Raw genomic sequence first — 57,671 nt, 5'->3', positions numbered from 1 at the left:
TATCGGTAATGGAGGGCACATGCCCCACTTGCAGGCAGGCATCCATGTAGTCTCGGGCGGTCGAAACGAGCCGCTGGGCTCGCCAGCCGGCACGGACGCTGCGGCAGACACCGGTATCGATCACGGTTGCCTGGCTGAGCGCGATGACAACACTGTCCCTCAGCAGCCGGGCGCAGTTGTCTGACTGCATCAGCCTTGCCGGGCTGCTGTGGTGAATGAGTGCGTTGAAATCGGCCATAAGCCTGGCCGTATGTCGACTATGGAACGCCTGGGGAGCAGCCGGGTGCTTTGCCCCTTCATGCTGGTTAAGTATCTGCGCGCCTCTCAGTAACCAGTCCTGATCAAAGCAGAGGTAGAAGGTTTCGCTTTCCGGCATCACCCGGATATCTAGCTCTGTCTCTTTGGGCAAAAAATAGAGCCAGGAATCCATCGGGTTTAAAAACTGGGAGAAGCGCATTCCCGGAGCAACCGTTTTTGCAATGGAAATCGCACACAGGTTACCTTGAGTGATGCCGCTTTTGTGCACTATCTGGTTCTGGCGCTCATGTACAAGGTGCATACCATTCAGTGACAGCGTTGCACACTCGCCCTGGTAACACCCCGCGCTTAACTGGTGTATTTCCAGATCAAGCCAGGGCTGAGCAGCGGCCTGCAGCGAGGCATCATTCAATACGAAAGGTGTCGGCTTGCGATAAGTGGACATCGTTAAACGATGCATGTGACTGATTTTTACTTCAAGCATCGTGTTTTATGATTTTCGCGCACTTTTATGCGTTTTGAACACTCAGTAAGTTCTGGTAGCGTAAAAAACGACTGTGTGGTTTTGCCCCCAACTGACTCAGCCTTTGGCCCGCCATGAATAAAAACAATGATGCTTTTGAACACTTGAACAGCGATAGCCATGCTCTCTGGGATTTTGAAGCCCAGGACTTTCCACTGCCGGAGGGCAGCGGCATGGGGCGCCTGCAACGCTATGATTTCAATGATTTGCTGCGGCTTTATCGGTCCGAATTCAGGGTCCAGCGCGACTGTGTAATCGACACCAGTGCGGCCGAGACCGAACTGCCCAACCTGCTCTGCAGCGTGCTCCTGTTAAGCGGCGAAATGCTGCTGGAAACCCCGGATGGCAAACAATATGAGATCACTCCGCAATCCGGCATCGTCTACCGCGTGCGTGATAATGGCACCCGTTTTCTTATGAAAGGCGGACAGACGCTTCGACATATCGGGGTAGCCGGTAAAATATCCGGCCTTCACAAGCAGCTTGGTGAGGCACTGCCCGGTGCTTTATCCTGCTTTTCGTCATTTCCTGAGTCTGGTGTCGTCAGCCGTGAAGTACCGGTCAACACCCGCCTGCGCAGCCTGTTAACCAATGTTTTTGCCCCCAGTACCAGCGTATCCGACCCGCTTCAGGAGATTGCACTGGAGGGGATTTCCATGTCTATTCTGGCGGAGGTAGCTCGGACAATAATGGCAAGCGACACAGAGGGCGCAGACAGAGCCCCACTCTGGGGTGAGCATATATTTGACAGTCTGACAGGTTACATCCGCGGCAACCTGGATGCTCCACTTAAGACAGATGATATATGCCAACGCTTCGGCATTACCCGGCGCCAGCTCACCCAACTGTTTCAGGTATCAGCACAGTGCTCTCCCAGAGAATTTCTGCGCCGTGAGCGACTGGAACACGCACGGGTGCTGATCGAGCAGAAAGGGGCTCCGATCAAGATGGTTGCAGCTGCGGTGGGCTATAGTCATGCCAGTAACTTCTCCAAAGCCTATCGCCAGTACTTCGGGGAAACACCAGGCCATACTGTGCGATTAAAAGCGACTGATATATACGCCGAATAAGACCGTGATCATCTCCGAAACGTCTATTAATGGGGCATGGTAACCGCAATGCCCCGCCTGTCAGCAGTTTGCCACACACACCTCCCGTTTTTTTAAACTTCCTTGCTTTCAAGCCGTTGACAGCGTTACGAAAACAGGGAATAATTCGCGGCCTTGAAAGCTTATGGCAATGTAGCTCAGTTGGTTAGAGCAACGCATTCATAATGCGTGGGTCGCAGGTTCGAGTCCCGCCATTGCCACCATGCTTTCAGATCCAGGGGTATAGCCAAGCGGTAAGGCAACGGGTTTTGATCCCGTCATGCGGAGGTTCGAATCCTCCTACCCCTGCCATTTGTGGCAATGTAGCTCAGTTGGTTAGAGCAACGCATTCATAATGCGTGGGTCGCAGGTTCGAGTCCCGCCATTGCCACCATTCTTTACAGGGGTATCGCCAAGCGGTAAGGCACTGGATTCTGATTCCAGCATGCGGAGGTTCGAATCCTCCTACCCCTGCCATCCTGCTCCATATCCTCCCACTTTCTTGATTTTTCACAGACCTGACACGGCATTCATTTGTCGTTAATATGGGGCACTAATGATCCCCCGTTACTTCAGGTATACAACATGAGTGGTTCCACGGACGAGCTATTACATGCACTGGCCAGTCAGGCTCAACACGATGCTCGCAACATAAACCTGCTGTTTGCCGCCTGTGATGGCATCCAGATGGACCAGTTGCTGACCACCCTCAGAACAGCCCATTTTTCGCCTCGCGGCCAATCTGTACAAGGCTCTGACGAGCTGCTGAATGTACTCAGTCAGCGCTCTTGGGACTTGCTGATCTTTGCCAGCAAGGATCACTACAGCACAGAACTGACCCCCGCCAAGGCCTTGGATCTGTTGAATCGTCTTAACCGTGACATACCGGTGATACTGCTGTCGCCAGGTCATGAATACCATGACCCAACCCACTGGCTTGGCATCGGTGTACAAGCGATGCTTCCCGAACGTAACCACGAATTACTGCTGCTCGAGCTGAACCGAGTGTACGCCCAGCTGCAAACACGCCGTGAACTGCGTAACACACAGAACCGACTGGCACAGCTGCAGCAACGCAATCAGACACTGGTAGAAAGTTCATCCTCGGCAATATGCATGCTGCATAACGGCCTGATCCTGCATGCCAACAAAAGTTTTGCCCACCTATTCGGTTATGATAATGCAGAGCACCTGCTCGAACACTCACTGCGTCAGCTGCTTGAAGAGCGCTTCAGGGATGATCTGGACCAGATACTGCGAGAGTGCGATCACAGCAGTTCTGCATTGCAGCGCAACCTCACCGCCCAGAGACCAGACGATACCCGCTTCGAGGCCCGCTTCAGCTTCGCGCCATCCGAATACGATGGACGTCCCTGCCTTGAGGTCGAGATCATCACCGATTTCAACGCATCGGAAGAAATTTTCCGCGACATAAATCCGATCAGCGGCCTGAACAACCATCAGGCATTCATGCGTGCACTGGAAGTTGCCTGCAATAACGCCCGCCGCGGTGGGCAGGACCGCAACCTGATGCTACTGACACTGGATCATCTGGAGGTGATTCGAACCGAAGTTGGCATTGACGGGGTTGATCTCATTTTGCGTGATATCGCCAGCATTTTGAAACAGAAAGTGAGCCGCGCCCACCTGCTGTCCCATTTGGATGACAACAGTTTTGCCATCATTCTGCACACCGCCGACCCCAACAAGGCTGTCGACATTGGAGAGCAGCTTTGCCACGCCGTCAGCAGCCATATCTGCCAAGTACAGAACACGGCCATCCACACCACCTTGTCAGTAGGTATAGTCGTCATCAACGACAGCGCTCCGACGCCAGTAGAGCTGGTTTCCCGCGCTCGCATGATGGCCGAGAGCCTGCATCACGGTAACCGGCCCGGCAATGGTGTCAGTCTGTATCAGGAAGAGAAGACGCTGCTCTCCAGCAGCGATGCCAAAATGAGCAAACGCCTGCTCAACGCGCTCAAGATGGACCGATTCCGACTTCTGTACCAGCCGGTCGTACCGCTACGATTGGAAACGCCGACCCAGTATTACGAGGTACTGCTGCGCTTGATGAGTGACAGTGACAAGGAAATCTCTCCCAATGCGTTCATCGCCCAGGCGATAGAGCCTGAGGTACTGGTTGAGCTGGACCGCTGGGTCATCAAGCGAGCACTGTCGGAGTTGAGCAGCAAGCAGAACACTGAGAAGCGCACACACCTGCTGATCAACCTATCCGGCCCCTCGCTGCGTAGCGCAGAGCTGGTGCAGTGGCTGGGAGAAGAGCTGCGCAGAAGCCACGTACCCGCCGAATACCTGGTATTCGAAATCAGCGAAAGTGATGCTGCGGTTGATTTGATTGCGGCACGACATTTTGCCCGTGCCATTCAGCAACTGCACTGCCAGGTATGCCTGAAACATTTCGGCAGCTCACCCAACTCGGAACATGTACGCAAGGAGCTGGATTCTGAGTTTATCAAGCTGGATGGTTCCTACATTCAGGACCTGCAGAATCGCAACCTGACCATGGAATCACTTGAGGAAATGCTGGCCCCACTGAAACAGCAGAACAAGCTGATCATCGCCCCTTTGGTTGAAGAAACCCGTGTGATCAGCGACCTGTTCAGCGCCGGTGTTCATCTGGTTCAGGGGCACTATCTGCAACCCCCGCGGGAGCAGATGGATTACGATTTCTTTGAAGGATAGGAGCGTCAACGACAGCCTGCTCAGAGCAGGCTGTCGCGGTCCCGAAAACCGATCAGGTACAGAATGCCGTCCAGCCCAAGTGTCGATATTGCCTGCTTGGCACTCTGACGCACCAGCGGTTTGGCCCTGAAGGCGATCCCCAAACCAGCGATGGACAGCATCGGCAAGTCATTGGCGCCATCCCCTACGGCGATGGTCTGTTCCAGTCGCACACCCTCCTTTTCAGCAATTTCACGCAACAGCTGAGCCTTGCGCTCGCCGTTGACGATGGTACCGACCACCTCACCGGTTACCTTGCCATCGCGAATATCCAGCTCGTTGGCATACACATAGTCAAAACCGAGCTTCTGCTGCAGGAAGTGACCAAAATAGGTAAACCCACCTGACAGGATGGCGGTCTTGAAGCCCAACGCCTTCAGATGCCCCACCAGCTCAGTTGCGCCTTCAGTCAAAGGCAGGCGCTCGGCAATGCGTTCAAGAACCGAGGCATCCAGCCCTTTGAGCAGCGCCACGCGGCGGCGGAAGCTCTCGTTGAAGTCGATTTCACCCCGCATGGCGGCTTCGGTAATCTCAATCACCTGCTCACCGACACCTACCTCTTTCGCCAGCTCATCGATTACCTCGGCCTCGATCAGAGTCGAATCCATGTCGAACACCACCAGACGCCGGTTACGACGGAAAATATCATCCTTCTGAAAGGCGATATCCACATCCATATCGCTGGCCGTCTTGAGGAACTCTTCACGCAGCGCAGCGGCATCAGCCGGTAGCCCACGCACTGAGAACTCGACGCAGGCGCGAGTCTGACGCGCACCTTCATCCTGCAGTGAGATACGCCCGGACAAACGGCTGATATTATCGATATTCAGGCCATGGTCGGCGGCAATGGCGGTCACACGTGCAATGTGCTCGGCACTGATGCGTCGTGCCAACAGAGTGATGATATGGCGCGACTTGCCCTGACCTTCGACCCAGTGTTCATAGGCCGCGTCATCCACTGGCTCAAAACGCACCAGCATGTTCATCTCATGTGCCTTGAACAGAACATCCCGCAATAGAGGAGACGACTCGGACTCTTTCGGCACCTGAATCAGGATACCCAGCGAGAGCGTGTTGTGAATGACCGCCTGGCCGATATCAAGGATATTGATATGATAGCGGGCGAGGATCCCGGTGATAGCCGAGGTCACGCCCGGACGGTCGTCACCGGAAATTGTCAGCAGGATGATTTCGTTCATCGCACCCTTCCGTTAAGTGAGGCATTGCTGGTATCACCAGCATCTGGCTGCGATTATATCAGAGCGACCGCACTCGACGCAGTGCTGTCCTGTCCTTTTAGCACGAGGAGTCATTTTGCTTGAGTCATTGCTACAGGCATTACCACTGACACCAACAAGCATTGTGGTGCTGATTGCCCTGATTGCGATGCTGGAATCTCTGGCTTTTGTCGGCCTGCTGCTGCCCGGTGTTGCCCTGCTGTTTGCATTGGCTGTCATGGCCGGCTCAGCAGGAGTGTCACCGTGGGTCTGTCTTCTGGCAGCGTTCACGGGCGCGGTGTGTGGTGATGGAATAAGCTTTCTACTGGGGCGCCATTCCGCCACACCCATCCGCCGCCTTGACTGGCTGCAAAGACACCCCGAATGGCTGCAACGGGGCGAAGCATTTTTCCGGCGCTGGGGCGGGCTCAGTATCGTCACCGGTCGGTTTGTTGGTCCGATTCGTCCTGTCATTCCGTTTGTGGCCGGCAGCTGCGGCATGCCTGGCCTGGCTTTCACCTTCTTCAACCTGATCTCGGCTTTGGGTTGGGCGCCATTGTATCTGCTGCCCGGATACTTCACCGGCCGAGGACTCACCACCGCCTCACCTCAACTGGCTCCGATATTTTGGTCAGTGGCTGTACTGCTGTTTACCCTGCTGCTGTTTCAACAGTTTCATCACCGACTGAAACCACATGGCAAGCTTCACACTTACTGGAGCCGCGTACTCCCCGCCCCCTGGCCGCCCGGACCAACACTACTGCTGCTGTGTGCGTTGACCGCTCTTATCGGCATCACCCTTATTAACCTTGACTCTGCAGGCGACCAGATCAATTCGGCTTTGCTCATACCCCTTCGCTCAATAGGAGATGCCTTGCCACAAACGGCACTGGTGATGACGTTGATCGGTGATATTCCACTTGTTGCCGGGCTTTCACTCCTGTGTGCGCTGTTTGGGCTGATGCGTGGGGATGGCTGGCGCGGCTGTGGAGTATTTGCAGGGGTTATCGGCGTCATTCTGCTTAACCATGTACTGAAGCAATTCTTTGGCCTGCCGAGGCCTGAAGGAAGCAGTCTTGCCAATTTCAGCTACCCAAGCGGACATGCCTCAGCTGCCGCCGCGTTCTTTACTCTGACGGCCGTATGGCTGCTGCATAACAGGGATCACCAGACTCGCCATTTGGGTTATCTCTGCACCATACCCTTGATTCTGGCGGTTGCGCTGTCCCGTCCAATGCTGGGAGTGCACTGGCCCATGGACGTGATAGCGGGAGTGGCCGAAGCATTGGTGATCACAGCCATGTATCGGATATGGCTATATCACTGGCCAGCGCCTGTCAGAATACCACTGAGCTGGGCGGGGGTACTGTGTGTCATCACAGGACTTTATGTGGTGCTGACATTCGACCTGGCTGCCGGGCGTTACCCCGGCAGCTGAATCAAGCATCAACCCTTGCGCTTTTGCCGCGCCTTGGGAGGGTGCTTGCGCTTCTGAGCAGCCTTGCGCTTGGTGGCAGCACCGGCGGGCTTATCCCCGCCAGTACGGCCTTCAGGCTTTTTTGAGCGACGACGCCCCTTGCCGTGATCCGGCTTGCCGCGACCATCCGCGATCTGACCCTTGGCCAGCTTTTCACGCTGACTGGTTCGCTTGGGTTGTGCAGCGGCAGGCTCTGCTGCCAGCTCAAAGTCGATCTTGCGTTCATCCAGATCCACACGCACAACCTTGACCTCAAGCTCGTCACCCAGCTTGAAGACGCGACGGGTACGATCCCCGACCAAGCGCTGCTTCGCTACTTCAAAGTGGTAGTAGTCACTGGGCAGTGAGGTAATGTGGATAAGTCCCTCGATATACAGGTCTTCCAGCTCTACAAACACACCAAAGCCGGTGACAGCTGCCACCACACCGGTAAACACTTCGCCAATCTGGCTTTGCATGTATTCACACTTGAGCCAGGCCACCACATCACGGGTGGCCTCATCAGCACGCCTTTCGGTCATGGAGCAGTGTTCACCCAGCGCAAGCATCTGCTCAAGCGAGTACGGATAGCCAAATGCGGCATTGGCGGTAAACTTCTTCGGCCGCTCGACTGCCTTCGCTTTCCCATCACCGTGAATCGCACTGCGAATGGCGCGGTGAACCAACAGATCAGGATAGCGTCGTATGGGCGATGTGAAGTGCGCATAGGTCGGATAGGCCAAGCCAAAGTGGCCCAGATTTTCAGGGCTGTATACAGCCTGCTGCATCGACCTGAGCATCATGGTCTGGATAATGTGACGATCCGGCCGCCCCTTGATTGACTCGGCCAGCTTCAGGTAATCCTTTGGCTCGGGGCTGTCACCACCAGGGAGGTTAAGCCCCAGCTCACCCAGGAAGGCTCGCAGATTCTGCAGCTTCTGTGCCTTGGGCCCTTCATGGATTCGGTACAAAGCCGGCTTGCCGTACTTACCCAGAAAACGTGCGGTTGCCACGTTAGCGACCAGCATGCACTCTTCGATGATCTTGTGCGCATCGTTACGCACCACGGGAATAATCTCATCGATTTTGCGTACCTGATCAAATACGATACGCGTTTCAACGGTGTCAAAATCAATGGCTCCACGGTCATCCCGCGCCTTGCGCAACGCCTTGTAGAGCTGATGCAGCTGCTCTACATCAGGCACTACGGCGCTGTACTGCTTGCGCAGGTTCGCACTGTCTTCATGCTCGGCATCCAACATTGCCCCTACCTTGGTGTAGGTCAGGCGCGCCTTGGAGTTGATCACCGCTTCGTAGAACTTATAACCCGACAGTTTACCGGCCCGGCTGATGGTCATCTCGCACACCATGGCCAGACGATCCACATTGGGGTTCAGCGAGCAGAGCCCGTTAGAAAGCAGTTCCGGCAGCATCGGAACCACAAACTCGGGGAAGTAGACCGAGTTGCCGCGCTTGACCGCTTCACGGTCCAGCGCCGAATCAGGGCGTACGTAGTAGGACACATCCGCAATCGCCACCCACAGACGCCAACCACCAAAGGTTTTTTTCTCACAGTAGACGGCATCGTCAAAGTCTTTGGCGTCTTCACCGTCAATGGTGACAAAAGGCAACTCGCGCAGATCGATGCGGTTCTGTTTGTCCTCTTCGCGCACTTCCGGTGTCAGCTCACCGATCTGCTGGTGCACATCCGCTGGAAACTCATCCGGGATTTCATGGTTGTGAATGGCAACCTGAATCTCCATTCCCGGCGCCATGCGATCACCCAACACTTCCACAACACGAGCGCGTGCAGGCTGCTTCCGGTTGGGATACTGGATGATCTCGGCCACTACCAGCTGACCGTCTTCATACTCCAGACCGGTAGTCGGGTCAGGGATAATCATCACCTGATTGGTGATGCGTTGATTTTCGGGGATCAGCGATCCAAAGCCACTGTGGCCATCAAACTTGCCCACCACCTTGGTAGTGCCACGCTCCAGCACTTCGACAATCTTGCCTTCGCGTCGGCCCTTGTGATCCACTCCGATGGACTGGACCAGTGCCCGGTCACCATCAAACACTTCACGCATATTGCGCGGGCTGAGGAACAGGTCATCGCCACCGGCGTCCGGCTTCAGGAAGCCAAATCCATCACGATGCCCTATCACGCGGCCGGGAATCAGATCCATCTTCTGAATCAACCCGTACTCGCCCTTGCGGTTGGAGATCAGCTGACCATCGCGACACATGGCGATCAGGCGCCGGCGAACACCTTCAACACTGTCTTCATCATCAATACCCAGCTCCCGACACAGCACGGGATGACTGATCGGGGCGCCCCACTTCTCGAGGAATTCAAGCATGAAGTCACGGCTCGGTACCGGCTGTTCATACTTTTCAGCTTCCAGCTGAAGGTTGGGGTCTTTGTCTTTCCAATTCTTGCTCATTCAGTATCCAGTTGTTTCTGTACGATCTTTTGACCGATACAGCGGCCTTTCCTTCAGAATAGACCGTCAATATGTAAAAAATAAAGCCGGCATTGCCGGCTTTACAGATCTCAGGGAAGTTCTTCGACCTCTTCGCCCTCTTCGCCCTCTTTCTTCTCGGGCGGCATCAGGTCTTCACGACTCACCTGCATTAAAATCAGTGCATTGGCGGCCACATAAATGGAGGAGTAAGTACCCACCAGAACACCAACCAACAAGGCCAATGCGAAACTGTGAATCATTTCGCCACCAAAATAGAACAGCGCAACCAGTACCAACAACGTCGTCAATGAAGTCATCAAGGTACGACTGAGTGTCTGACTCAGTGAAGCATTCATGACCTCAATATTGTCTTCCTTACGCATGATGCGGAAGTTCTCACGAATCCGGTCGTACACTACGATGGTATCGTTCAGAGAGTAACCGATCACGGCCAGCACGGCAGCCAGCACCGTCAAGTCAAACTCGATCTGCAACAGCGAGAAAACACCCAGCACAATAACAACGTCATGCACCAGTGCCACTACTGCTCCCAGCGAAAATTTGAGCTGAAACCGAAAAGCAAGATAGACCATGATCATGAACAGTGCCAGCAGCATGCCCAGACCACCCTGCTCACGCAGTTCTTCGCCTACCTGAGAGCCGACAAATTCATTGCGGCGCAGCTCCACTGTTTGATCGGACCCGGCACGCAGGGCTTCCAGCACCTTGTCACCGAGCTGCGGGTCGTGATCAACCTGCAGCCGGATCAGGATATCGCGCGAGGAGCCGAAAGTTTGTACAACCGCATCCGGAAAGCCTTCTGCACTCAGCTTCTGGCGCACATCTTCCAGACTGACCGCCTGCTCATAACCGACTTCAACCAGGCTGCCACCAGTAAAGTCGAGGCCAAACTTGAGGCCGTTGACCGCTAGTGATGCAATCGACACCAGCAGCAAAACTGCGGAGAACGCCAGCGCCAGCTTGCGTATCCCCATGAAATTGTAAATCTTCTTTGCCGTCGTCATGGGGGTTCCTCAGATCATCAGTTTCTTCAGCGTGCGGCCGCCATACACCAAGTTCACCAGTGCACGGGTCACCAGCAAAGCAGTGAACATGGAGGTCAGAATACCGACCGACAGCGTAACGGCGAAGCCCTTAACCGGCCCAGTACCCATGGCGAACAGTATCACGGCTGCGATCAACGTCGTCACGTTGGCATCAAGAATGGTTGTAAAGGCACGACTGAAGCCGGCATTAATGGCGGACTGAACCGGTAGCCCATTCTTCAACTCTTCTTTTATGCGCTCAAATATCAACACGTTGGCATCTACCGCCATACCCACGGTTAACACTATACCGGCAATACCCGGCAGGGTCAGTGTCGCTGACAACAGAGACATAACCGCCATCAGCAGGACCAGGTTCAAGGTCAGCGCGATATTCGCCAGCAGACCAAACACCTTGTAGTAGACCAGCATGAATACCAGCACCAGCGCGAAGCCGATCTGCACAGACAGCGTACCCTGCTCGATGTTGGTGGCACCAAGGCTCGGACCGACCGTACGTTCCTCTACGAAGTACACTGGCGCAGCCAGCGCGCCGGCGCGCAACAGCAGTGCAAGTTCAGAGGATTCCTGGGCGCTGTCCAGTCCGGTGATGCGGAACTGATTGCCCAGCGTACTCTGAATGGTCGCCAGCGAGATGATGCTTTTCTCCGTATAGGGGATACGACGCTCAACGCGCTCACCCTCGACGGTCTGTACCAGTGTACGCTGCTTGTGCTCGACAAACAGGACTGCCATGCGGCGCTGAATCGCGTTGCGCGTCACGCGGTTCATCATCTGACCACCGGGGCCATCCAGTGTGATCGACACCTGTGGCATGCCGTTCTCGTCAAAGGCAGCCTGTGCATTGGAGACACTGGAACCGGTGATGATAATGTCCTTTTCCAGCGCCGCAGTACGGCCTGGCTGGCTGCGGAAGTCATATGTCTCGGTGAGGGCACGACTGGTGTCCGGCAATGCTTCAAGTCGGAACTCCAGGTTCGCCGTTTTGCCGATCACGCGCTTGGCGGCCGCTGCATCCTGCACACCCGGCAGCTGGACCACGATGCGATTGCGCCCCTGCCGCTGCACCAGTGGCTCAGCAACGCCCAGCTCGTTGACACGGTTACGCAGGGTCGTGAGGTTCTGCTTGATGGCGTAGTCTTCGATCTGGCGGATAGTCTCTTCAGTCAGATTGATGTAGAGAAAATAGTCCTCGCCATCGGCTGCGGCATCCACCATGAACTCGGGCCAGGTGCGACGCAACAGTCCCTGCGCCTCGTCACGCACGGCAACATCATCGAAACGGACCGACAAACGGCCGTCTTCAAGATGGTCAACCATACGATAACGCAGTTTTTCTTCACGCAGTTTGGTCTTGATCTCGCTGACATATACATCCAGTCGCTGCGCAACTGCTTGAGCCATATCCACTTCCATCAAGAAGTGCACACCACCACGCAGATCAAGGCCCAGCGTCATGGGACCGGCACCAATGGCCCGCAGCCATTCAGGTGTCGTCGGTGCCAGATTCATCGCCACGGTATAGTCGCTGCCCAGTGTCTGGGCAATCAGTTCGCGCGCTTCAAGCTGGGCATCAGAACTTCCAAGACGGATCAGGCCGACACCGCCCTCCTGCAATTCCGTTGCCTTGGCCGTCAGACCGACCTCTTCCAGGCGCTGTTCAATGGACGCCAGCGTACCCTGATCAACGGGAGCCGCATTACGGCCGGCTGACACCTGAATTGCATAGTCATCAGGATACAGATTGGGAGCTGCGTACAGGCCGGCAATCACCAGCACCAGCAGGATCAGGAAATTTTTCCACAGGGGGTAGCGGTTGAGCATCGTGCTCCATCCTCACCAAAAACGAAAGCGCCACCTGAACAGTGGCGCCGGAACACAGACGAGCGATCAGATATTCTTGATCGTGCCCTTGGGCAGTTCGGCCGCAACGTGGGCCTTCTGGAACTTCAGCTCAGTGCCTTCGGATACTTCCAGTACCACGTAATCATCGCTCAGGCGCAACACCTTACCGATGATGCCACCTGCCGTGATCACTTCATCACCTTTTGCCAGACCGGCGATCAGGTTTTTGTGATCCTTGGCACGTTTGGCCTGGGGGCGCCACATGAAGAAGTAGAAAATCAGACCAAAGCCGACCAGGAACAGGATGTTAAACATACCCGGATCCATGGCGCCAGCGCCTTCAGCGTAGGCCGGAGAGATGAAAAAGCTCATTCAGGTTGTACTCCCGATTACAGTGTCAGTGATGCGTTTCAAGCCGTCAGCGGCGGCGTTTCCTGCCCCCGCTGGCGATAGAATTCGTCTACGAAGTCGCTCAATTTACCCTGTTCAATGGCGTTGCGCAAACCAGCCATCAGCTCCTGATAGTAGTGCAGGTTGTGGATGGTATTGAGCTGCGCCCCCAGGATCTCCTTGCACTTGTCCAGATGGTGCAAATAGGCGCGACTGAAGTTCTGACAGGTATAACAGCTGCAGGTTTCATCCACAGGTGCCGTATTGGTTTTATTGGCCGAATTGCGAATCTTGACGATGCCGTTGCGAGTGAACAGAAAGCCGTTGCGCGCATTGCGGGTCGGCATGACGCAGTCGAACATATCGACACCACGACGCACCCCTTCGACCAGATCTTCCGGTTTGCCCACACCCATCAGGTAACGGGGCTTGTCCTCGGGCATTTTCCACGCCAGACGATCAAGAATGCGCACCATATCTTCCTTCGGCTCACCCACCGAGAGACCACCGATGGCATAGCCATCGAAGCCGATTTCGGTCAGCCCGGCAAGGGACTCATCGCGCAGACTCTCGTACATGCCACCCTGGATAATCCCGAACAATGCCGAAGGGCTTTCACCGTGAGCCTTTTTGGAACGCTCGGCCCAGCGCAGCGACATGCGCATGGAGTCGGCCGCTTCCTTTTCCGTTGCCGGATAGGGCGTGCATTCATCGAAGATCATCACGATATCGGAGCCCAGTTCACGCTGAACCTGCATCGAGCTTTCCGGCGTCATGAACACCTTGCTGCCGTTCACCGGCGACTGGAAGGTCACTCCCTCTTCGGTGATCTTGCGCAGCTTGCCAAGACTGAACACCTGAAAGCCGCCGGAATCGGTCAAAATCGGCCCTTTCCACTGCATGAAGTCATGCAGATCACCGTGCTGCTGTACGATCTCGGTACCCGGACGCAGCATCAGATGGAAGGTGTTGCCCAGAATGATCTGGGCGCCGGTAGCCTCGATATCCCGCGGCAGCATGCCCTTGACGGTGCCGTATGTGCCCACCGGCATAAAAGCGGGCGTTTCAACCACACCACGGGGAAAGGTCAGACGTCCACGACGCGCCTTGCCTTCACTGGCAAGGGTCTCGAACTGCATAAAACATTCTCTGCTCACAAAGCGTCCTCATCCGCCGCATCACGGCGGGTCAAAAACATGGCATCGCCATAACTGAAAAAGCGGTAACGCTCGGCCACGGCATCGGCATAGGCCTGCATGATCGACTGATGACCTGCAAAGGCACTGACCAGCATCATCAACGTCGATTCAGGCAGATGGAAATTGGTAATCAGCCGATCCACCGTACGAAAGCGATAGCCCGGGTAGATAAAGATATCGGTATCGCCATAGAAAGGGGCGATTTCGCCGGACCGGCTCGCCGTCTCAAGACAGCGCACACTGGTCGTTCCTACCGCTACAACTTTATTGCCCCGGGCCTGAGCGGCTTTCACTGCCGCACAGGCCTCATCGGAGACTTCGATATATTCGGCGTGCATGTGGTGCTCGGCAATGGTGTCGACCTTGACCGGCTGAAAGGTGCCCGCGCCTACATGCAGGGTGACAAAGGTTTGCTCGATGCCTTTGTCCTTCAGCTGCTGCAACAACGCTTGATCAAAATGCAGCCCTGCCGTCGGAGCCGCAACGGCACCGGGCTTACGATTGTAAACGGTTTGATAACGCTCGCGGTCAGACAGCTGATCCTCACGTTTCATATAGGGCGGCAGCGGCATGTGACCGTGCCGCTCCAGCGCGGACACCAGATGGTCGTCCAGATTAGTAAATCTGAGCTGGAACAGGTTTTCCTGACGCCCCGTTACTTCGGCCTCAAGCCCGCCTTCAAACAGCAGCCGCGCACCCGGCCTGGGCGCACGACTGGCCCGAATGTGCGCCAGTGCCGTGTTTTCGGAGGTGACTCTTTCCACCAGCATCTCGATCTGGCCGCCACTCTCTTTCTGCCCGAACAGCCGCGCCGGAATCACGCGGGTATCGTTAAACACCAGCAGATCGCCGGGCTGCAGCAATGTAAGAAGGTCGGTAAACTGTCGGTGGGTCCGTTCACCGGTATTGCCGTCAAGGCAGAGCAAGCGGCTGGCACTGCGCTGTTCCAGTGGATAACGCGCAATCAGCTCTTCCGGCAGCTCGAAATAGAAGTCTTTTACCTGCATGGGACTCAAACTGGAAACCTGTTGGAAAGATTGAATTCTACCTGAGTAACAGGTTTTTTTCAGTCCTGATTGACGAACCAGCAAAGACAAATATAATATGCGCCTTCACTGCAGGGGCTTCACACTTCGAAACCCCGTCGATACAGTGCCAGCGTGGTGAAATTGGTAGACACAGGGGATTCAAAATCCCCCGCCTTAACGGGTGTGCCGGTTCGAGTCCGGCCGCTGGTACCACTACTTTTCAAGTAAATTCAGTAAGTTACAGAGCATACCAAATCAGCACCTAAGCGGCTGATTCCTCATCTTTGCTCGAAGCGTCCACAAAGTGTCCACAAAATTTCAAACCAGCTCAGATCATCCCTGCTGTATAAACCAAACCTAATGCTCCCGCTACAACTCCGACCGAGCATGGCAGATACTCATCTGAACAGCTTTCATCCCTCAAAACCCAGATAAGAATTGTGTGCAGCTTCATTCCAAGCATTTGTAAAGGCCCAGTTCGTGGGGTAGGTTCCCTACTGACACCACCCGTGTTCGGGTCTTCAACGTCAAAAGTAAACTCCCACCAAAAAGCCTGCCTAACCCGCGCAACATGAATTTGGTATGGCTCAAGGTTCTGTAACCGCTTTTCTTCCGCCATCGCTTTCTTAAACGACCCAAAGTGTATTTGTAGAGTTCGTGCTTCAGCAATTTTCAGTAGACTGCTGTTGAAAGCAAACGAGTTATGAACAACAAATTTCCACATGTACCAAGCCCAAGTGCCCATTGCTACGTATTCCAGTACCTCCGGCCTATGCAGTGTAAGGCCCACAATCGTGATGGACAGTGACGGACTGAGCTCCCCTTTTCCTAATACGTAGATAAGAATTGCAATAGATATTGTCAGCAACCCTTTTTGATAGGGGACAATTTTTCTTCCTGCGTCACCATGGCTGTCCATCAAGTCTTTGTCCTTATTCTGTTTCGCAACGTCTCGGTCACACTGCAATAGCAGTTTCAATTTGGCTCAATGGGTTCAGCCTGACAGCATCATTTAGATGGTCTGGAGCCAGGTGCGCATATCGCATTGTCATCTGAATGGACTGGTGCCCGAGAATTTTTTGCAGTGTCAGTAGGTTTCCCCCGTTCATGATGAAATGACTGGCGAATGTGTGCCGTAGCACATGTGTACGCTGGCCTTTGGGCAACTGGATACCGGACGCTTCGACTGCATTGGTAAACGCTTCATAGCAACTGTTGAACAGTCGCCCACTGCTGCATGTACTGATTTCAGCATACAACGCCTGGGAGATTGGCACCGTTCGGCTTTTGCCGCTCTTGGTGCGGTTGAACGTGATTCGGTACGGTTTCACCTGCTCTGCCGTTAACCCTTCCGCTTCTGACCATCGTGCACCGGTTGAAAGGCATACTTTTGCAACCAGCAGTGCATCAGGTCGCCTACGCTGGCTCAAGCTCATCAACAACTGATCAATCTGTTCTGCACTCAGCCAGGTTAACTCATGTTCATCAATTTTGAGTGGGCGAACATTCTTCAACGGATTATCACCCTGCCAGTGTCCCAGCCGTGTTAACTCGTTGAAGACTGCACGCAGATACGCCAGCTCATGGTTTAAAGTGTTCGCGGTGACGGTTTCGGAACGGTTGGCCCGGTACAGTGTAAACATCGTGCCAGTTAGATCGCTTGCGATCGGGTTGCCCATCGCGGTGCACATGGCGTTCAGTTTGCCCTGTCGCTTTTCTCCATCCTTCAAATGCTGCCCATGCAGCAGGTACCATTCATGTACCAGGTCCAGCAGCCGGCGTGTATCTCGTTTGGGCGGTTCCCAGTCCGGGTTTTGGGTATGCTGACTCTGCATCCACGCTTCCCAGCGCAGTGCCTCAGCCTTGGTCTTGAACGTCTTACGGTAGCGCTTACTAGTCCTTCCTCCTAAACGCAAATCACATAACCATTTATCTTTTATTTTTTTTACACTCATATCTAATACTCTGAGTATTTTTCAAGGAAAGCATGACCTATTTCACCAAGCATTATTTTAGAATTCCCATCGATTGTTTTTTCTTCTAATATAATATAGCCACTTTTTTCCAGCTCTCTCAGAACCCTAATTGCTTTCTCTTTACTGTCGAGACACATCTCAAGAACGTCAATCATTTTAAAATAGTCAAAGCCAGGGTATTTTTGAATTTCATTTATTGCATCAATCTTATCCTTATCTAAGTCGTCATACTCAGGGTTGCTTATTATCTCATCATATGAAGCACTCAATCCATCAACAACCATATTATATCCTTCTTCAAACTTACCTCTCAATTTCCTAAGTTCTTCACTAACCCTTTTAAGCTCTTCTTCCAATCTATTCTTTTCCTCTGTAACTTTCTCTACTCTTTCTTCATTGACTACATCTGCCTCCTCAAGCTTCCTTCTAAGCTCAACATAATCCATAAAGCCAACAGTTCTTTTCCTGTTTATCTTATTTGATATAATATTAAGAATTGTTTGATTCCAAAGCCAAATTGCATACATGGCTATATCGAAAGCCTTGAATATTGTTATATAGAAGAACGCAGAAAAAAATGGATAAAATATTAGTTTTAAATAGTAGGCATCTTCTTTAATGTAATTATTTATGAAACTAATTTTTTCATGCACAGATAGCGTTGAAAAAGATACAAAAACAACTTGATAGTTGATAAAAAACCAAGCAAAGAACAAAAAACCAATAAAAGGCGATGTAAATCTTTCCTTCAACCCATCCTGTATACTTTTCATTGTATCAAGCATATAAAGCACCACTTTATCTATATATCACTATATATTTTCTCTTTTAACTCTTTAATATTGTATTCCTTTTTATATATTTGCCTGATAATTATTAAGCCAGAGTCTTTACAAATATTGTTTAGTAACTTATCTCTTTTCACCCTATCAGGTCGATTATGGCTTGAGTCATCTAATTCCACTACAGCTAGCGGTCGAAATGAATCAGGACAACAAAGCACATAATCAAAATGCTTAGCCTTAATCTTATTAAACCATTTATATTCAGCCTCACCAAATCGCTGTTTCTTTACTTTGAAAACATCAGCAACCCTAACTTTAGAAAGAATATAGTATCTATCCCCAACTACCTCCTGCAGTACCTTCATAAATTTAAGCTCTGCTGGTGTCAGAATACTTTTTTCCAAAGCATATACTTCTGAATAGTCTTTAATGGTTTCTTTTTCACGAGGTTTTGTGAAGTCTAGGATATTATCCCCGCTTTGTTCGAGAAACCCTTTGGGTAGAAGATCCTGAAGGGTGCTGTGATGAGCAGGCTTTGATGTCCACGGGTTGGGCTGGCAACTTGAGTTCTTGGTAGTACCGAACTGTCGATGCCGTCTTTCTGCTCTACCAGACTGATTGGTGTTATTTTTGACAAGAAATATGATTGTTGCGATCAACCCAATCGCTATGATGTAGTCCATTTGCTTATCCTTGCTTACTTATCCCTGTACTGCTGAACCAGGTGTTATTGATCCTTTGTGCGAGTACGTACCCCTTCCCTACCCGTTGTAAGCCTTCCGTGTGTCTTCGATCTCTGGGCTCACTTGCCCAGCATCGGGCAGGACGTTTCCAGAGGCAATCCACAGTGCAAATTCAGGGAATAGTTTACACAAAGCTTCAACTTCTTCAGCTCGTGCTCTACCACCCGTTTTTCTGACCGTAGTCCAACGTGAGTACTTGATCCCCGTCTTTTCGGCGACCTGCTCCGTAGTGTATCCGCAGCTGTTCAGGACAGCCCTGATTCTATCGTCTATATCCATTTTCTAGAAATTATTTCTTGACAATAGCCAGAACCCCTCTAGAATTAGTCCTAGAAAGTATTTCTAGCAATATTTGATAACAATAGTTCTCACTGACACTCAGTATAAAGGTAAAACGCCATGAACGCCCCAGTGTCTATTGATCTTCCAAAAGCTATCCCATTCGTTCCCATCATGGATCGCGCCCGCTTCGCTGAGCTGGTGGGTATAAGCGAACCCACGTTGAACAACATGATCTTTCGCGGCTACATCCCGGTGATCACCCCGAGCAATGGTGACGAACGTGCCCGCCGCTCATTTGTGAACATCGCAAAGCTCATGTCCGAATGCATGGAGGTGATCTGATGACTGCTCAACTTCTCCTCCCGTGCGAGTTCAACCAAGTTGAAGCTGATCGGGCTGCAGCTGTTCAGGAACGTGAATGCCTGATTGCTCACTTGTCCGAAATCGCCGCTGAGGCTGTGCGCCTTAACGTTTCAGGTGCATCAGTTCGTGCTGAATTTGGTACCCTTGGTCTTGAGCTTATCATTACTTCACCATTGCAAATGGGTCCCATTGCCTGTCGTGTCGTTGAATGTTGCTCTCATGGTGTTTTCAATCGTCTGATCCCCGGTCAGGTGTTCGAACCCTATACTGGTGTTCTGGCCCGTACTGTCTCGCATCGTTTCACCATTTCTTATAACTCGCCTCTGCCCCAGGCTGAACCTGTCATTGAGCAGATATTCCGCCATCTTGCACTGATTGAACAGAATCTGGATGCCTGCCGCGTCTTGGAGGTGCACTGATGGAACAGGTATATACAGTTCACCGGATTGACTGCCCAGAATGCGGCTCTCGCACCCACTCGAATACGGCGTGGGTTGAGTCGGGAAAAATCCTCTCGGTCCGTTATCTCTGCCCTACTTGTCATTCCAGCATTGAAATAGGTGAGGGTCATTTCGATGTCGATTGGCACATTGATAGCCTCGTTTATTACTTTCTGGGTGCTGAATCCTCTTTCCCGTCTCCCGCTGATCAGGACTGCACTCCTGATGGGGGCGTCAGTGCCAACCGCGCTGACGACAATTCGACTGGTGGCGTAACCACTCCCGAGGTCACATGGCGTGCCTCGGGTTCTCATTCCCATGGTGGGGCCAATGAATAAGCGGCTCCGCCAACTCGTAGTACCGGCAAAGGACCACGGCTTTTGCCTGATGTGTGGTTCACGTCCCTGTGAGTGTGAAAAGAAAAAGCAAGAGTATGACCAGTATTTGAAATCCTTTGATCTAGAAGCGTGCATCGAAAAATGGCGCTCTAAACGATCAGCAAAGGAAAAGCTAACTCATTGAAGAAATAGGTGCACACCATGAACATCACTATGACCGCAGAGGTTATCCAGGCAAGCCGCTACGACATGGACGGCAACAAAGGCGGGTCCATCATCGCGACCCAGAAGGCTGACGGTACCAATCCTGACCGTGCCGGCCTTGAGCTGATGAAGCTGGCCTGTGACTACGCCACCGTTGACCTGCTGCGCGATCACCTGCCTTGCAAGTGTGAAATCGTCGCCCAGCCCACTCAGGGTGCTGGCCAAAAGATGGCCTTTAAGGTTCTGTCCATCAAGCCTGTCACTGCCAAGGCTCCTGCCTGATTGAATAGCGCCCTCGGATCGGCGGGGGTCGCGTAGCGACGTCCGACCGATCGGCGCAAGAGGCAGCGGGCCAGCTACAGCACGTGACGCGGTGAGTTAACTAGGAACAATTATTTATGCAGGTCTTGGTCTGTGATTCAGCTATCACCCTTAACGCTTCCGGTTTTCCAGAGTGCGTTACCGGCTGGCTGGTCGCTGACCCTGCATCCTTTTCGTCTGGCCTGACAGTAGACGATTTCGAATATTTGGCAGGCTGGACAATTCTGGTCTTCGCAATCGCTTTCGGTGTGAAGATGATCCGTAAAACTATTGAGGATAACTCAAATGAAGAAAAGTAAATGGCTTAAAGCCGGTGCTGTTGCCGGTGCTGTAATGTCGTCTGCGGCTGCAAATGCCAGTGTTCTTACCGCTGAAAGTCAGGCAAGTCTTGAGCAGATTGTTGGTGATATAACCATTGTCGGCGGCATCATTATCGGTGCTGCCGCAGTGTATGCCTCATTCCGCTGGGTTAAGCGCGGAATAGGAATGTAAACCCAGACTCTCCAGCGCACAGGGGTAACAGTTCGGCTGACCCCTTTTTTATTCACTTCTCAGGGGCTGAGGAAATGAAATGTTCGATCCGTTGGCTTTTGCCCTTATTGTGCTCGCTGCCGCTCTTTTTGTCGCATCAAGTTAGCGCATCCGTTTTTTATTATTATGGTAGTCATAAAGCTTCGACACCTGAAGCGGTATTATCTAGTTTAGTTGGTTCTAAAACTCCATATAATGCGGGTTCATATAGTTATCAGTCTTGGTCTGTTGTGGGGTGTCCTGTGCATTCTGATTCTGGTGATCCTCCTTTGTGGTATGACTGTCAGTATCGTGAATATTTTTATACTGCCGGCACTGATGATTTGCTCTCTACTATAAGGGAAATCAGGATTAAGCGTTTACCGTGTACTGCTGAACAGATTGCTGATCCAAGTCATGCGTGCTATCCCGAGCCAGAGGAGCCCCAGGAATGTGTTGATGCTGGCGGCCAAATTGGATCGCTTGAATTTTCGGCATATACCTCTGGCTATCCATCCGGCAATTACTGTGTACCTGGATCAACTGCCAACTGTTCAGCTTCGGTTGTTTCTGCTGAGTGTTGGGATACGCCATCGGGGGACAGATTTTGCCAGGCAAATGTAGAATTCTCTGGTACTGCATGTGATGGTTCTGAGTCTCAATGTACTGATGAAGGTTGCGAGCCTGCTGGTGATCCGCCAAAGCAGTGTTATGACTCCAACAATGTCTATATGGGTACTGTTTCCGGCAATGCCTCATGTCCTCCAGGTTCAACAGATGAGCAGCAGAAAAACTGCTATAACCCTGATGGAACGCTTGCCTCAACAGTCAATCAATCTGAATCCTGCCCTGCCGGTACGTCTGTTGATGACGGTCCACAGCCAGGCGAAGATCCCACCGATCCCGAAGACCCAACAGACCCTGAAGATCCAGCAGATCCCAATGACCCTACCGATCCCAATGATCCCGGTCAGGGAGATGGTGAAGGCGAAGGCGAAGGCGAAGGTGAGGGGGACGGTGAAGGCGAGGGCGACGGTACCGGCGAAGGTGAAGGCGAAGGTGAGGATGGTGTAACAGGTGCTGACAGTTGTGAAGACGGGGCCGCTCCTCAATGCACGGGTGACCCCATCCAGTGCTTCATGGTTAAACAGCAGTGGCAGCAGGCGTGCGGCAAGCTGGAGACTGTCGAAAATACCGTTTGTTCTAAACGTGACTTTAAGCCTTTTGAATGTTCGGGTTCTCCTATCGACTGCTTTATTGCCAAAACGCAGTACGAAAGCTATTGCGATGCTCGTGATCCTGATGCTGCGGTAAATGCAATCAATCAGGCTATTGCCTCTGGGGATATTGAATACGAAGGCACCGACGAGTGGGGTCAGCTGGTTGGCATTGATCAGGGTGAGATCGATATTTCAGATCAATTCAATGTCTCTCAACTTTGGGCTGACAATGGTAGTGCGGGATCGTGCCCAGCTCCGGCGACGTTTACCGTTTTAGGTAAAACGCATGAATTCACGTTTCAACCGCTTTGTGACTTGGCCGGTTATCTGAGACCCCTTGTTATTCTTGCGGCCATGTGGATATCCGGTTCTATGATCTCTCAAGTTTTGATCGGAACGCGTTATACAGTTTAGGAGTATTTAAAATGCCATTCTGGGGTGTAATTGCTGCTTTTGTTATGTCCTTAATTGGGCCTTTGGTCGGCTATGTTATTAAGGCGCTCGGCATTGGTTTGGTAACCTATGTCGGCCTTGATCTCGTTTTTGATCAAATCGAGTCTTATATACTCTCTCAATACTCTGGATTACCTGTTACCACCGTGCAGGTTTTAAATTTGCTGGGCATTCACTCGGCAATAAAAATCATATTATCGACGCTCTCTGCCTGTGTCGCTTATAAGGCACTGATTGCGTCTACTGGCTTGGTTTGGAAAAAACCCGGCTCACCACCTGCTAAATCGTTCTAAAAGGGGGATTCCATGATTTATTTATTCACGGGGCAGCCCGGAAGTCAGAAAACGGCCAATATGATTCATTTTGTAATGAATGATGACCAGTTCAAAAACCGGCCTGTTTTCTTCTATAACATTCGTGGCTGTACTGTTCCAGATTGGCAGGAACTGACCGAAGACGAAGTAAAAGAGTGGTACAAACTCCCTGAAGGCTCCGTTGTGCTGATTGACGAGGCTCAAACCATCTTCAGGCCCCAGAAGTGGGACAAGGGCAAGGAGATGATGGTCACTGAGTTGGAGACTCACCGCCATCACGGTTTTGATATCGTCATGACTACCCAGCATCCCATGCTGATCAACACTGACGTTCGCCGCCAGGTCCAGCAGCACAGGCACTACAAAAAGCCGTATGGTCTGAAGTCATCATGTGCTGTGTGGGAAAAGGCTGTCACTGACCCTGAAAATGCGGCTGCACTTCGTGAAGCTGAGAACCGTTCCGGTAATGTTCCAAAGACAGTCTTTGATCTGTATACCTCCACTGTTCTCAACACTCATAAAAAGCGCATTCCAAAAAAACTGGTGGTTTTCATATGTCTGGTTTTGGGTGTTGTTGCGTCAATTGGTTACTTTGCCTGGGACATAAGTAGTCGTATGGATTCAGCCGCCACTGAGGCGGACCTTCCAAAAGAGGCCGCCGCTGCAGCATCAAAATTGCTGTCTCCCTCCACTTCTGATAACTCGGACAATGCGTTCAAAGCTGTATATCCACTTGATCCAGTTGAATACGCAAAAATGTGGCAACCGCGCATACCATCAATGCCTGAAACGGCTCCAGTCTATGACGAGCTTATAAAGCCCACTGTTGCCCCTAAAACCCGCTGTTACGGCTATCACCGAGACGGTGAGTACAACTGCCGGTGCGTCACCCAGCAGATGACCCCTGTCGAAATGGAGTATCAGCAGTGCGTCAACATTGTCAACAACGGACTTTGGGACCCTGCTCCTATTCGCTCCGCTTCTTACGACAACCAGGGCAGGATCATGTAATGAAACTATTCGATATCGCCTTTTGGCTCATCTTCGGCGTGTGCGTTGGCTACCTGTGGTCCGTCATAGAGTTCATGGAGCTACTCCCAGAGCTTGAGGCCTTATGTATAGCAGGCTGACGGGCTGGGCGAGTGCGAAGGGAAAGGCTTGTCCTCCCCGTGCGCGCCCAGCCCGTGACGGCCCTGTAGCACGTCTCAAATAAAAACACGTAACACGCTGTAAGAACTCATTACTTTTCAATACCAATCAGGTGCAGCTGATGAACAAAGAAAGTCTTACCCGTTATAACACCCAGTTTGAACCTTCCACTGATGGTCGTCAGTTTGTCACCCCTCATGGTGAAATGATCGACCTGTCTGGGGTTCGTATCCTGGACACATCCATCGACACCGTGCGTCAGCTCTACAATGGCATGTTGAACCATGACCTCCTGGATGACTTGGAGGAACGGTTAGAGGCTGAGTATCGCCCTGTTGTTGAGTACCAGGGGCACTTATGGCGGCTCCGTCGTGGTGGAAAGGCAGGCTTTAAATTCCTGCTGCAAAACGCTGAATTCGGCGTTGTCATCCTGATCAAGAACTCCCATACCACCGCAGATCGTGCAGGGAGTCACTGCAAAATTGAAGTGTCTCCTAAACTCATCAGGGATCAGTCCCCCGATGTGCTTCAACACCAGATGGATGAATTGGCGGCTGGCTGGTTCGTAACCCCACCGTCACCCTGTGGCGTGGCTATCCATATCGCAACTGACTGGCAAGGTTGGGTACCACCCTCCGATTTTGTTGATCGGCTTACCTGTCGCTCCCAACGGGTAAATGATCGTAACGGGTTCCAGTCTCTTGAAGTTACCACCGGCGAGGTGGCAAGCATCTATGGTCGCGGTCAGTCCTACACCTTCGGCACCGTGTCCAGCTTGCAGGCGGCCTTGTACAACAAGTCACGGGAGATCGTCGCCCATGACAAGATCGATTACTTCCATGGCATCTGGAATACCAAGATTGATCACAATCTGAAAACCCCTCTCTGGCAACCGGATCAGGATGTCTGGCGGCTTGAGTTCCGGTTCTCTCAAACCGTGCTGAGGCAGTTTGCGGACTACAACACCACCCAAGAGAAGAAGTGCAATCTCAGTACCTATGAGGCTGCATCCGAGTATTTAGCTAACCTCTGGGCCTATGCACTTGATCGTTTCCGGCTGGATTTGAATAGACGCTTTGTGGACCCGTTCTGGACTGTGTTGCTCCAGGATACTGAGTGGTGCAAGCCAGCTGACGACTTCATTGCCAAACGCAAATACAAAACGGCTGGGATCGGGAACGAACGCAACGTTGCTCTAGCCCTGGGGAACCTGCTGTCGATCTATGCCAGGAACAACATCACTGCTCGTAAGGCATGGAGCTGCCTTAAAAAATCCGGTTTGTGGCGTGACTTGATGGGGTATATCCGTGCCAGAGACCTAACCAAATCTGATCTGTTCAGTATGATTGAGCAAGGTCTCTTGGAACGCAGACTCACCAGTAAAGTAGCGGCTTGACGCTCAACCAACATCCAGCTTATGGAATGCAGCGAGAAAGCTTTTTTGATCTTGCTGAAACCGTATGTGGCTTGGGTGGTTTAGCTGTCGTTTTCCCTCTCTGAACGCCGGTGCGATATAGCCCCAGTTCGAGTTTCTTGTGAAGTAGACGACACAATCGACATTACTGTTCGCCCATTGATTCTGGATCACTCGATTGCTTGAGCTACCATTCACTGATTTGACCTGAACTCGGTAGTAGTTGGGACCGTCAGATATCAGCAGGTCGGTCTGATGACCATGATCGACTACAGGGTGAAATACTTGCCAGCCATCACGCAATAGCCAACTGGTGACAGTGCTTTCATAGGAATAGTTTTTGAGGGCTTGGTGGGTCTTGATTGCAGTTTGAGTCATACGACGGGGCATAGATTATCTCCGGTTGCTAAATGAATTTAGCCCTTTACCGGTGGAGTTAGCGTCCTACACGGAAAAGATACCCAGCCTTAACAGCTATAATCGGGTAGAGATAATTTCTCTATGGATACGAGCAAACCGCACCACTATTTCAATCTATCGCCGTTTGTATTCATGAGTCAAGTATTTATTCACTGCTATGTGTCCACAAAGTGTCCACCACGTAGAGAAATCAAGGATTCTTACGAGAACAAACCCTTTTTAACACACTGATAATAAAAGAAAAGATGTTCAAAGAAACGCTATCTAAGGGCTTCAAAATCCCCCGCCTTAACGGGTGTGCCGGTTCGAGTCCGGCCGCTGGTACCACTTCTTCAAGCCCTTGAAGAAAAAAAGAAAAAGCCTGCAAATCAAAGGCTTTGACAAGCAAGCGAGGCCGAAAGGTGGCCGCTTTTTTGTACCCGAAAGCCCTGCCCGGTCCATACCCTCCCCACCGCCTGTGTGTTTCTGCGCGTCGCGACATCCAACTAGATCTTTCAGGATCTGATACTATCCAACATCAGCCCAAGGCCCGTGCCAAAATGGGATGTAGACACTTCGCTCAACATTGCCCCATCATCGTCTTTCAATTCTGGAAGCTCAACGACTCACACAGCAGAAGTCACACTGACAAACCGGAATTCAATGGGGTTTCGCATGCTGATCGGGCGCACCACCATGAAGGGACACTACTTGGTCGATCCAGGACAGTCTTATCTATTGCGAAAAACCCGAAAACAGACTTGAAGCGGTGATTTCAGGCGCAGGGGGGGGGCAAATACAAGCACGCGCTCATGACAGATCCAGAGCAGCCTTACGGTATAGCCGGTTACGCTCGGGCAACAGTAGCTCAATCGTATCAGCCGCACTTCGCAGAGCCCTTTGAATGTCGTGATTCAGCACGCCTTGTCGAACCCGGGCGGCATCCCAGTACAAACTCAGAGCGGCCACTGTCTGCTTTTCAAATCGTACCGGAACCGCACAGGCGGCAATGGCAAAGGGCTTGTCAAAACCATATTCCCAACTGTCGTCGACTCGCGTGTAGACCGCTTGCTGTTTCTCATCCAGAAGCGAATCGACCAGCGGCTCTGTGACGGCATCCAGTTCGACTTTCACATCCGTTCTTTCCGCGTAGAGCGTTCGCCCAGCTGCAGACAATAGCGGGCTGGGCCGAGCACCAATTATGCCGCTGGATGCAGATCGGTAACAGGACAAGCTGAAATTGCTTTCCACAATCACTGGCTGCCCGTCGCGGACCATGACAAAGTCCGACAGCAAACCGGTTTTCCGAAAGAGCCCATGCAGCACCGGAGCGATATCCCTTGCCAGTAGATAGACAGGATCAAAGCTCTCGTTTTCAAACCCCAGCACCACATATCGCTTGTCTCCCAAGCGCCTGTAAATAACCCTAAGCGCCTGGAGGTCATCCATGATGCGCTTGATCGTGGGCTTGGGATAGCCGGAAAGGATATGCAGGGTCTCAAGCCCTGCCGCATCCATCGTGGATGAGGACAGCAGCTCAATCAGTACTTTGGCTTTCTCGAACGATTTTGTAGTCATGGTATTTTTTCAGCTTATTCAAATCCAGTATAGCACTCACCCTGTAACAGAATGTAAACATAAAGCTTTATTTTGTAACGACTTTTCACTCTGTGTAGCAAGATATTATTGGTTCCACCATGTGGAACAAGACCTTATTTACTCCGCCTTGAATTCAAATAGGATCATAGCCTCCCCCTTTGTTCGACCTTTTATTTCACGCACTAAACGGATTCATATGAAAAAAAACAGAAATATCAGCTTAGGCGCCCTGGCACTTATGATCCCGGCACTGGCGACGGCAAGTGACTTTTTCGATCAGTCGGAAAGCTCAATTCGGTATGCTCAGTATTATTGGAATGAAGACCCCGATGATGGCTTTGGCCCCACTCGGGACGAGTGGGTTCATGCAATACAGGCCACCTTCAAGTCCGGTTATTATGCGGGCATTGTCGGGCTGGACGTGAGCGCAGCGCTGGCTGGAGATTTGAATATTGGCGACGATGCCAACAGCATCACCAACCTGAGCTCAGACAGCAACGTGCAGAACCCACACGGCATCGGCAAGTTGACCGAGGCCTACCTTCGCTTCCAGCCCTTGGGCGAAGCTAATCCCGGCCTGAAACTAGGCCTTGGCAAAAAGGCTCGATCACGGCTGCAGTATGCCGATAACACCACACGCATTCTGCCATCAAGCACCACGGGTGTGGATATTGACTATACCTTTGATCAGGGCTCCGTCTATTTAACTCAGATCCAAGGCTTCAGTCCCCGTAATACTTCTGCCTCTTCAAACAAGCTGACCAACTTCAACGGAGAAGAAATTGACCACCTGAGAATAATGGGCGCAAAATTTAATCTTCCTGCCAATTTTAATGTTGGATTTGAATATGCAGAATCAAAAGACTATTTAAAGTCTTCTCTGTTTAACCTGAACCATTCCTATACTTTCGAAAGCAATGACAAATTAACCTTTAGCTTCAAGTATGGAAACCAACAGGATGCCGGTAATCTTTTTGAATATTCCGGTGCTGGCCCCTATGCCGCCGATAATAACCATGATGCCAGCTTCTACGAGCTGGGCGGCAAGTACAGCCACGGAGCCTATTATCTCGGCGCCAGCCTGACCAAGGTAACTGGCGATGACTATGATCGTGTTTTCTTCGCCGAGGATCACGGCACCTGGAGCAGTGCGGCCAAGAACTTTTACTGGTTCGGGCTGGAAGATGAGCAGATGTTCAAGTTCAGTGGCGGCATGAGCTTTGCCGACTTCGGTCTGCCCCAGCTGCGCTGGGATGCCCACTATGCCTTTTCCGATGACGCCGCGGGCTATGATGACTTCAAACGCCGCGAACTTCAGAGCGTACTGCAATACCGCTTTGACGGCCCACTCAAGGGCCTGCATCTGGCCTGGCTCCATGTTGAACACGACACCGAAGGCACGCCGGACGGCGTCCGCAGAACAGCGCTCACGTTCTCCTCTGCCGGCATCATTACCCATCATGCCGACCGCTTGTACCTGAACTACACCGTCAAATTCTGATACGAGGTGACATCATGACATCTTCAAGCAAAATCTCACGCCGGAGTCTGTTAAAAGCGGGTGGAAGCATTGGCCTGCTGGCCGCCGCCACCCAGATCAAGACCTCTTGGGCCATGGGTGGTCGCAGCAGGGTCGGCGTCAACTCTCCGGAGCAACTCCTCGCTCTCTCAGCCGTTGATCTTTCCCAAGCCATTCGTACCGGTGAAGTCAGTTGTGTCGAGGTGATGAAAAGCTATCTCAGCCAGATCGACAATTTCAATCCAACCTACAACGCAGTGGTTTCGTTGCGTGATCGGGAGGAGCTGCTGAATGAAGCCGCAGTAGCAGATGCCGACCTCAAAAGCGGGCATTATCGCGGTTGGATGCACGGCTTTCCCCACGCCGTCAAGGACCTGGCTACCACCAAGGGCCTCAAGACCAGCATGGGGTCACCGATCCTGAAAGACTGGGTGCCCAAGCATGACGCCATTTTCGTCGAACGCTTGCGTCAATCCGGTGCCATTATCATCGGCAAGACCAACACACCCGAATTTGGCCTTGGCTCCCAGACCTACAACAACGTCTTCGGCATCACCCGTAACGCCTACAACCCCGATCTCTGTGCCGGCGGCAGCAGCGGCGGAGCAGCGGTAGCTGTCGCCACCGGCATGCTCCCCGTGGCGGACGGCAGTGACATGATGGGTTCTCTGCGCAATCCGGCCGGCTATAACAACATCATCGGCTTCCGCCCGTCTCAGGGTCTGATACCTTTCGGCCCCACCAAAGAGGTGTTCTACCAGCAGTTGGGGTATGAAGGTCCCATGGGCAGAACCGTTCAGGATACATCCATGCTGCTGTCGACCATGGCCGGTTACGACTCACGCGTGCCTCTGTCACAAAAATCCAGCCCGAGCCGCTTTGCCGGATCACTGGAAACCAAAACCCAGGGCCTGAAAGTCGCCTGGCTGGGTGATTTCAACGGCTACTTGGCAATGGAACCCGGCGTCATCGATCTGTGTGAAAAGGCGCTCAAGCACTTCGAAACCCTCGGTGGTGTCGTCGAGGCGATCGACATGCAATACCCGATGGATGAGGTCTGGCAAACCTGGCTGACGCTCAGGCACTTCCTGATCGCCGGGGGCGCCAACGGACTCTATGCCAAGGAAAGCAACCGGGTACTGATGAAACCAGAAGCCATCTGGGAAATCGAAGGAGGGCTGGGCCTGTCGGCCATGGATGTGTACAAGGCTTCAAAGGCCAGAACCAGCTGGTATCACGCCTTAGACAAGCTGTTCGATACCTATGATGTAGTTGCCCTGCCCTCTGCTCAGGTGTTCCCGTTTGCCGCCGAGACTCACTGGCCCAAGGAGATCAATGGCCGCTCAATGGACACCTATCATCGTTGGATGGAAGTGGTAACGCCCGGTACGCTGAGCGGCTGCCCGGTGGTCAATGTACCCGCCGGGTTCGATCATCAGGGACGCCCGATGGGGATTCAGTTGATCGGCCGCAACAAGGAAGACTTCAAGGTACTGCAGATCGCACACGCCTACGAGCAGGCGTCCCAGCTGACAAGGACCAAACCGAACCTTAAGAAGGCATAACAGTCCAGGAGGGGGCGATATGCCCTCTCCCTATGAACTCACCTGCCCACACAGGAGGCAAGAGCCATGTTGGCCGGTATCAGTATGTGGCAACTGTTGATTGTATTCGTAATCATTCTTTTACTGTTTGGCAGGAACAAACTGCATTCAGTAGGAAGCGATCTGGGCTGCGCCCTGAAAGCCTTTAAGAAGGAAATGAATAGCGACAAAGATTGAAGTGCCAGCTTCACCTCCGCCTTTCTCTCCCATCCTGGATCGCGCCCGCCGCTCTTTCGTGAACATCACCAAGCTCATGTCCGAATGTATAAAGGTGATCTGATGAACGCTCAACTTACCCTCCAGTGCGAGTTCAACCGGGTTGAAGCTGATCGGGCTGCAGCCGTGCAAGGGCATGAAAGCCTGATTAATCACTTGTCTGCAAGCTCAGTTACGCGCCTTCAAAAACCTGATCCGGGCAGCCAGTATTCTGGCCTTACTTGCTCTAGCGAAGGCAACTTCCAAGGTGAAGAAAGTCGCAAGACACGAACTTCAGGCTCTTTCATGAATTTGAACGCCTTCTGCAGCTCTGACCGCGAGTAGAACAGGTTGTTGAAACGACCACTGCGCCAAGCTCGCTCCAGACCGGTTTGCAAACGTTCAGCTAGCTGCTTGTTGCGCGGTGATACAAAGAAATAAATGGGACCTGAATATTGCAGTATCAGTTTGGGATACACGGAAAATCCTTCACCCAATGGGCTGTCAAGCTCATCCCATACTTCTGCGATACTGCGCGGGAAATAATCACCACGCTTATATTCCAGCATGGCAAACAGGCTGTCATAATCGCTTGAGCTGAGCACCTGTAGTCCATTGTGCCGCAGAATAGCCGTATCCGGCCAATTATCACCCTGAATCGCCACCAATCGACTCAGGGCTACAATATCGTGGACGCGATTAAAGCTTTCTTCCTGCTCCGGGTTTATCAATAAAACGCGGTTGCCCAGCAGCCCCCTTAACAAGGGGAAGGGAACAGCACGAGCCAGCGTCTCTCTTCGCAAACTACTCATACCCCAGAATATATTAATGTCAGCCCCTGTACTTACCAGCTCAAATGCCCGTTCCTGTGTAACCTGCAAGGGCGCCGCCACCAGCTGGTAGTCACCGTAGTCCGAACGCGTCTCTTCCAGTGCCATATTAAGGATCGTCAAGAAATAATCGTGACGCCTGTCATTTTCACTGTATGCGGGTTGATAACGTATGATTGTGGAGGCTGCTGCAGAGAAACACACCATATAAAGCACAAGGAACCTTATGAGGACTTTCATGACTGGCCCTGCCCTTTCAAGCGCTCCAGAAATGCCTCTGCAGGCAACGGTCGACTGAACAGGTAACCTTGCATCAGATCACAGCCCATTTGCCGAAGTAGCATCGCAATTTCTTCGGTCTCAACACCTTCAGCAACCACTTTCAGGCCGAGTGAGTGCGCCAGCTGAGTTATCGTTGCCGTCAAGGTATACAGGTTCTCTTCCTGTGCAATATTACGAATAAAGGACTGATCGATTTTGAGCACTTCAAATGGATAACCACACAGATAATTCAACGACGCATAGCCAACGCCGAAGTCATCAATCACTAACTGAACTCCAAGCTGCTTGATGGTATTGAGCTTGTTCAGAATGTCATTATTCGATTGCAGCATCAGTTGCTCGGTCACTTCAAGTTTCAGAGAGCCCGGCGATATACCTGATAACTGGAGTGCGTTCTTTATAACATTGATAAAGTCAGTGTCCATCACCTGAAGGGGGGATATATTCACGCTCATTTGGAGCTGCGGCTCAATCTTCTGCCACTCCCTTAGCTGCAGACATGCACGCTGCAGAATCAGCTCTCCCAACTCAATAATTTGACCGTTTTTTTCTGCCACCGAAATAAATTCGGGCGGTGGAATAAAGCCAAGCTCATCATTCTGCCAACGGGCAAGTGCTTCACAGCCTATCGTCTCGCCGCTTTTTGTGCATACAAGTGGTTGGTAATGAAGCTCAAGCTCTTCAAGCATTTTTCCCGTGTTCAACAGGGCTGCTATTTTGAGTCTCCGCGACGCCAGACCCTCCATCGAGTTGTCATAAAAGTAATACCGGCTTCTGGGGGTTTCAGTATACGCTCTGTGGAGCGCAGAGAGCGCCCGTTGATGAAGTTGTTCGATATTGATCCCGTCAACTGGAAAAAGGCTAACGCCTGCATAAAAGCCACAATCAACAATTTGCCCCTTCAACTTAAGAGGTTGGCTCAACAGGCTTCTCAGTTGCTCCAGCAGTGCCAAAAGGTAATCATCACCATGCTGATGCAATACCATCGCGCAAATGAACTGGTTATCGGCACTACGTACCAGTAGCGCATCCTCAGGAATGAAGCTACTAAGTGTCTCCGATACGCGTAGTACAAGTTGATCAGCATACCGCGTACCGAAAGATTCGATCACTGCTTTAAAAGATTTCAATGAGAATGCCATAACCGCCAGCCGCAAAGACTGCTGCTCGGCCTGTTGGAGCAATTTATTAGCTTCCTGCAAGCCTGATTGCACATTGGGCAACCCTGTCAACAAGTCATGCTCCATGAGATGCCGTTCACGTTCATGGGCCTCGCGCAGTTCACTGATGTCAGAGGCTGTCAACATGACAAGCTCTTCTGCATTATCCATGTAAAAAAGACACCGGGCGCTAAGCCAGCGGGGCTGCTGCCTGTCGGGCCAGAACAACTCATGTTGCCAGCTACCATTCTGCTTAAGTTGCAATAGCCATTGGGTGAATTCCACATCTGGATCAAGCAAGCAAATCAGCTTAAACAGATGGTCGGCTTCACCAAAAAAATGCTGAAAGCCATTATTCCGGTAGAGACAATGCCCCTCTTCAACAGAAAATATCGCGACGGCGGAACTACTGCTGTCGGCAGCAAGATAGATTCGTCGCATCTCCGTTTGCATGAACTGAATTTCATCAACACCCTTCTCAAGCCTGAGGCGCATGTCATCTAACGCTTTGCAAACATGATCCAACTCGTCAGGTGTGTGATTCGGTCGATCAAGCCAGAACGGCAATGATAGATTGTTAGCACTCAAAGATGTTGCCACCCGGTGTAACGACCTTAGGTGCCTGAATAACATGAAATGAAGAATGATGAGAATCAGGGCTGACACGATGGCAGTTTTCAAAGCCTGAAGTACGAGGGTTTCCAACGCTTGCTCTTTGACATTCTTAATGATGGAGCGTTCGTCCACCCATACCGTTAACTGCCCCAGCCGTATTGTTTTTCCACTCATACTGCGTACAACGTCATAAGCACGCTTTTTTACCCAACGGCTTTCAATCTGCCGCCCCACGGCATACACCCTTTGCTGTTCGGTGATGAGCTGAGCGCGCACAATAAAAGGCAAACGCTGAATACCTTCGACATTTTGCCGAATTAGTGACTCGTCCAGGCGCCACAGCGCCTCATTAATGTCTTCCAGAAAGGCGGACTCTGCATCGGCAAGGCGTTGGGCCAGAACCTCCTGATCTGAGTGATATCGGCTGTACAGTTGGGTAGCCGCCACCAACATCGCAAAGAGCCCGCTGCAAGCCACTATTATCAGCACTATACGCAATGACAACGGATGCTGTTTTTTATAGGTTTTCAGTAGCTCTATCATCCGCACACTCTCAACAAGTGTTACTCTTTAGATACAGTTATCTACGATATTACATCATATGTAACCTCCTTATCCTATACAGTCACTTGGAAAAAACGGACTCTTCATACTGAAAAAACAGTACATCTCACGGACAATAGAACTATAGACCTACAAAACGAGATATTCCTTGAGCCGCTTCTTACCAACAGCGAGCTTCTAAATTCTGCACCGAAATGGAGAGGGTGTTCCGTAGTTACACGTCCGAATGGATGCCTATGGTCGGATAGGCGTCAGCACGTGAAGCCCAGCGCTCCATCAGCCTCTACCTGATGGAGCGATACAACTGGCAACGGCCACATCAGTACAACCAAGGATTGCCACCCGCTGTGGCAGAAGAAAAATTTAATTCACTGTCCGGTATTAGTTGACCACTACACGCCCGGTCCATATTCTGTCGACCGTCTGAGTGTTTTTTGTTCGTTGTATTTTAGGTAGAACTACAGTGTGGTGCCGTTTTTGACTAGGAAAGAACAGCTTAAAGGCGACACAACGCTCCAATCAAAGCCGAACATTCCTCACCACAGGATAGTGTTCTTTTGGCTTGTGGGACTGCTGGCTCTGGGGCTCGTGCTGTTGTTGGGTGCATTAAGCCTGTATCGAGACTGGCAACAAGAACAGCAGTTACAAACACAGCGACGCAATTTTTACCAAGTACAACTGAAGGAGGTACTTGAGACCACACTCCGTACTGTCGAGCTGGATACGGTCCGTTTGGCAACCTCTCCCCTGCTTCAACGCCACCTGCTTCACCCCTCCACCAATACGCTTGAGCTGTTGCAGGAGGACTATTTGAGTCTTGCGCGATTACGCCCTTCCTACGACCAGATCCGCCTGCTTGATGTAAATGGTCACGAGAGCGTTCGCATTAACCGATCAGGGAAGGATGTCTATCGGGTACCGGCTGACGCGCTACAGAACAAAGCTCAGCGCTATTACACAGCCGAGGGCATGAAGCTTGCGCCTGGTTACACCTATTTGTCACCTTTGGACCTGAATATCGAGCAAAATGAGATCGAAGTGCCGTTCAAGCCAATGCTGCGCATGGTGCATCCAGTGTACCGGCACACGCAGTTAAACGGTCTGGTAGTTGTAAACTACCGCGCCGAAGAGCTTCTTCAGCAGCTCAGCAACCACCTGCCTGCCCCTCTGCGTCCCATACTCCTGAACGATAAAGGACAGTGGTTACATGGAGGAGACAAGCAGGATTGGCTGTTTATGTTTGAGCCACAAAGCGGCCTAGCAGTGGAGGAGCCCTCTCTTTGGCAGCAAATGGCATCTCAAGACTTCGGGCAGCTCACATTAGGACAGGACTGTCTGCTCTATTCATGGACTGCGTATGGTAGCCAGCAAGCCCAGTCACCGCGCTGGCTGATCGGGCTGCGAGAATCCGGTAAAGCATGTAATGCCCTCACCCAACAATACCAAATACATGCCGCAGGGCTGTTAGGGACCACTGCGCTGGCAGGGTTTTTATTACTATTCGGCTGGCACCGGCTTCGTTTGAAACACCTGCAGCTCTATCATCGCCTATTGATCAACGAGCAGCAATTGCGCCTGGTAACTAATGAGATGGGCAACGGTGTCATAATGATTGATACACAGGGACTCACGCGCTGGTTGAACCCAGAGGCAGAGCGCTTATTGGGCTGGCAAGAAAAAGAGATACTGGGCCGCTGTTTGCACGACATTATTCACGTAACTGCAGAAGGTGAAAACCTTGACCGGGAAGAGTGCTTAACCACCCACGCCATTCGCACCGGTCAGCGCCAGCATAGAGAACGCGACTATATCTGCACCCGAGAAGGCATCATCATACCGGTTAGCATGACGGTTAGCCCGCTCCCAAAATCAGAGTCTGGCGGTGCAGTCATCACTTTCAGCGATGATCGGGAAAAGGTCACAGCAGAGAAAAAACTGCGCCGACAGGCAGAAACAGACGAACTCACTGGCTACCTTAACCGCCGTGCAATACTTCAACAACTGGAGCAGGTGATCAAGACCGATACGGAATTTGGCATCATCATGTTTGACCTAGACCATTTCAAGAGCGTGAATGACACCTATGGTCACGCTGCTGGTGATCAGGTGCTCATTGAATATACCCGTTTAGCCCGTGAACTGCTTCGCCCCCACGACTGTGTTGGCCGGATCGGCGGTGAAGAATTTCTACTGGTGATCAAACATCTGCACTTGAATGATCTCTACCAATTGGCAGAGCGGGTTCGAGAGAGTATGGACCATCACCGCTGTATCATTACAGGCCACACCCTGCATGTTACTGCCAGCTTTGGTCTCGCCATGCACCAGCGCGGGGAGCCACCGAGCGCCCTATTGGCCCGAACCGACAAAGCATTGTACCAAGCTAAAAATACAGGCCGTAATCAGGTTATCGCAGACGATTCTCTTAAAACAGCATCGGTGGATACCTGAAAATTAGCATCCTTGTGGTCACGCGATTTTTTTGGCAACGTTTAGCGCATAATTTGGTACACCCAAGAGCTTGTATTAATGTGGGTTGTACCGAACGTCATATCGCTTTTCATTATTCATAACATCCATCCCTGAGTGCGTTCGAATTGCATAGTAGCCTGTTTCGATACCCTTCTTGCTCCAACTCATACGCTTCTTCAGCAGTTAAATTGTTTCGACCTTGTGACATAACTGCGTTTGCTGTACCCGCACCGCGTCAGGCATGCACCGGGGCTGGACCCTTGCAGGAGGCATCCGCGATCACTTTCAACTTCCGTGACCCACACTACTCTGCCGATCGGGCTGTCTACCATCCGGCAGAGATCCGCCTGTCTCGCTCAGGAATACCTTTCCGGCATAGTAATTGACGTGTTATCAATTACTTTCCCCACGGGCAATCACGCTCAAAGGCCTCTGCAAAGGCCCCGAGGGTCGTGTTGCAGGCACGGCAGATCATCTCCACTTCGATGTATTCAAGTCGACGTTCGCCGCTTTCATACTTCGATACGAAGCTCTGAGGCTTGTCAAGCCGTGCCGCCAACTCCACTTGGCTGAGACCCGCTTGCTTACGCAGGTCTCGCAGAGCTTGACGGAAGGCCGACTGTCGGGGTTCCCACAGAATCTTTACCATGGCGGCAATGTAAGTGGGTTTGCAAAACATCCCAATTCGGGATATTTTCCATTACTTGGGTAGGTAACCCATAGATACAGGATGTGTATGATCGGTGATTAACCTTGTGATGTGGGTGGTTTATACGACACGCTGTTTCGATCAAACTCACTGCTTGCACTCCAACATATCACCTATAGACAACAGAGACTTGAGGCTCCGGTGAGTCCTACCTTTCCTCTAATGTGTCTATTGAACCGGTTTTCATTATTCTGAGCCACTTTCAACAGCTTAACTTGGCGACGATTGCATTAAAGCAGGAGCTTCTAGAATTACTGCAGGGATAATAAGGAGATAAAATTTTGGCAGCCTCAAGAAGTTCAACCTGTAAATTTTTCGCTCTTGCACACGAAAAATTGGATAGTGTGGACGATATTCTGTCTAAATTAGAGGCTGTTAGCCATGAAATCCCCTCTCCTCTTCGCCATATTATCAACGAATGTAAGGCTGCTATAACCTCTTTTGCGTCGCTTCCTGTAGCTGTATTACACGTGGATAGAAAGGGGGGGATTCTTTCCGCGAACCCAAAAGCTCAAGAATGGCTCAAACATATATGTCAAGGTCAATTTTCGAGTCACACACTTCTGGAGCTTCTTGAGCCAGATAGTTCGAGAGCCTTCCAGCATGCTCTAGAGCAGGCCTTCAACTCGGGAGAAATGATATTGGCCAATCCACTTGCTTTAAAGGTAGAGGATCAGCGTGGATTAGCTTGGCAACATACTCACCTAAAACGTCTTCCTACATTAGAAGATATTATCCAGATAGTTCTTATTTTATCAGAGCACAAGCAGATAAAAGAGCAATCATTATCCACAAATAGACTCCCTGATCTTGATTCAAAAGACTCATTTTCGGAAGTTACTGATATGTGTCACGATATTAATAATAATGAGAAGCCAGAAAAGTGCGAGAGCCTAGGTGAAAATATTTTTATGCATACAACCGAGGCAGTTCTGGTAACCAATATTGATAAAAATATCATCCGTGTAAACCCAGCATTTGAGCGTATCACTGGATATTCTGCTCAAGAGGTAGTTGGTAAAAATCCAAATATTCTATCATCTGGGATTCATGATATTTCATTTTACAAAAAAATGTGGGCAGACATTAATTACACAGGCCACTGGACGGGTGAGGTTACTAACTGTACAGCTGACGGTAGCTTCTACACTGCACTTACTACCATCAGTGCAATTACAGATAGTGACGGATGCCTTCAGGGGTATATTGATATTCAGTCGGATATTACAATTCTCCGAGAAACTCAAGCACAAGCAATAAAACTTGCTAATTACGATTCACTCACCGGGCTACCTAATCGCGACTTACTAAATGACCGACTGGAACAATTACTACGTGTCAGCAAGAGACACAACCATGGATTTGCGGTTATGTTCGTTGATTTGGACCATTTCAAAGAAGTCAATGACAGCTTAGGTCATATTGTCGGCGATGATTTACTGGTTAATATTAGCAAGCAGCTACGAGCAACGCTTCGTAGCGGGGACACCATTGCACGAATAGGCGGTGATGACTTCGTGGTGTTATTACCAGAGACTCGGGAAGCAGCCGCTTTGGAAGTAGCAGAAAAATTGGTCATTGGCTTACACAAACCTGTTAATTTACCGGGCATCCCGGGGTATGCACCTTCACTCTCTGTTGGAGTTGCACTTTTTCCTGACCACGCACATGATGCCGACACACTGCTAAAATTTGCTGACACTGCCGTTAATCAGGCTAAAGCGTCTGGCCGAAATAGGTTTGTGCTCTACGGCCAAACTATGGGTGAACAGCTCGACGCTAAATTCAAACTCCGTACCGAACTTCCTTTGGCAATTCAACGAGGGGAGATGCTTATTTATCTGCAACCCAAGTTCGATTTAAATACTCGGCGCATCATGGGTGCGGAAGCTTTAATACGCTGGCAACACTCCTCTCTTTCTTTACTCTCCCCTGCAGATTTTCTTCCTGCTATTTCAGGTACTCCTGTGATGGAAGAGCTGGATAGCTGGATATTAAATGAAAGTATTGAGCTACTGGCAGACTGGCAGCAGCGTGGGTGCTTGCCGACCGAATTCCATATTGCCATTAACCAGACAGCCGACGACATCAACACATCAACCTGGGCAGATCACTTACAAGCTCTGCTGGCACGCGTGGACCTACCCCCTGCACGATTAGAGATTGAGCTTGTCGAAAGCGTGCTGGCGGAAAACGACTCAACTATTCAAAATAACTTGAGGCAGCTACGAGAGCTGGGTGTTTCACTAGCCATTGATGACTTTGGGACTGGGTATTCCAACTTGGCATATCTCACCCGCATGCCGTTCACACTGCTGAAAATTGACATGCGATTTGTCAAAAACATGCAAGAAAGTGCAAGTGATCTGGAAGTAGTTAAAACCATTATTACTTTGGCAAAAGCCCTTGATGTTCGCACCCTTGCCGAGGGGGTCGAGACTGAAGAACAAGCTAAACTACTTCAGGAGCTCGGGTGTGACTGGGCACAGGGTTACCTAGTATCCCCACCCATACCTGTTGAAGAGTTTGAAAAATATTTTCTTGGTTAGACCTATCAACATCGGCAAACTCGCAGTACCGGGTTCGGGTAAGCCGCAAAATCACATCGCGCTTCATAGCCACAACCTGATCGTTTATTGAACTACCACGCAGTCTAGACCAGCTGCATCCGATACTTCTTAAATGACTCGGCCTGCTCGAAGATGTCCTTGTATACCTCGTCACGATCAACCGGTGGATAACCGTGCCTGGCCAACAGCAGAATCAGCTCCACTTTCAACTCCGCCTTGATACTCTCGCGCTGGCTCCAGTCGGTATACCTGGCCTTGTCATCCACAACCAGTTTCACGGCCTTGGCCAGTTCGATCAGCTTATCATCCGGGTAGCTGAAGTCGTACTTGGCCGCCAATGCCTTCAGGATGTCGTAGAACGCCTTTTCCTCGAAATCGATGCCAAGCCCTTCAAAGGATTGAATCTCCTGCCGCAGCTGGTGATACAGGTCGATGATCTCATCGGAGAAGTCTTCCAGCACATTACTGACCAGCACATCATCTTCCTTGCGCTCGTTGTACTTCTCGACCAGTGTCTGGAAACGCTTGGAAAACTCGATCGCCTGTGCCCGGTTGGTCTTCTTGAACTGGCCGATCGCCTTGGCCAGCAGCTGCTGCAATAGCTTGATCTTGGTGTTGGGCAGTTTGATTTTCTCGATCTTGGCCAGGTAATCGTCATCGAATATATCGATCTCCGACTCATCATCACTGCCGACCTTGAACACTTCCTCCACCCCATCACTTTTCAGCGCATCTTCGATCATCGCCCGAACCCTGGCGTTCATTTGCGCAGTATCCGGCGCGTTGCCCTTGGTCAGTTTGAAAACGATCGAACGCACGGCCAGATAAAAGTGCACCAGGTCACGGTCTGACTGGGACAAGCCCTCACTGCCGCAGCAGATGTCGTAGGCCGCTTTGAGACGCTTCACCAGCGCCATGAACCGCTTTTCCTGCTTATCGGTCAGCATGGCGAACTCGGCGGCCATGTTGAGGCAATTCAACTGCGCCAGCGGCTCACCGGTAAAGTAGGGCTGCATATCGAATCGGTGGAACAGCTTGTTCAACAGGTCCAGATGATCCTTGACCGCAATAACCGACTGGCGAACATCCTCGAAGTTGGTCTCTTCGGTTTTGGAATACTGTGCCAGCGCCTTGTTCATCTGCGCCTTGATGCCGATGTAATCGACCACCAACCCTTTTTCTTTGCCTTCGTACTTGCGGTTAACCCGCGAGATGGTCTGAATCAGGTTGTGCCGCTGCACCGGTTTGTCGATATACAGGGTATCGAGGAAAGGTACATCGAACCCGGTCAGCCACATATCCACCACAATGGCGATCTTGAAATTGGACTTGGGATTCTTGAACTGGCGATCCAGCTCTTTGCGGTCGTCCTTGGTACCCAGCAGGTCCCAGAGCGCCTTCTTGTCATCCTTGTTGCGGGTCATCACCATCCGCACCCGGGCCGATGGCTTGATCTCCTTGCGCTCCTGTTCGGTCAGCTGAACACTGTCATCACAGGCTTTGACCTCAAACCACTCGGGCCGAAGGGTCTCCAGCTCCTGATACAGCTGCCAGGCGATCTCGCGGGAGCTGCTGACAAACATGGCCTTGCCCCTGATCGTCGAGCCTTCCGCCACCCGGTTCTCGTAGTGCTGTACAAAATCGGCAGCCAAAGCACGAATACGGTCCTGGTCACCCAGAATCGAGTTCATGTTGAGCATCGCCTTCTTGCTCTCTTCGATCTGGTACTCGCTGGAACCATCCTCGGCGCACTGCTTGTAGTATTCCTCAATCTCGGTCAGCTTGCCGTTATCCAGCGTGACCTTGGCAGCACGACCTTCGTAGACGATACGCACGGTGATTTCATCATGGACCGATTCGGTCATGGTGTAGGCGTCGACTACCTCACCGAACACATCCAGCGTGGCGTCGATGGGCGTGCCGGTGAAGCCCACATAGGTCGCATTGGGCAGGGAGTCGTGCAGGTATTTGGCAAAGCCGAAGGTTCGCTCGACACCCCGCTCGGTGATCCTTACCTTCTGATCCAGATTGATCTGGCTGCGGTGAGCTTCGTCAGAGATACAGATCACATTGCTGCGCTCGGTCAGCAACTCAGTGTCTTCAGTGAATTTGTGAATGGTGGTCAGAAAGACACCGCCGCTGTTGCGCCCTTTGAGCAATTCACGCAGATGCTGGCGGCTCTCCACACTGATCACATTCTGGTCACCGATATAGGCCTTGGCGTTGGTGAACTGCGCCGACAGCTGATCATCCAGATCGGTACGGTCGGTGATCAGCACGATGGTCGGGCTTTCCAGCTCTACACTTTTCATCAACAGGCGGGTCAAAAACTGCATGGTGAAGCTCTTGCCGCAACCGGTCGCCCCGAAGTAGGTACCCCCCTTGCCGTCACCCTCTGGCTTACGATGTGCCAGAATATTGCGGTAGAGCTTGTTGGCCGCGTAGTACTGGGGATAGCGACAGACAATCTTCACTTCCTGTTTAGAGCTGTCAGGAAAGTAGATGAAGTGACGGATAACATCTCGCAGCCGGTCCTTGTCGAACAGGCCACGAATCATGGTGTAGAGGCCGTTGATGCCATCCCTTTCCACCGACTCATCGCCGGTAATCTTGCGCCAGGCATAGAAGAACTCGTAAGGCGCGAACAGCGAGCCCATCTTGTTGTTCACCCCGTCGCTGATCACACCGAAGGCGTTGTAAATCAGCAGTTGCGGAATAGTACGTCGATAACGGATTGTTAGCTGATCATAGGCATTATCAATTTTGGCATCTTCACGGATAGCACTCTTGAATTCAAACAGCACCACAGGCAAACCGTTGATGTAAAGGATACAGTCGGGGATGCTTAAATCACCATCCGGCCCTTCAATCTCCAGCTGATTCACCACCCGGTAGATATTGCTGTCCAGGCTGAACCGCGCCGAAGAATCCGCCGCCATAGGCAACTCGCCCAGCTCTGCCGCTGCAAAGGCCCGCTCAGTGCCCTGGTAGTCAACCAGCTGGATATACAGGTCTTTCTGGTTGCGGTCTTCACGCTTGAGCAGGAAGCCATCCGACAGCCACTTCATGAACTGGCGGTTGCTGTCGTAGAGATCGCTGGCAGGCAGGGTTTCCACCTGCCGCACGACGGATTCGATTTCAGCCGGCGTGATTCTATCAGCGGCATAGCGCTCCGCCAGATAATCCCGCAGATCATCCTTGAACAGCACTTCGCTCAGTGGACGTTCCAGATCGCCACCGGGTTGATGGGCATAGCCCTGCTCGCCCAGCAGTTGAATAATCGCCGCTTCCAGCTTGGCTTCGGTGAACTTCATATCCTTTTCCCTGTACTGTCCGGCCGCGCCCCTGCCCGCGCCGCTCTATCAGTGTTTGCCTTTATCCGTCAGCTGTTGGGTATGCTCGATAAAGGCGTCAAAGTCACTTTTCCGGCTTGCCATCGCTTCGCGGCGCCGGGTTTCGTACTGTTCGTATTCCGCCTCGGCCAGCTGTTTGGCAACTGTTGCCGATACCTGCCCTGCATTCTGCAGGATCTCATGCTCGTTGAATTCAAGGAAGGCGTCCAGCTTGTTGGCCCAGTCCTGCATGGTCATCGGCCTTTTCTTGGCAGCTTGGCTAGCTGCGTAATCCAAATACATCGTTACAATTTGGTTGAGGGCGGCCATTTCATCCTGAGTCAGGTAGTTCTTGGCGACGGAGACATCCTTTTTACTCACCCGGGCACCGGACCAGCTGGTGAGGCCCATATTGGGCTGGGTGCTATCGGCCCGCTCCCGGATCAGCTCCGGTGCGGTATGGCCATGGATCGCCCAATGCAGCTTGTTCTGCACGGTGGCGAAGAAGCGCTGACTCAGCTGGGCATTCTGGTTGTAGTCCACCGCTGTGGCATAGATATCGGTGATCTTCTGGTAAAAACGGCGTTCGGAGGCCCGGATATCCCGAATCCGCGCCAGCAGCTCATCGAAGTAGTCCGCGCCCAAATCCCGGTCGGGATTTTTCAGGCGCTCGTCATCCATGGCGAAGCCCTTGATCAGGTACTCTTTCAGCACCCGCGTGGCCCACTGGCGGAACTGAATACCCCGGTTGGACCGCACCCGATAACCCACCGCCAACACGGCATCCAGATCGTAATGGTCGAGCAGCCGCTCCACGTCTCGCGTGCCTTCCCGGGCAACTGTCCGGAATTTCCGGATAGTTGAATCCGGCTCCAGTTCGCCTTCATCGTAGATGTTGTTCAGGTGTTCACTAATGGTCTTGGGCGACTTTTCGAACAGCTCGGCGATCTGCCGCTGGGTCAGCCAGAGGGTGTCATCCACCAGTTTCAGTTGCAGGCGGATAGAGCCGTCTTCGGAGGTGAATATCTCCATTGGCAAGTGGGCTTGGCGCATCGGATTCTCCTTTTTGTGATCGGCCTTCCCTGGCCGGTGCGTGGGTCCCGGGGCATTGAACCGGGATGGCTGTTTCTTGTGTGTTTGGCTTAACTCACCGCTGCTGCGATCTGCTGCTCGGCATCCGGAATCTGGAGTTCGCCGGAGATGAGTCTAGGCAGCAAATAGTCACGCATTGCCGATAAGCTATCACTCTCTTTCGCCGCTTGAGTTATACGCTGATAGTATTCAGCAACGTACTTCGTGTATTCGGCAACAACCTTCTCCTCCGGCACGACCAACTTAATGCTCCGAAAAGTCTTTTTGCTGACTTCAGAAAAGGTAGTACCACCAGCAATGCTCTTTATTTCATCCATAACGGACGAAAGCCATTGGATAGTATATTCAGGGGTAATAGTTTTCTCACAAATAAGAGCGATGTACCCCTGATTGATTGCCACAGGAATTCTCGCCAATGCCAAATAGCCAACAGGTGCACGTGATGACATCAAAACGGTATTAACGGGAAGCAATCCAGATGTTATTTTATCCAGGCCCTGATGTGTTATTTTTCGCTCCGTATCCAGCAGGACTTTATCATTGTTACCAGACAGATCTTTGGGCGAAGTCCAGTGAATACCACCATCTTCCCAGAAATCCGGGTTTTTGGTACTGGGGGTAGAGCCACCCTTGATATCGAACTCATCATGGGTTGTTGAGATGCTCCACCCTTTCGGAATCCACCCCATCTCGTCCGTAAGTTCAAACTCACTGGGAAACAGCGAACTGATATCGTCCGGCACTCCGGGCACTGGCGTATCGCCCTGAGCCACTGCATCACGCAAATGTCTGCGCCGCTCAGCACGGGCTTCTAGCTCTTCAGGTATTGAATTGCCTGCATCCAGCGCATTGTCGATCACCGGGTCGAAATCCACGAACCAGCTCTTGAACAGGGCTTGCGCCATCTGTTCAAGAGTTTCGTTGATTTGGCGGTTGAGTTCGATTTTAGCGTCGAGAGTGCCGAGAATCTGAGCGATGGATCGTTGCTCGCTGAGAGGAGCAAGCATTATCGGTATTCGACGAACAATGCCTTCGTTCAGTGACGCCATAGTCGTCCCGGCGGCATGCTGAATCATCCATTGCCGGTGGTAATTGGTTAAAAATTGATACGCAATAAAGCGACTATCACAAGAACTAGGCAACCGTACTCTTATTCCATCAGAACCGAGGAACCAACCATTTTGGTGCTGAGCCACGCGAGCTGACCGCTCTACAGCCCCCTTGCGCCCAAATACTATATCGCCCTCACGCAGTAAATATTCAGGCATTCTATTGGTTACGTCGGGTCCAACTTTGGGAGTTTTTTCGTGCAACACGATGCGCCCAAGTTGCACCTCTCCAACGGAGATAACGGGGACCCCATCCGATGAGTACTCTGACGCTTTAAGCTTCGTACCGAAGGGCCCAGTTTTTATCTCACCGCCATCATTATCCAGAATTTCTCCAATGGTGGTTGAGACCCGTTTATCGCCCATAACCCAACACCTCCAGATTCTTCCGAATCACCGCATCCAGCTTCTCGGCTTCATCCATCTGCTGATAGAGGGTCTGGCTCAGTTCAGCCATTTTGGTTTCGAACGGAATACCATCATCTTCGATTTCGGCGGCACCGACATAGCGGCCCGGGGTCAGCACAAAATCGTTGGCTTCAATCTCATCGAAGGTGGCCGACTTACAGAAACCCGCCTTGTCTTCGGTCGCTCCCGGCATCCTGCCTCCCGCGATACTCGCACTTCCCTGTGCAGCGTATTCACCATTCCATTTACCTGTACGCCAGTTGTGATAGGTGCCGGCGATCTCGGCGATATCCTCGGTGGTCAGTTCCTTGTGGATACGGCTGGTCATGGTGCCCATCTGGCGGGCGTCGATAAACAGGGTCTGATTCACTCGGCTGCGGAAGCCACGTTCCTTGTCGGCCTTTTTGTTCTTGGTCAGGAACCAGAGGCAGACCGGAATCTGGGTGGTGTAGAACAACTGCCCCGGCAGCGCGATCATGCAGTCCACCAGATCGTTCTCGATGATCTCACGGCGGATATCGCCTTCGCCGCTGGTGTTGGACGACATGGAGCCGTTTGCCAACACGAACCCTGCCGTCCCGTTCTCGCTCAGCTTGGCGATCATGTGCAGAATCCAGGCGTAGTTAGCATTGCCGGTCGGTGGCACCGTATAGCCTGCCCAACGGGGGTCTTTGGTCAGTTCGTTGGCTGCCCGCCATTCCTTCTGATTGAACGGCGGGTTGGCCATGATGTAGTCGGCCTTCAGGTCCGGGTGCTGGTCCTTGAAGAAGGTATCCGCGGCTACGTCGCCCAGATTGCCCGAGATTCCTCGGATGGCGAGGTTCATCTTGGCCAGTTTGTAGGTGGTGCCGGTGTACTCCTGGCCGTAGATGGAGATGTCTTTCTGGTTGCCGTTGTGACTGTTCACGAACTTGATCGACTGCACGAACATACCGCCGGAGCCACAGCAGGGGTCGTAGATCTTGCCCCGGTAAGGCTCAATCATTTCCGCAATCAGGGTAACGATCGATTTGGGTGTGTAGAACTCGCCCCCGCCCTTGCCTTCACTGGCGGCAAACTTGCCCAGGAAGTATTCGTAAACGCGACCGACCAGATCCTGCTCGGTCATGTGGCATTCGTTGGCCATCGTTTCGATGTTGTTGATGGTATCGACCAACGCGGCCAGCTTGGCGGCATCCAGTCCCAAACGGGAGAAGTAGTTGTCCGGCAGAGCACCACGCAACGCCGGGTTGTTCTTCTCGATGGCATGCAGGGCGGTATCGATCTTGACCGCAATATCATCCTGTTTGGCATGCTTGAGAATATGGCTCCAGCGGGAGGTCTCCGGCAGGTAGAAGACGTTCTTCATGGTGTAGAATTCCACCATGTCGACGTAGTCACCCTGCCCCTCATCCATCATTTCCTGACGGCGGGCCTCGAACTTATCGCTGATAAACTTGAGGAAGATAAGACTGAGTACGATGTGCTTGTACTCAGAGGATTCGACGCTGCCACGCAGCTTGTTGGCGGCGTCCCAGAGGGTCTCTTCAAACCCTTTTGCGTTTTTTACAGCTGCTTTTTTTGCCGGTGCTTTTTTTGCTGGTTCAGTGGCCATGTGTACTCGTTGTCAATGCGTCCCTTTAATGACGGATAGAGTACCCCATTGGCCGGAGGGAATGAACGCACCGACACAACTGTAGTGGTCAAGTCATTTTGGGCTCAAGACCCAAACACCTGCTTCAGCAGTTCGGTTGTCCGTGCCGCAGGCTGCTGACGTATCAAGCGTTCTTCCTCACCCAATCGAAGAAACAGCCCTTCAAGCGCCCGCGAAGTGACATGCTCATTCAGGTCTGGACTGAATCCCTGCAGCATTGGCAGATATGACTCGGCCTGTTGCACCAGTGCTTCATAGGCGAGGCTAACGCCGCTGGCAGACATGGCCTCGCTGATCAGCGGCTGCATACGCTGCTGTAGCCGGGTTGACGTTTTGTCACGAAAATACTCGGTTGCGGCGTTATCGCCACCGGAGTAAATACGTCGGGCATCTTCCAGTGTCATCTGTTCAAGTGTATCCAGAAACACAGGCGTGGCTTCACTGATCGCCTGCTCTGCGGCGCGGTTCATACTGCGCTCAAAGGTTTCCACGTAAGACTCAAGCCCGGCACGACGCAGCAGCCCGGCCCCGCTTTCCAGCATGCCCGGCAACGGTATCCGCACGTCGGGGCGGCCATAGTAGCCATCGGTTGTGGCAAGCTGGCCGATGGCACGCTCGCCACCCACTCGCAGGGCTTCTTTGAGTCCGCGTGCCAGAGTCCCTGTGTCCATACCCGCCGGCACTGCCGTTTCGCTTTGCTCTGAGCGGTTTTGCCCCTCCAGCAACTGCTGGCCTTGCTTGAGCAGGTCATCCCAGGCAGCCGTGGCCTGTGGCACAACCATGGCACTGGTCCAAAGGGTTATTGCCATTATGTGCACTGCATTGCGTCGTATCATTTTGGGTATCCCTGAATAGCGAATCTGCAGGCAGTATAGAGTAGTACGGATCAAGCTTCAGTCGTTCAACTCCACCGGACTGCCCAGTATGTTGATCTCGGTAACCAGCCGATCATCGCCCAGCAGAATGATCAGCGCCAGCAGTTCATCAATGCTTTCCACCGCCTCACCGCGCACAGCCAGTTCCGGAACAGCGGACATATCCAGCAACAGAAAGTCCGCTTCGGTCCCCGGCTGCAGGTTGCCTGCATATGCCTCCAGCTGCAGCGCTCTGGCACCACCCAGAGTTGCCAGGTAGAAGGCATAAAGCGGGTTCAATGGCTCGCCGCGCAGTTGCTGCACCCGGACCGCATCTGCCAGTGTTTTCAGTATTGAGCAACTCGGCCCCGCACCTACATCGGTCCCGACCGACAGGGAAACGCTCGCCTGCTGCAGGGCCTGCAACGGCATCAGTCCAGAGCCCAGCAGCAGGTTGGACGAGGGGCAGTGTGCCACACTGGCACCACTGGCACCCAAGCGCTGCTGTTCGGCGGCACTCAGATGGATGGCATGTGCGAACAGGCTGCGCGGGCGCAACAGTCCATAGTGATCATAGACATCCAGATACCCCTTGCACTCGGGGAAGAGTTGCTGGACGCGGTCACATTCAGAGGGCGTTTCCGCAAGGTGGGTTTGCAGGTAAAGGTCGGAATGAACATCCAGATGGTCGCCACACCAGGCCAGCAAGGCTTCGGAACAGGCTGGCGCAAAGCGAGGGGTCAGTGCGTAGCTGAGCCGGTCAACCCCATGCCAGCGTGCGATCAGCTCATCGCTGTGTTCACGTGCCTGCTCCAGAGGCTCACGCAGTTCAGGCGGTACCAGTCGATCCTGCAGTACCTTGCCACTGATCATGCGCAGTTTGTATCGTTGCGCCACTCGAAAAAAGGCATCCGCACTCCAGGGTTGCACTCCGGCGAATACCATTGCGGTTGTCGTACCGTTGCGCAGCAGCTCACGGATAAAGCGCTCTGCCATCGCCTCTGCCGTAACGGCATCATGGATGGCGGCCTCGGCGGGAAAGGCTCGTTTGGATAACCACTCAAACAACGCTCCGGCCGGGCTGGCCGCGATACTCAATTGTGGATAATGGGTGTGAGTATCGATCAGCCCAGGTATCAGGAGGCAGCCGCGACGATCTTCAATAACCTGCCCCGCAGGCAGCTGTGCCTGCAGCGCTTTATACTCCCCAAGCGCTTTAATCTTCCCCTGTTCGATCCAAAGCAGGCCGTCCTGCAGGTGCTCGATTGCTTGCTCACCCTGTTCGGCTGGGCTGGCCAAACAGTGCAGGACAGTCGCACGGATCACGCGAGAGGATGTAGTCTGACTCATGGCACGCAACACCTTCAGTTCAGCTGGCTAACGTACACAGGGTATATCCTCCCAGCGCGTGGTGTAAGTGGGAGACAGCCACTCCCGCTTCATCGCCCATCCGGTGCGCATGCCCTGCCCGGCAAAAAATATCGGCTCATGGCCGCTTTTGTTAATGTGGTCCAGCACCTGCATCAGCTCTCGACTGCCAGGGGACGCCGCCGGTGTATCAAACATCTGCAACCGGTACCCGTCGCAACAGGCGCCGTTGGCGCTCGGGGCAGCTCAGATCGACGACTCCGCCTGTGGCCGGATACTGCTTGGCTGCATGATTGGCAAGCTTAGCCAAGGTTTTGGTCGGTGCGATGCCAACACCGGTGGCAATTCCTGTCCAGCGCATGACCCGTTGGCGCACTTGCAGACCAAATGTTTCAAGGCAATGAATGTGACTAACGCCAGTGAGATCAAGGAAAGCCTCATCGATGGAATAAACCTCGACTGCCGGTGCCATGTCTTCAAGCACACTCATCACTCGGGCTGACATGTCGGCATACAGGGCATAATTGGAAGAGAAAACCGCCACCCCATAACGCCGGGCCAGTGCCTGCTGACCCTGGTGGCCACCGTAGCGCAGCTTGCAGTCGCGCTGTATCAGGTGATCAACAGAAAGCAGTAGAAAACAGAAGGGAGCCCTCGTGGCGCCCTTTCTCGTTACTGAGCATTGTTGTCACGGGGTCAGTGTAGCGCTGATTCGGGTTTTACTGTGCAGGTCACTGTCTAAGGGTACCTGTGCAGCCTCAATTTGCTGCTGCAGGGACTCACGGCCGTGGGCTGTCAGGCACGCTGGTGAGACGTTTTCTAATTGTTCCAAGACAAGCCCCGGATCCTGCCCATGCTCCCTGATACAGGTATTGACGGTATCATCCTGAACCTTCAGCCAGTTCACCTCACGAGCATTCCCGCCAGCAGCGGCCATGTCTTCGATCGCCCGGGTAGCCAGTTCATAGAACGCATTCTGGGCTGGTAGTCTTTGCTTCAACTCCGGGACTGCCGTAATTCGATCTTCAAAGGCTTCTTGGTTCTCCAGGATGTCTGATGCAAGGCTGTTTAGGCTCAGGACTAGGTCATCCAGCTCCAACCCGTCTGGTACCAGTACGTCTTCAGCGAAATCAGCCTCATACGTTGAGCTAAGTGCGTCAACATCGTTTGAGAAATCAGCAAGACGCTGTGCATTGGTAGCACTGAATGCAGCTGGAAAATGGCGTGCCACGTAATCCAAATCAAACAGGTCACGAAACTTTGCCCGTAGCTTCGGGCCATCATGCGCAGCCAGCAGCTTCATATTGATGATGCTTCCGATGGAGGCCACAGAAATACCATGAATGGTACGAGATTCGGTGTCTTGGGCTAATTCGCGGTGAGATACTTCGACCTTGAGGCTTCGGGGACCAACTGGCGACATGTATTTGATTCGGTACCGAGATGTTGTGTCGGTGTCCTTTTGAGTAGTGACCTCATTCAGCTTGAAGTCTGCAGGAATGGAATGCTTAAGCGTATTTTCGAGCTTCAGCTTGGTTGAGCAATCGAAGTCTAAATCTTCGCTGAATCTGTCGAGGCCTTAACAGAGAAACAAAGACGTTCCGCCTTTGAGTATGAGGGGCTTATCATGCTGTGCCAGGTTACTCAGCACCTTCTTCATCACATCAAAATGAGCGTGTTCTTCCGGGGATAGATGCAATCTGGAGTTTAGCTGCTCAATTTCCATTCCTGTAAACGCCTCCATTGGTCAGATTCCAGTTTGCCCTTTGCATAGGACAAGAGTTCATACACCTGCTCTTTCTGATCTTGCGTGTGCATCCAGTCATCGATATGAATATGGTCCAAGGGCTGGTTACGCTTGGTCGCCACTAATACTAAATCAGCGATGGCCCGGGCATGAGATGCCGCGTAGGTCCTGGGGCTCTCATGAGGAACCAACATGCTTTCTACAATCGCTGTTACGTCTTCAATGCCGGCTTCACCCAGCCACGGCCGGGTGTCTTCCGGGCAACCGTCACCCATGAGAAAAGTACGCGGCTTGCGCGATCGTGGTTTGAAAGCTCGGGCAAAATGCCAGTCTCCAGTACCTTCAGGCCTTGGTATATTAAGCGCGGCTATGCCGCTGATGTACTGTCCTGCAGGGGTAGCCGGAACAACCACCTGGGGATCTGCAGCACAAGCACGCCCGTCCCGTTGCGCTGCATGAGCGGTTCGGGAGGATTGCTTGTTGTATCTCTGATCGTAGTCAGGTTTCTGCAAGGTACCCATGGCACACACCGGCTTGGAGGTCTGTTTGTATAAGGGCATTATATAACGTCAAAGGCAAGGGCATGAAACTGGTCTGATTTAATGGAGCAAGCGGCTGATGGAAAGGCAAAGCGACTATTCGCGTTTTCAGGTTCAGTGCGTTGACTGGCTGACTGGAAAAGAGGGGCAGTATCTAAGTGTCTACCTGGAAGACATTAGTAGCCAGTCCCAAAAAGAATTCCAGCGCCTTCGTAATCACATCACCACGGTTAATCACCATAACAAACTGGTGGGACAGGGTAAGTTACCTGGTCCTGTAAAAAGCCCTCCACTTAGATGTTCATTCTGCTTGGAGCCATTGCTGATTCGTACTGCAACCAACTCTACAGACCAGTACCCTATCCACGACCGGCTCCGTGAAGGTGCTTCACCTGACTGTCCTCAGCGATCGGGTACCACGCTGCCAACTTGGCTGTATCGCGCAATTCAGCACCAAGGAATACAAGAAGGTGAGAAGCACTTCAGGCTAAAACATTTGCTGGCGCAGCTACTCAGAGATGATCCCAATATTGATCGTGACAGTATCCTGATTGAAAAAAGGCTTAAAGGCTTTGCAGGACTTTGGCGGAAACCAGATGTGCAAGCCTGGGTAGCGTCAGCCAGCACCCAAGTAGCGTTTGAAATTCAGGTCTCTCCAGAGCTGCCATACGCTATCGCGGCACGCCAGTACTTCTACAAGCTCCAGCCCAGCTTGGGGATCCTTTGGATCCTGCCTGAGTTTTCGCCGGCTCACATGAATCAGTCGCAGAAGGATATACAAACCCAAAACGAAGACCACATGTTTGCTCTTACTGATACCTGTGCTGATGAGTCCCGGCGACAAGGGGGACTGATCCTGGAATGTTGGCTTCATCGGCCCTATAGGGACGGTAATGTCCTGAAGTATACCTGGGAGAACAGATTGATCGGGCTGGATGAGATCTCGTTTCAGGAAGGACGTGCTGTTGTCGAAGATTTAAAGGCTGCAGAACAGTTCATCCTAGAAGAAATTGAGCTCAACAAGGAGCGTGCACGCAAAAAGGAACAGGCACGTAAAGATGCAGTAGCGAAAGAAGAGTCAATTATTACTAAGCCAGTGCTGTCATTGCCAAAACCTCAGCCCACAGCCGATAGCTTTTTGAAGAAATGGCAAAACCTAGCCTGGCGCATTTCGAGCCTGCTGCCAGACATTATGTGGCCCTACCTGATTCGGGAACTGGACAATGGATATCCCGCTTACGGCCAAACGTTATCGGTTCCGGGGATCTGGCTTCGCTGCAGAGGAATAGAGCTATCGCGAACCCAGATTCCTCCGTTTGTACTAAAGGCTCTAAGAAGTGCAAATCAAGACAAATCTGAATGGGATGCTCAGTCCTGGCCATGGATAACGAATGAAATGGCTAAAGACTGTAATCGCAGATGGCTTGGCCCGTTTCATAATCTGTTAAATCAGTCTGGCCGCAGTGACTCCATTGCTCGCCAGCGTAACTATCATACTTACCGCGCTGCGATTTTAGATGTTAGGCAGCAAGGTGTAGTACTCAATGAACATGAGAAGGTGCTGATCAAATCGATCTGTTCGGAGCTAAATACTCCCCCGCCACGCATCATGCCAACCTTATGGAATGGGCATACCACAGTCGGGTACCCCGTCTATCAAGTGGATACACCCTTTGAAGGCGCACTTCTGGCACCAGACTTCGCTCAAGAGCAACAGAGTTTCACGCTGGAAGGCATTGAAGAGATGATCAACGCACGAATCACAGAACGGTTGGCCTACTCCAGAACGATCCCTATGCCGATGTTGCCTTAGGACGGTCCATGGCCAAAACACTATGTGGTCGGGGGATCGACACAGTTGAGGGAAAAAATGTTGGAACAGTGGTGGTACCAGCTCCATGGAATCAAACAAGAGCTGATGCTGATATGATCTACCGTCTGATGGGAAATGCTATCGTGCCCCGATAGATTAAGTCCTACAAGCGCACATAGCGGACCTTCGCAGGAGTTGGTCGCTCAGCGCACAACAGGATCTGTGGACAAGCTGATTTGAGCTTCTGTGATTACATACAGTGTATTGATGGCCACATGCGCTCCGCACTCGCTTTGTGGCGTACCTGTGCTCATTTGCGACTGGTAACAGGCGGGAAAATCGTTCAGTATCAGGAAGCTATGGACTGGCCGTTGCAGGATAACGCGCACGGCAAAGCTGCAAAACGCGCATGCTCGTTTTCACCGGAAGAGAATGACTGTGATATCTCGATTTATCCATTCTCTTCAGGTGCTTACGACAGTTTTCATAGTCTTCGACTGAAAGCAAATATGCGCATGCGTAGTATTAAAATTGTTAAGAATCGGAGGGAACCGTGCTTAAAATTGATACGCAGCCAGTGGTCTATTATTCACCGCTCGACGAGGATCACTTCTTTGCCTGGGCGCAGGAAATCCCATGTATAAAAAGCATCGATCGCGGCTATCTGCATATCCAAGAATCAGAGGTAGACGAGCAAGCGATGAGGGATCTGTTGGCTATCTTGGAGCGCTACAGGCTGTCAGCAAAGCCACTCGCAGCACTTTGTACCTCCGAGAATGAGTCTTGGTTCAAGGACAAAGACAAGTTCTGGTATCAGGATGTCTTCGGGAATTTTTAACAAGTCGCAGCAGTACGCGGCCTACGGCCGCCGGACGCCCTTTCCATGGCTCCTTCGTCGCCATTCCAAGGTCGCCGCTGTGCTCAGCGTTAGGCACATCATGAGCTGGATCGTTCTCATACTCGTATCAATATTCACAGCTCTCGTGAATTTTGTATTTTTGAGTAGCGGCACAGAAACAAGTCAAAAACCAATGATAATCTTCAACTGCGCAATGCTAATCGGGTATGTACTCATGTACATGTTCTACGGGAGCAAGCGCCAGAGCACACTAAAAACTTGGCTCCCGATCAAGTCAAAGATCAAAGCAGTTCTTCTACGTATATTGGTGCTTGGACTTTGCCTAGCTGCATTGCCGCTAGCATATAAATTATCGCAAGCATCTGAATGCACAGAGTTCTTGGTGTATGGCAAAGGGGCAAGCTTAAGCTGGGCCCTGTCTTTAATGTGCAAGCTAACAGGGCCAACAATTCCGGCACTTCTTGTGCTATCTCTAATGGCCTGGGCGTTTCCTAGTCTGGTGAAAATTATCTGGCAAAGAACCATACAAGGCCAGGCACGGCGTTAATGTCTGCAAAGGGCCAGCTCCTGATGTACCGATAGATGTGGGCCTGGTCGATCTGTCAGAGAGCCACTTCGCGCACAGAGCGGACATTGGCGGGAACTATAGTCACCTGTCGCTCAGCTCCTGACACACCTTTTCAGTTGCAGGCGATCTTGCCTGCGTCGGTGTGTCCGGAAAACGTTTACCAGATAAAGATGGCTCAGTTGTCATCCAGATGCGGCATCAAGGGGGGGGTACTCACTACTACTCGAACCACTTGTATTAAACCGGTGGCAATTTAGGCCTGCCAAATCCGGCTGAAAGCCGCATGCTTACTGGTACCTTTCCGACAGAAACTGCCGCCGGGTTAATAATATAAAAAGCGGGTGCCACATATATAGTAATATATGGTACCCGTATTTTTTGGTATTCGCTAAAAACTACCCTTCTGATTTCCCAAACCATCCTTGTCCAGTTGCTTCACGATAGATGCCGCTGGCATTACTATTCGTAAAATCGATCATCATTGCAAGAATTTGTAATGGGTCAGTTCCTTTGGCTTTTTCGGAGTTATAGAGTGAGAGTCGCTTTTCATCGAGTTGCGTAGCTTCTCTTTCAAAGGCATTTTTAAAGATGTCGAATGAGCTGTCTACAACCCTTCCTGAGGTCGAAAGCGTTAGTTGCCCATCGTCAGCCCCGTTTTTTATAAGACCAGATATGTTATAAAATATGGTGCTCTTCGAAATTGCCATGTCATGGGCTATTTGTTCTGCGCTGGCTGTATCGGAGCTGGCGGCCATAATCAGTCTTTCCTGGGCTGCGGTCCTAGGCTGTGTAAGGGTGCTCTCGCTGGCAGACAACGCCTTTCCTGCATTTGATAATGTGACCTGATCTGCAGAGCTTGCCGCTCTCCGTTTGCCCATAAGAGGCCGAGGTAATTCCATGAATCAATGGGTTATAGCTAGAACCAACAATCATGATGCTGGTGCTCCTGTACCAATTTAATACTTGTAGGATGATCTGTACCAATTCAATACCTGTAAATAGTCTTCTGGCTGAGTTGCCATATACTCATGGATTTTCTTAAATATATCTGCGGCAGAACTTCCCTTCGCTGATTCTGAATTGAAGATTTGCGTAGTTTTCTCAGTTATCGACTGAGCTAGTGCATTAAATCGCGCTTCACTTTCCTTGGTTACCGGTTGTCCAGTGGCCAAGTAGTGCGGAGTTCCACCAAAATTTTCCGGAATAGAAACTAGAGGTCCGCCCGGAATTGTTGCCATCATTTTAACATCATCCATCGCTTCCTTTTGGTCTGGATTATTGCTTAAGCGATTGATTACTTCCTGTACCCAACCGGGAAATTCGTTTGATGCTGCTTGTTTGGCCTCGTCGGATATCGTAACTTCAGCGACTCTACTGGATGTAGAGTTCACTGCATCGTTCAAGATGCTAGAGAAATCCTCTTGTCTATCGCGGTTCTGCTTAGAACTGTTCTGATTACTCGTGACAGTATTTGAATAACTACCAATTGATATATTACTCATGGAAATTACTCCTTTTTTGTCGAGGAATTAAATAGATGGATCGCTTTAAAAGCGATCCATCTTCAATGCCTGAAACTCTTTAATCACACTTTTGGCAGGCTCATCAATGTTTATATGAATTTCTCGCTTTGGACCATCGTAGACTCCTTTCCAAGTTACCGGTTTAATATAAGACATATAGCGGGAATTCAGATAATAAGTGCGACACTCATGGTTGAGCGGCGAGCGGTGGCCAACTGCTGATTAGTGGTACGCTTTCGCTCGCCAAAGTAAAAGATGTATCACCATGAGTTATCAGCAGTTGACCGAGGGGAAACGATACCAGATATCGGTTCTTCTTGCGCAGGGAAGTCCAGCAACAGCGATTGCCCAAGCAGTCAAAGTCCATCGTTCGACGGTCTACCGGGAGTTGAAACGCAACAGTAGCCGAGAGGCATACAATCCCGGCAAAGCGCATCAACAGGCCATGCGGAGGCGTACAGGTGCCGCCAAATACCGCTTGCCGGAACGGGTCGTTCGCTATGTGGAATTGA

The 57,671-nt window shown here is 51.8% G+C and carries 50 protein-coding genes, 5 tRNA genes and 2 pseudogenes (1 of these 57 running past the window's edge); 28 read left to right on the top strand and 29 right to left on the bottom strand.

Annotation, left to right across the window (positions count from 1 at the left end; all coding sequences use genetic code 11):
* A protein-coding gene (locus BLV48_RS15930; protein WP_175527708.1) for a helix-turn-helix domain-containing protein crosses the window boundary here: on the bottom strand, positions 1-703 show its 5' portion. 260 nt of this gene lie to the left of the window's left edge; only the first 703 of its 963 coding nucleotides appear in the window; the start codon lies at positions 701-703; the stop codon falls past the left edge of the window.
* A gap of 152 nt (positions 704-855) precedes the next feature.
* On the opposite strand from BLV48_RS15930, the gene BLV48_RS15925 reads away from it, so the two are divergent.
* From BLV48_RS15925 to BLV48_RS15900, 6 genes are all read left to right on the top strand, one after another.
* Complete coding sequence (locus tag BLV48_RS15925) at positions 856-1,851, top strand: helix-turn-helix domain-containing protein (RefSeq protein ID WP_091827781.1); 996 nt, start codon at positions 856-858, stop codon at positions 1,849-1,851.
* Positions 1,852-2,016: 165 nt separating this feature from the next.
* Positions 2,017-2,093: transfer RNA gene (locus BLV48_RS15920), tRNA-Met, on the top strand.
* Between the two features lie 13 nt (positions 2,094-2,106).
* Positions 2,107-2,181: transfer RNA gene (locus BLV48_RS15915), tRNA-Gln, on the top strand.
* Between the two features lie 5 nt (positions 2,182-2,186).
* A tRNA-Met gene (locus BLV48_RS15910) sits at positions 2,187-2,263 on the top strand.
* 8 nt (positions 2,264-2,271) lie between these two features.
* Positions 2,272-2,346, top strand: a tRNA-Gln gene (locus BLV48_RS15905).
* 108 nt (positions 2,347-2,454) lie between these two features.
* On the top strand, positions 2,455-4,575 hold the full coding sequence (locus tag BLV48_RS15900) for an EAL domain-containing protein (protein WP_091827780.1): 2,121 nt from the start codon (positions 2,455-2,457) through the stop codon (positions 4,573-4,575).
* A 20-nt stretch (positions 4,576-4,595) separates the two neighbouring features.
* Here BLV48_RS15900 and serB read toward each other — a convergent pair whose 3' ends face one another.
* Positions 4,596-5,813 (bottom strand): phosphoserine phosphatase SerB, encoded by a 1,218-nt coding sequence (serB, locus tag BLV48_RS15895; RefSeq protein ID WP_091827779.1) that lies wholly within the window; start codon positions 5,811-5,813, stop codon positions 4,596-4,598.
* A 115-nt stretch (positions 5,814-5,928) separates the two neighbouring features.
* Here serB and BLV48_RS15890 point away from each other — a divergent pair, with 115 nt between their 5' ends.
* Positions 5,929-7,269, top strand: a complete 1,341-nt coding sequence (locus tag BLV48_RS15890) for a phosphatase PAP2 family protein (protein ID WP_091827778.1) — start codon at positions 5,929-5,931, stop codon at positions 7,267-7,269.
* Between the two features lie 8 nt (positions 7,270-7,277).
* On the opposite strand, the gene rnr is transcribed toward BLV48_RS15890, so the two are convergent.
* The 6 genes from rnr to queA form a co-directional block, all read right to left on the bottom strand.
* Positions 7,278-9,734, bottom strand: a complete 2,457-nt coding sequence (gene rnr / locus BLV48_RS15885; RefSeq protein WP_091827777.1) for a ribonuclease R — start codon at positions 9,732-9,734, stop codon at positions 7,278-7,280.
* A gap of 110 nt (positions 9,735-9,844) precedes the next feature.
* Entirely contained in the window at positions 9,845-10,780 is a 936-nt protein-coding gene (gene secF, locus BLV48_RS15880) for a protein translocase subunit SecF (protein WP_091827776.1), read from the bottom strand.
* A 9-nt stretch (positions 10,781-10,789) separates the two neighbouring features.
* Positions 10,790-12,646: a protein translocase subunit SecD gene (gene secD / locus BLV48_RS15875; protein WP_091827775.1), complete on the bottom strand. Its 1,857-nt coding sequence runs from the start codon at positions 12,644-12,646 to the stop codon at positions 10,790-10,792.
* 66 nt (positions 12,647-12,712) lie between these two features.
* Positions 12,713-13,039, bottom strand: coding sequence for a preprotein translocase subunit YajC (gene yajC, locus BLV48_RS15870; protein ID WP_091827774.1), 327 nt, complete (start codon positions 13,037-13,039; stop codon positions 12,713-12,715).
* Between the two features lie 38 nt (positions 13,040-13,077).
* Entirely contained in the window at positions 13,078-14,196 is a 1,119-nt protein-coding gene (gene tgt, locus BLV48_RS15865) for a tRNA guanosine(34) transglycosylase Tgt (RefSeq protein ID WP_091827773.1), read from the bottom strand.
* A 14-nt stretch (positions 14,197-14,210) separates the two neighbouring features.
* Positions 14,211-15,263 carry a tRNA preQ1(34) S-adenosylmethionine ribosyltransferase-isomerase QueA gene (gene queA / locus BLV48_RS15860; protein ID WP_091827772.1) on the bottom strand — a complete coding sequence of 351 codons (1,053 nt, stop codon included), beginning with the start codon at positions 15,261-15,263 and terminating at the stop codon, positions 14,211-14,213.
* 147 nt (positions 15,264-15,410) lie between these two features.
* Here queA and BLV48_RS15855 point away from each other — a divergent pair.
* A tRNA-Leu gene (locus tag BLV48_RS15855) sits at positions 15,411-15,497 on the top strand.
* A 115-nt stretch (positions 15,498-15,612) separates the two neighbouring features.
* Here BLV48_RS15855 and BLV48_RS15850 read toward each other — a convergent pair.
* The 4 genes from BLV48_RS15850 to BLV48_RS15835 all read right to left on the bottom strand — a co-directional run bounded on the left by BLV48_RS15850 (position 15,613) and on the right by BLV48_RS15835 (position 18,728).
* Entirely contained in the window at positions 15,613-16,203 is a 591-nt protein-coding gene (locus tag BLV48_RS15850) for a hypothetical protein (protein WP_139253945.1), read from the bottom strand.
* Positions 16,204-16,240: 37 nt separating this feature from the next.
* Complete coding sequence (locus BLV48_RS15845) at positions 16,241-17,119, bottom strand: phage integrase (RefSeq protein WP_254775065.1); 879 nt, start codon at positions 17,117-17,119, stop codon at positions 16,241-16,243.
* Positions 17,120-17,241: 122 nt separating this feature from the next.
* Positions 17,242-18,045, bottom strand: a complete 804-nt coding sequence (locus BLV48_RS15840) for a hypothetical protein (protein ID WP_091827769.1) — start codon at positions 18,043-18,045, stop codon at positions 17,242-17,244.
* Between the two features lie 17 nt (positions 18,046-18,062).
* Positions 18,063-18,728, bottom strand: a complete 666-nt coding sequence (locus tag BLV48_RS15835; protein WP_091827768.1) for a DUF2726 domain-containing protein — start codon at positions 18,726-18,728, stop codon at positions 18,063-18,065.
* A 459-nt stretch (positions 18,729-19,187) separates the two neighbouring features.
* Between BLV48_RS15835 and BLV48_RS18815 the strand changes: the two genes are divergently transcribed.
* The 9 genes from BLV48_RS18815 to BLV48_RS15785 all read left to right on the top strand — a co-directional run bounded on the left by BLV48_RS18815 (position 19,188) and on the right by BLV48_RS15785 (position 25,778).
* A complete protein-coding gene (locus tag BLV48_RS18815; protein ID WP_139253944.1) occupies positions 19,188-19,412 on the top strand; it encodes a hypothetical protein in 225 nt (74 codons plus the stop codon).
* Entirely contained in the window at positions 19,412-19,852 is a 441-nt protein-coding gene (locus tag BLV48_RS15825) for a hypothetical protein (RefSeq protein ID WP_091827766.1), read from the top strand. Before BLV48_RS18815 ends, BLV48_RS15825 begins: the two co-directional genes overlap by 1 nt.
* Positions 19,853-20,412: 560 nt before the next feature.
* Entirely contained in the window at positions 20,413-20,697 is a 285-nt protein-coding gene (locus BLV48_RS15820) for a hypothetical protein (RefSeq protein ID WP_091827765.1), read from the top strand.
* A gap of 116 nt (positions 20,698-20,813) precedes the next feature.
* Positions 20,814-21,035: a hypothetical protein gene (locus tag BLV48_RS15815; protein ID WP_091827764.1), complete on the top strand. Its 222-nt coding sequence runs from the start codon at positions 20,814-20,816 to the stop codon at positions 21,033-21,035.
* Positions 21,022-21,228: a major capsid protein gene (locus BLV48_RS15810; protein ID WP_091827763.1), complete on the top strand. Its 207-nt coding sequence runs from the start codon at positions 21,022-21,024 to the stop codon at positions 21,226-21,228. The genes BLV48_RS15815 and BLV48_RS15810 overlap by 14 nt, the downstream gene beginning before the upstream one ends.
* A 74-nt stretch (positions 21,229-21,302) precedes the next feature.
* Positions 21,303-22,880, top strand: a complete 1,578-nt coding sequence (locus BLV48_RS19035; RefSeq protein ID WP_175527706.1) for a virulence factor TspB C-terminal domain-related protein — start codon at positions 21,303-21,305, stop codon at positions 22,878-22,880.
* 11 nt (positions 22,881-22,891) lie between these two features.
* Entirely contained in the window at positions 22,892-23,212 is a 321-nt protein-coding gene (locus BLV48_RS15795) for a DUF2523 domain-containing protein (protein WP_091827760.1), read from the top strand.
* A 12-nt stretch (positions 23,213-23,224) separates the two neighbouring features.
* On the top strand, positions 23,225-24,244 hold the full coding sequence (locus BLV48_RS15790) for a zonular occludens toxin domain-containing protein (protein ID WP_091827759.1): 1,020 nt from the start codon (positions 23,225-23,227) through the stop codon (positions 24,242-24,244).
* Positions 24,245-24,503: 259 nt separating this feature from the next.
* Entirely contained in the window at positions 24,504-25,778 is a 1,275-nt protein-coding gene (locus tag BLV48_RS15785; RefSeq protein WP_091827758.1) for a hypothetical protein, read from the top strand.
* 3 nt (positions 25,779-25,781) lie between these two features.
* On the opposite strand, the gene BLV48_RS15780 is transcribed toward BLV48_RS15785, so the two are convergent.
* Positions 25,782-26,186: a hypothetical protein gene (locus BLV48_RS15780; RefSeq protein WP_091827757.1), complete on the bottom strand. Its 405-nt coding sequence runs from the start codon at positions 26,184-26,186 to the stop codon at positions 25,782-25,784.
* Positions 26,187-26,747: 561 nt separating this feature from the next.
* Here BLV48_RS15780 and BLV48_RS19500 point away from each other — a divergent pair.
* Positions 26,748-26,960 carry a putative ATP-dependent zinc protease gene (locus BLV48_RS19500; protein ID WP_302847914.1) on the top strand — a complete coding sequence of 71 codons (213 nt, stop codon included), beginning with the start codon at positions 26,748-26,750 and terminating at the stop codon, positions 26,958-26,960.
* A 45-nt stretch (positions 26,961-27,005) separates the two neighbouring features.
* Here the strand turns inward: BLV48_RS19500 and BLV48_RS15770 are convergent, their stop codons facing one another.
* The gene (locus tag BLV48_RS15770) at positions 27,006-27,773 is read right to left on the bottom strand and encodes an IclR family transcriptional regulator (RefSeq protein ID WP_091827755.1); all 768 of its coding nucleotides are present in this window, start codon (positions 27,771-27,773) and stop codon (positions 27,006-27,008) included.
* A gap of 121 nt (positions 27,774-27,894) precedes the next feature.
* On the opposite strand from BLV48_RS15770, the gene BLV48_RS15765 reads away from it, so the two are divergent.
* From BLV48_RS15765 to tatA, 3 genes are all read left to right on the top strand, one after another.
* Entirely contained in the window at positions 27,895-29,295 is a 1,401-nt protein-coding gene (locus tag BLV48_RS15765) for an OprD family outer membrane porin (protein ID WP_217633039.1), read from the top strand.
* A 14-nt stretch (positions 29,296-29,309) separates the two neighbouring features.
* Complete coding sequence (locus BLV48_RS15760; protein WP_091827753.1) at positions 29,310-30,878, top strand: amidase; 1,569 nt, start codon at positions 29,310-29,312, stop codon at positions 30,876-30,878.
* A gap of 66 nt (positions 30,879-30,944) precedes the next feature.
* On the top strand, positions 30,945-31,094 hold the full coding sequence (tatA, locus tag BLV48_RS15755; RefSeq protein WP_217633038.1) for a twin-arginine translocase TatA/TatE family subunit: 150 nt from the start codon (positions 30,945-30,947) through the stop codon (positions 31,092-31,094).
* Positions 31,095-31,315: 221 nt separating this feature from the next.
* Here the strand turns inward: tatA and BLV48_RS15750 are convergent, their stop codons facing one another.
* Together BLV48_RS15750 and BLV48_RS15745 are read right to left on the bottom strand one after the other, a co-directional pair.
* Positions 31,316-32,065, bottom strand: a complete 750-nt coding sequence (locus BLV48_RS15750) for a hypothetical protein (protein WP_139253943.1) — start codon at positions 32,063-32,065, stop codon at positions 31,316-31,318.
* A 113-nt stretch (positions 32,066-32,178) separates the two neighbouring features.
* Positions 32,179-34,542, bottom strand: a complete 2,364-nt coding sequence (locus BLV48_RS15745; RefSeq protein ID WP_091827751.1) for a bifunctional diguanylate cyclase/phosphodiesterase — start codon at positions 34,540-34,542, stop codon at positions 32,179-32,181.
* 215 nt (positions 34,543-34,757) lie between these two features.
* Here BLV48_RS15745 and BLV48_RS19395 point away from each other — a divergent pair.
* The 3 genes and pseudogenes from BLV48_RS19395 to BLV48_RS19610 form a co-directional block, all read left to right on the top strand.
* A pseudogene (locus tag BLV48_RS19395) lies at positions 34,758-34,952 on the top strand (IS3 family transposase); the annotation flags it as partial.
* Positions 34,953-35,040: 88 nt separating this feature from the next.
* Entirely contained in the window at positions 35,041-37,014 is a 1,974-nt protein-coding gene (locus BLV48_RS15740; RefSeq protein ID WP_139253942.1) for a sensor domain-containing diguanylate cyclase, read from the top strand.
* 146 nt (positions 37,015-37,160) lie between these two features.
* Positions 37,161-37,421 (top strand): DUF2787 family protein, encoded by a 261-nt coding sequence (locus BLV48_RS19610; RefSeq protein ID WP_422730701.1) that lies wholly within the window; start codon positions 37,161-37,163, stop codon positions 37,419-37,421.
* An 11-nt stretch (positions 37,422-37,432) separates the two neighbouring features.
* On the opposite strand, the gene BLV48_RS15735 is transcribed toward BLV48_RS19610, so the two are convergent.
* A complete protein-coding gene (locus BLV48_RS15735; protein ID WP_091827784.1) occupies positions 37,433-37,684 on the bottom strand; it encodes a helix-turn-helix domain-containing protein in 252 nt (83 codons plus the stop codon).
* A 341-nt stretch (positions 37,685-38,025) separates the two neighbouring features.
* Between BLV48_RS15735 and BLV48_RS15730 the strand changes: the two genes are divergently transcribed.
* Positions 38,026-40,293, top strand: coding sequence for a bifunctional diguanylate cyclase/phosphodiesterase (locus BLV48_RS15730; protein ID WP_091827749.1), 2,268 nt, complete (start codon positions 38,026-38,028; stop codon positions 40,291-40,293).
* A gap of 104 nt (positions 40,294-40,397) precedes the next feature.
* Here the strand turns inward: BLV48_RS15730 and BLV48_RS15725 are convergent, their stop codons facing one another.
* The 10 genes and pseudogenes from BLV48_RS15725 to BLV48_RS15680 all read right to left on the bottom strand — a co-directional run bounded on the left by BLV48_RS15725 (position 40,398) and on the right by BLV48_RS15680 (position 52,378).
* Positions 40,398-43,628, bottom strand: coding sequence for a type I restriction endonuclease subunit R (locus tag BLV48_RS15725; protein WP_091827748.1), 3,231 nt, complete (start codon positions 43,626-43,628; stop codon positions 40,398-40,400).
* A gap of 48 nt (positions 43,629-43,676) precedes the next feature.
* Positions 43,677-44,699, bottom strand: a complete 1,023-nt coding sequence (locus BLV48_RS15720; protein ID WP_091827747.1) for a virulence RhuM family protein — start codon at positions 44,697-44,699, stop codon at positions 43,677-43,679.
* An 89-nt stretch (positions 44,700-44,788) separates the two neighbouring features.
* Complete coding sequence (locus BLV48_RS15715) at positions 44,789-46,213, bottom strand: restriction endonuclease subunit S (RefSeq protein WP_091827746.1); 1,425 nt, start codon at positions 46,211-46,213, stop codon at positions 44,789-44,791.
* Complete coding sequence (locus BLV48_RS15710; protein ID WP_091827745.1) at positions 46,203-47,849, bottom strand: class I SAM-dependent DNA methyltransferase; 1,647 nt, start codon at positions 47,847-47,849, stop codon at positions 46,203-46,205. Before BLV48_RS15710 ends, BLV48_RS15715 begins: the two co-directional genes overlap by 11 nt.
* A 104-nt stretch (positions 47,850-47,953) precedes the next feature.
* A complete protein-coding gene (locus BLV48_RS15705) occupies positions 47,954-48,697 on the bottom strand; it encodes a DUF4197 domain-containing protein (RefSeq protein WP_175527707.1) in 744 nt (247 codons plus the stop codon).
* An 84-nt stretch (positions 48,698-48,781) separates the two neighbouring features.
* Positions 48,782-50,092, bottom strand: a complete 1,311-nt coding sequence (gene guaD, locus BLV48_RS15700) for a guanine deaminase (RefSeq protein ID WP_091827743.1) — start codon at positions 50,090-50,092, stop codon at positions 48,782-48,784.
* Positions 50,093-50,119: 27 nt separating this feature from the next.
* Positions 50,120-50,308 (bottom strand): DUF4113 domain-containing protein, encoded by a 189-nt coding sequence (locus BLV48_RS15695; RefSeq protein ID WP_091827742.1) that lies wholly within the window; start codon positions 50,306-50,308, stop codon positions 50,120-50,122.
* The gene (locus BLV48_RS15690; RefSeq protein WP_479691122.1) at positions 50,301-50,672 is read right to left on the bottom strand and encodes a Y-family DNA polymerase; all 372 of its coding nucleotides are present in this window, start codon (positions 50,670-50,672) and stop codon (positions 50,301-50,303) included. The genes BLV48_RS15695 and BLV48_RS15690 overlap by 8 nt, the downstream gene beginning before the upstream one ends.
* 126 nt (positions 50,673-50,798) lie before the next feature.
* Positions 50,799-51,674, bottom strand: a pseudogene (locus BLV48_RS15685) (nucleotidyl transferase AbiEii/AbiGii toxin family protein); the annotation flags it as partial.
* 143 nt (positions 51,675-51,817) lie between these two features.
* A complete protein-coding gene (locus BLV48_RS15680; RefSeq protein ID WP_091827740.1) occupies positions 51,818-52,378 on the bottom strand; it encodes a hypothetical protein in 561 nt (186 codons plus the stop codon).
* 97 nt (positions 52,379-52,475) lie between these two features.
* On the opposite strand from BLV48_RS15680, the gene BLV48_RS15675 reads away from it, so the two are divergent.
* Both BLV48_RS15675 and BLV48_RS15670 read left to right on the top strand, forming a co-directional pair.
* Complete coding sequence (locus tag BLV48_RS15675) at positions 52,476-54,209, top strand: DUF6035 family protein (protein ID WP_091827739.1); 1,734 nt, start codon at positions 52,476-52,478, stop codon at positions 54,207-54,209.
* A gap of 553 nt (positions 54,210-54,762) precedes the next feature.
* A complete protein-coding gene (locus BLV48_RS15670; RefSeq protein WP_091827738.1) occupies positions 54,763-55,047 on the top strand; it encodes a hypothetical protein in 285 nt (94 codons plus the stop codon).
* A 984-nt stretch (positions 55,048-56,031) separates the two neighbouring features.
* Here BLV48_RS15670 and BLV48_RS15660 read toward each other — a convergent pair.
* Positions 56,032-56,391 carry a hypothetical protein gene (locus BLV48_RS15660; RefSeq protein WP_139253940.1) on the bottom strand — a complete coding sequence of 120 codons (360 nt, stop codon included), beginning with the start codon at positions 56,389-56,391 and terminating at the stop codon, positions 56,032-56,034.
* Positions 56,392-56,592: 201 nt separating this feature from the next.
* Positions 56,593-57,138: a hypothetical protein gene (locus BLV48_RS15655; protein WP_091827735.1), complete on the bottom strand. Its 546-nt coding sequence runs from the start codon at positions 57,136-57,138 to the stop codon at positions 56,593-56,595.
* A gap of 286 nt (positions 57,139-57,424) precedes the next feature.
* Between BLV48_RS15655 and BLV48_RS15650 the strand changes: the two genes are divergently transcribed.
* Positions 57,425-57,671, top strand: a 247-nt coding sequence (locus BLV48_RS15650) for a helix-turn-helix domain-containing protein (RefSeq protein ID WP_139253939.1), incomplete at its 3' end; no start/stop codon positions are given.

It is taken from the genome of Marinobacterium iners DSM 11526, from assembly GCF_900107855.1.
GTDB lineage: Bacteria > Pseudomonadota > Gammaproteobacteria > Pseudomonadales > Balneatricaceae > Marinobacterium > Marinobacterium iners.
The sequence above is the reverse complement of the archived record's forward strand: the minus strand, read 5'-3'. Positions and strand labels throughout refer to the sequence as shown.

What these genes read in the sequence shown, in the direction of transcription:
- BLV48_RS15925 (WP_091827781.1), top strand. Translation starts at nt 856, where the DNA reads ATGAATAAAAACAATGATGCTTTTGAACACTTGAACAGCGATAGCCAT.
- BLV48_RS15655 (WP_091827735.1), bottom strand. Translation starts at nt 57,138, where the DNA reads ATGAGTAATATATCAATTGGTAGTTATTCAAATACTGTCACGAGTAAT.
- BLV48_RS15710 (WP_091827745.1), bottom strand. Translation starts at nt 47,849, where the DNA reads ATGGCCACTGAACCAGCAAAAAAAGCACCGGCAAAAAAAGCAGCTGTA.
- BLV48_RS15850 (WP_139253945.1), bottom strand. Translation starts at nt 16,203, where the DNA reads ATGGACAGCCATGGTGACGCAGGAAGAAAAATTGTCCCCTATCAAAAA.
- BLV48_RS15835 (WP_091827768.1), bottom strand. Translation starts at nt 18,728, where the DNA reads ATGGACTACATCATAGCGATTGGGTTGATCGCAACAATCATATTTCTT.
- BLV48_RS15810 (WP_091827763.1), top strand. Translation starts at nt 21,022, where the DNA reads ATGAAGAAAAGTAAATGGCTTAAAGCCGGTGCTGTTGCCGGTGCTGTA.
- BLV48_RS18815 (WP_139253944.1), top strand. Translation starts at nt 19,188, where the DNA reads ATGAACGCCCCAGTGTCTATTGATCTTCCAAAAGCTATCCCATTCGTT.
- BLV48_RS15795 (WP_091827760.1), top strand. Translation starts at nt 22,892, where the DNA reads ATGCCATTCTGGGGTGTAATTGCTGCTTTTGTTATGTCCTTAATTGGG.
- BLV48_RS15815 (WP_091827764.1), top strand. Translation starts at nt 20,814, where the DNA reads ATGCAGGTCTTGGTCTGTGATTCAGCTATCACCCTTAACGCTTCCGGT.
- BLV48_RS15745 (WP_091827751.1), bottom strand. Translation starts at nt 34,542, where the DNA reads ATGATAGAGCTACTGAAAACCTATAAAAAACAGCATCCGTTGTCATTG.
- BLV48_RS15705 (WP_175527707.1), bottom strand. Translation starts at nt 48,697, where the DNA reads ATGGCAATAACCCTTTGGACCAGTGCCATGGTTGTGCCACAGGCCACG.
- BLV48_RS15660 (WP_139253940.1), bottom strand. Translation starts at nt 56,391, where the DNA reads ATGGCCGCCAGCTCCGATACAGCCAGCGCAGAACAAATAGCCCATGAC.
- secD (WP_091827775.1), bottom strand. Translation starts at nt 12,646, where the DNA reads ATGCTCAACCGCTACCCCCTGTGGAAAAATTTCCTGATCCTGCTGGTG.
- BLV48_RS15840 (WP_091827769.1), bottom strand. Translation starts at nt 18,045, where the DNA reads ATGCTTGATACAATGAAAAGTATACAGGATGGGTTGAAGGAAAGATTT.
- queA (WP_091827772.1), bottom strand. Translation starts at nt 15,263, where the DNA reads ATGCAGGTAAAAGACTTCTATTTCGAGCTGCCGGAAGAGCTGATTGCG.
- rnr (WP_091827777.1), bottom strand. Translation starts at nt 9,734, where the DNA reads ATGAGCAAGAATTGGAAAGACAAAGACCCCAACCTTCAGCTGGAAGCT.
- BLV48_RS15760 (WP_091827753.1), top strand. Translation starts at nt 29,310, where the DNA reads ATGACATCTTCAAGCAAAATCTCACGCCGGAGTCTGTTAAAAGCGGGT.
- serB (WP_091827779.1), bottom strand. Translation starts at nt 5,813, where the DNA reads ATGAACGAAATCATCCTGCTGACAATTTCCGGTGACGACCGTCCGGGC.
- secF (WP_091827776.1), bottom strand. Translation starts at nt 10,780, where the DNA reads ATGACGACGGCAAAGAAGATTTACAATTTCATGGGGATACGCAAGCTG.
- tatA (WP_217633038.1), top strand. Translation starts at nt 30,945, where the DNA reads ATGTTGGCCGGTATCAGTATGTGGCAACTGTTGATTGTATTCGTAATC.
- BLV48_RS15820 (WP_091827765.1), top strand. Translation starts at nt 20,413, where the DNA reads ATGAACATCACTATGACCGCAGAGGTTATCCAGGCAAGCCGCTACGAC.
- BLV48_RS15825 (WP_091827766.1), top strand. Translation starts at nt 19,412, where the DNA reads ATGACTGCTCAACTTCTCCTCCCGTGCGAGTTCAACCAAGTTGAAGCT.
- BLV48_RS15675 (WP_091827739.1), top strand. Translation starts at nt 52,476, where the DNA reads ATGGAAAGGCAAAGCGACTATTCGCGTTTTCAGGTTCAGTGCGTTGAC.
- BLV48_RS15695 (WP_091827742.1), bottom strand. Translation starts at nt 50,308, where the DNA reads ATGTTTGATACACCGGCGGCGTCCCCTGGCAGTCGAGAGCTGATGCAG.
- BLV48_RS19035 (WP_175527706.1), top strand. Translation starts at nt 21,303, where the DNA reads ATGAAATGTTCGATCCGTTGGCTTTTGCCCTTATTGTGCTCGCTGCCG.
- yajC (WP_091827774.1), bottom strand. Translation starts at nt 13,039, where the DNA reads ATGAGCTTTTTCATCTCTCCGGCCTACGCTGAAGGCGCTGGCGCCATG.
- BLV48_RS15845 (WP_254775065.1), bottom strand. Translation starts at nt 17,119, where the DNA reads ATGCAGAGTCAGCATACCCAAAACCCGGACTGGGAACCGCCCAAACGA.
- BLV48_RS15790 (WP_091827759.1), top strand. Translation starts at nt 23,225, where the DNA reads ATGATTTATTTATTCACGGGGCAGCCCGGAAGTCAGAAAACGGCCAAT.
- tgt (WP_091827773.1), bottom strand. Translation starts at nt 14,196, where the DNA reads ATGCAGTTCGAGACCCTTGCCAGTGAAGGCAAGGCGCGTCGTGGACGT.
- BLV48_RS15770 (WP_091827755.1), bottom strand. Translation starts at nt 27,773, where the DNA reads ATGACTACAAAATCGTTCGAGAAAGCCAAAGTACTGATTGAGCTGCTG.
- BLV48_RS15720 (WP_091827747.1), bottom strand. Translation starts at nt 44,699, where the DNA reads ATGCGCCAAGCCCACTTGCCAATGGAGATATTCACCTCCGAAGACGGC.
- BLV48_RS15785 (WP_091827758.1), top strand. Translation starts at nt 24,504, where the DNA reads ATGAACAAAGAAAGTCTTACCCGTTATAACACCCAGTTTGAACCTTCC.
- BLV48_RS15735 (WP_091827784.1), bottom strand. Translation starts at nt 37,684, where the DNA reads ATGGTAAAGATTCTGTGGGAACCCCGACAGTCGGCCTTCCGTCAAGCT.
- guaD (WP_091827743.1), bottom strand. Translation starts at nt 50,092, where the DNA reads ATGAGTCAGACTACATCCTCTCGCGTGATCCGTGCGACTGTCCTGCAC.
- BLV48_RS15900 (WP_091827780.1), top strand. Translation starts at nt 2,455, where the DNA reads ATGAGTGGTTCCACGGACGAGCTATTACATGCACTGGCCAGTCAGGCT.
- BLV48_RS15680 (WP_091827740.1), bottom strand. Translation starts at nt 52,378, where the DNA reads ATGGGTACCTTGCAGAAACCTGACTACGATCAGAGATACAACAAGCAA.
- BLV48_RS15725 (WP_091827748.1), bottom strand. Translation starts at nt 43,628, where the DNA reads ATGAAGTTCACCGAAGCCAAGCTGGAAGCGGCGATTATTCAACTGCTG.
- BLV48_RS15780 (WP_091827757.1), bottom strand. Translation starts at nt 26,186, where the DNA reads ATGCCCCGTCGTATGACTCAAACTGCAATCAAGACCCACCAAGCCCTC.
- BLV48_RS15715 (WP_091827746.1), bottom strand. Translation starts at nt 46,213, where the DNA reads ATGGGCGATAAACGGGTCTCAACCACCATTGGAGAAATTCTGGATAAT.